Annotated in this window: 57 protein-coding genes (2 of these 57 only partly in view); 43 read left to right on the top strand and 14 right to left on the bottom strand. The window is 70.6% G+C overall.

The window, feature by feature from the left end:
- From ACNKFW_RS11720 to ACNKFW_RS11700, 5 genes are all read left to right on the top strand, one after another.
- Nucleotides 1-1,087: the 3' portion of a CoA-acylating methylmalonate-semialdehyde dehydrogenase gene (locus ACNKFW_RS11720; protein ID WP_147428579.1), read on the top strand. 413 nt of this gene lie to the left of the window's left edge; only the last 1,087 of its 1,500 coding nucleotides appear in the window; the start codon falls outside the window, past its left edge; it ends in the stop codon at nt 1,085-1,087.
- A gap of 208 nt (nt 1,088-1,295) precedes the next feature.
- On the top strand, nt 1,296-2,441 hold the full coding sequence (locus tag ACNKFW_RS11715) for an acyl-CoA dehydrogenase family protein (RefSeq protein WP_147428581.1): 1,146 nt from the start codon (nt 1,296-1,298) through the stop codon (nt 2,439-2,441).
- A complete protein-coding gene (locus ACNKFW_RS11710) occupies nt 2,441-3,463 on the top strand; it encodes an enoyl-CoA hydratase/isomerase family protein (RefSeq protein WP_244314471.1) in 1,023 nt (340 codons plus the stop codon). The genes ACNKFW_RS11715 and ACNKFW_RS11710 overlap by 1 nt, the downstream gene beginning before the upstream one ends.
- Nucleotides 3,460-4,335, top strand: coding sequence for a 3-hydroxyisobutyrate dehydrogenase (gene mmsB / locus ACNKFW_RS11705; RefSeq protein ID WP_024843736.1), 876 nt, complete (start codon nt 3,460-3,462; stop codon nt 4,333-4,335). The genes ACNKFW_RS11710 and mmsB overlap by 4 nt, the downstream gene beginning before the upstream one ends.
- 81 nt (nt 4,336-4,416) lie before the next feature.
- The gene (locus ACNKFW_RS11700) at nt 4,417-4,734 is read left to right on the top strand and encodes a hypothetical protein (RefSeq protein ID WP_024843735.1); all 318 of its coding nucleotides are present in this window, start codon (nt 4,417-4,419) and stop codon (nt 4,732-4,734) included.
- Nucleotides 4,735-4,957: 223 nt separating this feature from the next.
- On the opposite strand, the gene ACNKFW_RS11695 is transcribed toward ACNKFW_RS11700, so the two are convergent.
- On the bottom strand, nt 4,958-5,404 hold the full coding sequence (locus tag ACNKFW_RS11695; RefSeq protein ID WP_147428583.1) for a DUF1801 domain-containing protein: 447 nt from the start codon (nt 5,402-5,404) through the stop codon (nt 4,958-4,960).
- 398 nt (nt 5,405-5,802) lie between these two features.
- Between ACNKFW_RS11695 and ACNKFW_RS11690 the strand changes: the two genes are divergently transcribed.
- The 8 genes from ACNKFW_RS11690 to ACNKFW_RS11655 all read left to right on the top strand — a co-directional run bounded on the left by ACNKFW_RS11690 (nt 5,803) and on the right by ACNKFW_RS11655 (nt 15,132).
- Entirely contained in the window at nt 5,803-6,999 is a 1,197-nt protein-coding gene (locus tag ACNKFW_RS11690) for an efflux RND transporter periplasmic adaptor subunit (protein WP_418025211.1), read from the top strand.
- Nucleotide 7,000: 1 nt separating this feature from the next.
- Nucleotides 7,001-8,941: a MacB family efflux pump subunit gene (locus ACNKFW_RS11685; protein WP_147429168.1), complete on the top strand. Its 1,941-nt coding sequence runs from the start codon at nt 7,001-7,003 to the stop codon at nt 8,939-8,941.
- A gap of 135 nt (nt 8,942-9,076) precedes the next feature.
- Nucleotides 9,077-9,253, top strand: a complete 177-nt coding sequence (locus ACNKFW_RS11680; protein ID WP_166435372.1) for a hypothetical protein — start codon at nt 9,077-9,079, stop codon at nt 9,251-9,253.
- Nucleotides 9,254-9,380: 127 nt separating this feature from the next.
- A complete protein-coding gene (locus tag ACNKFW_RS11675) occupies nt 9,381-10,013 on the top strand; it encodes a lysophospholipid acyltransferase family protein (RefSeq protein WP_147428587.1) in 633 nt (210 codons plus the stop codon).
- Nucleotides 10,014-10,016: 3 nt separating this feature from the next.
- Nucleotides 10,017-10,955 carry a phosphatidate cytidylyltransferase gene (locus ACNKFW_RS11670; protein WP_147428589.1) on the top strand — a complete coding sequence of 313 codons (939 nt, stop codon included), beginning with the start codon at nt 10,017-10,019 and terminating at the stop codon, nt 10,953-10,955.
- A complete protein-coding gene (locus ACNKFW_RS11665) occupies nt 10,952-11,599 on the top strand; it encodes a CDP-alcohol phosphatidyltransferase family protein (protein WP_147428591.1) in 648 nt (215 codons plus the stop codon). The genes ACNKFW_RS11670 and ACNKFW_RS11665 overlap by 4 nt, the downstream gene beginning before the upstream one ends.
- 106 nt (nt 11,600-11,705) lie before the next feature.
- The gene (ilvD, locus tag ACNKFW_RS11660; protein ID WP_024843728.1) at nt 11,706-13,544 is read left to right on the top strand and encodes a dihydroxy-acid dehydratase; all 1,839 of its coding nucleotides are present in this window, start codon (nt 11,706-11,708) and stop codon (nt 13,542-13,544) included.
- A 157-nt stretch (nt 13,545-13,701) separates the two neighbouring features.
- Entirely contained in the window at nt 13,702-15,132 is a 1,431-nt protein-coding gene (locus ACNKFW_RS11655; protein WP_147428593.1) for a cryptochrome/photolyase family protein, read from the top strand.
- A gap of 51 nt (nt 15,133-15,183) precedes the next feature.
- Here the strand turns inward: ACNKFW_RS11655 and ACNKFW_RS11650 are convergent, their stop codons facing one another.
- The 4 genes from ACNKFW_RS11650 to ACNKFW_RS11635 form a co-directional block, all read right to left on the bottom strand.
- On the bottom strand, nt 15,184-15,669 hold the full coding sequence (locus ACNKFW_RS11650) for a gluconokinase (protein WP_036747281.1): 486 nt from the start codon (nt 15,667-15,669) through the stop codon (nt 15,184-15,186).
- A 26-nt stretch (nt 15,670-15,695) separates the two neighbouring features.
- Nucleotides 15,696-17,072, bottom strand: coding sequence for a GntP family permease (locus tag ACNKFW_RS11645; protein WP_147428595.1), 1,377 nt, complete (start codon nt 17,070-17,072; stop codon nt 15,696-15,698).
- A 127-nt stretch (nt 17,073-17,199) separates the two neighbouring features.
- Nucleotides 17,200-17,478, bottom strand: a complete 279-nt coding sequence (locus ACNKFW_RS11640) for a hypothetical protein (RefSeq protein WP_024843724.1) — start codon at nt 17,476-17,478, stop codon at nt 17,200-17,202.
- 63 nt (nt 17,479-17,541) lie between these two features.
- On the bottom strand, nt 17,542-18,315 hold the full coding sequence (locus ACNKFW_RS11635) for an FCD domain-containing protein (protein WP_024843723.1): 774 nt from the start codon (nt 18,313-18,315) through the stop codon (nt 17,542-17,544).
- 210 nt (nt 18,316-18,525) lie between these two features.
- Between ACNKFW_RS11635 and dld the strand changes: the two genes are divergently transcribed.
- From dld to ACNKFW_RS11600, 7 genes are all read left to right on the top strand, one after another.
- Nucleotides 18,526-20,211 carry a D-lactate dehydrogenase gene (gene dld, locus ACNKFW_RS11630; RefSeq protein ID WP_147428597.1) on the top strand — a complete coding sequence of 562 codons (1,686 nt, stop codon included), beginning with the start codon at nt 18,526-18,528 and terminating at the stop codon, nt 20,209-20,211.
- Between the two features lie 77 nt (nt 20,212-20,288).
- On the top strand, nt 20,289-22,055 hold the full coding sequence (locus tag ACNKFW_RS11625) for an L-lactate permease (protein ID WP_147428599.1): 1,767 nt from the start codon (nt 20,289-20,291) through the stop codon (nt 22,053-22,055).
- Nucleotides 22,056-22,065: 10 nt separating this feature from the next.
- On the top strand, nt 22,066-22,836 hold the full coding sequence (locus tag ACNKFW_RS11620; protein WP_147428601.1) for a (Fe-S)-binding protein: 771 nt from the start codon (nt 22,066-22,068) through the stop codon (nt 22,834-22,836).
- Complete coding sequence (locus tag ACNKFW_RS11615; protein WP_024843718.1) at nt 22,833-24,242, top strand: lactate utilization protein B; 1,410 nt, start codon at nt 22,833-22,835, stop codon at nt 24,240-24,242. Before ACNKFW_RS11620 ends, ACNKFW_RS11615 begins: the two co-directional genes overlap by 4 nt.
- On the top strand, nt 24,239-24,895 hold the full coding sequence (locus tag ACNKFW_RS11610; RefSeq protein ID WP_114669223.1) for a LutC/YkgG family protein: 657 nt from the start codon (nt 24,239-24,241) through the stop codon (nt 24,893-24,895). The genes ACNKFW_RS11615 and ACNKFW_RS11610 overlap by 4 nt, the downstream gene beginning before the upstream one ends.
- Nucleotides 24,896-24,945: 50 nt before the next feature.
- A complete protein-coding gene (locus ACNKFW_RS11605) occupies nt 24,946-25,515 on the top strand; it encodes a 2'-5' RNA ligase family protein (RefSeq protein ID WP_147428603.1) in 570 nt (189 codons plus the stop codon).
- Between the two features lie 54 nt (nt 25,516-25,569).
- Entirely contained in the window at nt 25,570-26,235 is a 666-nt protein-coding gene (locus ACNKFW_RS11600; RefSeq protein ID WP_024843715.1) for a GntR family transcriptional regulator, read from the top strand.
- Here ACNKFW_RS11600 and ACNKFW_RS11595 read toward each other — a convergent pair.
- From ACNKFW_RS11595 to ACNKFW_RS11560, 8 genes are all read right to left on the bottom strand, one after another.
- Entirely contained in the window at nt 26,232-26,975 is a 744-nt protein-coding gene (locus tag ACNKFW_RS11595) for a methyltransferase domain-containing protein (RefSeq protein ID WP_147428605.1), read from the bottom strand. The two genes, ACNKFW_RS11600 and ACNKFW_RS11595, sit on opposite strands and share 4 nt — an antisense overlap.
- Before the next feature lie 103 nt (nt 26,976-27,078).
- Nucleotides 27,079-27,687 (bottom strand): pimeloyl-ACP methyl esterase BioG family protein, encoded by a 609-nt coding sequence (locus ACNKFW_RS11590; RefSeq protein WP_147428607.1) that lies wholly within the window; start codon nt 27,685-27,687, stop codon nt 27,079-27,081.
- Nucleotides 27,684-28,967, bottom strand: coding sequence for an adenosylmethionine--8-amino-7-oxononanoate transaminase (gene bioA / locus ACNKFW_RS11585; protein ID WP_147428609.1), 1,284 nt, complete (start codon nt 28,965-28,967; stop codon nt 27,684-27,686). Before bioA ends, ACNKFW_RS11590 begins: the two co-directional genes overlap by 4 nt.
- Nucleotides 28,967-29,584 (bottom strand): dethiobiotin synthase, encoded by a 618-nt coding sequence (gene bioD, locus ACNKFW_RS11580; protein ID WP_147428611.1) that lies wholly within the window; start codon nt 29,582-29,584, stop codon nt 28,967-28,969. The genes bioA and bioD overlap by 1 nt, the downstream gene beginning before the upstream one ends.
- Nucleotides 29,581-30,702 (bottom strand): aminotransferase class I/II-fold pyridoxal phosphate-dependent enzyme, encoded by a 1,122-nt coding sequence (locus ACNKFW_RS11575; RefSeq protein WP_147428613.1) that lies wholly within the window; start codon nt 30,700-30,702, stop codon nt 29,581-29,583. Before ACNKFW_RS11575 ends, bioD begins: the two co-directional genes overlap by 4 nt.
- Nucleotides 30,699-31,661 (bottom strand): biotin synthase BioB, encoded by a 963-nt coding sequence (gene bioB / locus ACNKFW_RS11570; RefSeq protein WP_147428615.1) that lies wholly within the window; start codon nt 31,659-31,661, stop codon nt 30,699-30,701. Before bioB ends, ACNKFW_RS11575 begins: the two co-directional genes overlap by 4 nt.
- A 159-nt stretch (nt 31,662-31,820) precedes the next feature.
- Complete coding sequence (locus tag ACNKFW_RS11565) at nt 31,821-32,078, bottom strand: PepSY domain-containing protein (protein ID WP_147428617.1); 258 nt, start codon at nt 32,076-32,078, stop codon at nt 31,821-31,823.
- Nucleotides 32,079-32,159: 81 nt separating this feature from the next.
- Nucleotides 32,160-32,834, bottom strand: coding sequence for a DnaA N-terminal domain-containing protein (locus tag ACNKFW_RS11560; RefSeq protein ID WP_024843707.1), 675 nt, complete (start codon nt 32,832-32,834; stop codon nt 32,160-32,162).
- A 482-nt stretch (nt 32,835-33,316) separates the two neighbouring features.
- On the opposite strand from ACNKFW_RS11560, the gene ACNKFW_RS11555 reads away from it, so the two are divergent.
- From ACNKFW_RS11555 to ACNKFW_RS11545, 3 genes are all read left to right on the top strand, one after another.
- Entirely contained in the window at nt 33,317-34,621 is a 1,305-nt protein-coding gene (locus tag ACNKFW_RS11555) for an AAA family ATPase (RefSeq protein ID WP_028709961.1), read from the top strand.
- On the top strand, nt 34,618-35,727 hold the full coding sequence (locus tag ACNKFW_RS11550; RefSeq protein WP_147428620.1) for a ParB/RepB/Spo0J family partition protein: 1,110 nt from the start codon (nt 34,618-34,620) through the stop codon (nt 35,725-35,727). The genes ACNKFW_RS11555 and ACNKFW_RS11550 overlap by 4 nt, the downstream gene beginning before the upstream one ends.
- A gap of 145 nt (nt 35,728-35,872) precedes the next feature.
- Nucleotides 35,873-36,856 (top strand): hypothetical protein, encoded by a 984-nt coding sequence (locus ACNKFW_RS11545; RefSeq protein ID WP_151208804.1) that lies wholly within the window; start codon nt 35,873-35,875, stop codon nt 36,854-36,856.
- Here ACNKFW_RS11545 and ACNKFW_RS11540 read toward each other — a convergent pair.
- Nucleotides 36,813-37,835 (bottom strand): AraC family transcriptional regulator, encoded by a 1,023-nt coding sequence (locus ACNKFW_RS11540; protein WP_147428622.1) that lies wholly within the window; start codon nt 37,833-37,835, stop codon nt 36,813-36,815. The two genes, ACNKFW_RS11545 and ACNKFW_RS11540, sit on opposite strands and share 44 nt — an antisense overlap.
- Before the next feature lie 128 nt (nt 37,836-37,963).
- On the opposite strand from ACNKFW_RS11540, the gene ACNKFW_RS11535 reads away from it, so the two are divergent.
- The 20 genes from ACNKFW_RS11535 to ACNKFW_RS11440 form a co-directional block, all read left to right on the top strand.
- Nucleotides 37,964-39,622 carry an acyl-CoA synthetase gene (locus tag ACNKFW_RS11535; RefSeq protein WP_147428624.1) on the top strand — a complete coding sequence of 553 codons (1,659 nt, stop codon included), beginning with the start codon at nt 37,964-37,966 and terminating at the stop codon, nt 39,620-39,622.
- A 9-nt stretch (nt 39,623-39,631) separates the two neighbouring features.
- Nucleotides 39,632-40,399 (top strand): SDR family NAD(P)-dependent oxidoreductase, encoded by a 768-nt coding sequence (locus ACNKFW_RS11530; RefSeq protein WP_147428626.1) that lies wholly within the window; start codon nt 39,632-39,634, stop codon nt 40,397-40,399.
- A 12-nt stretch (nt 40,400-40,411) separates the two neighbouring features.
- Entirely contained in the window at nt 40,412-41,593 is a 1,182-nt protein-coding gene (locus ACNKFW_RS11525; RefSeq protein WP_147428627.1) for an acetyl-CoA C-acyltransferase, read from the top strand.
- Nucleotides 41,590-42,717 carry an acyl-CoA dehydrogenase family protein gene (locus tag ACNKFW_RS11520; protein ID WP_147428628.1) on the top strand — a complete coding sequence of 376 codons (1,128 nt, stop codon included), beginning with the start codon at nt 41,590-41,592 and terminating at the stop codon, nt 42,715-42,717. The genes ACNKFW_RS11525 and ACNKFW_RS11520 overlap by 4 nt, the downstream gene beginning before the upstream one ends.
- A gap of 9 nt (nt 42,718-42,726) precedes the next feature.
- Entirely contained in the window at nt 42,727-43,497 is a 771-nt protein-coding gene (locus tag ACNKFW_RS11515; RefSeq protein WP_147428629.1) for an enoyl-CoA hydratase-related protein, read from the top strand.
- Between the two features lie 108 nt (nt 43,498-43,605).
- On the top strand, nt 43,606-44,868 hold the full coding sequence (gene fabF / locus ACNKFW_RS11510; RefSeq protein ID WP_024843697.1) for a beta-ketoacyl-ACP synthase II: 1,263 nt from the start codon (nt 43,606-43,608) through the stop codon (nt 44,866-44,868).
- Nucleotides 44,865-46,043, top strand: a complete 1,179-nt coding sequence (gene mltG, locus ACNKFW_RS11505; protein ID WP_147428631.1) for an endolytic transglycosylase MltG — start codon at nt 44,865-44,867, stop codon at nt 46,041-46,043. The genes fabF and mltG overlap by 4 nt, the downstream gene beginning before the upstream one ends.
- A 357-nt stretch (nt 46,044-46,400) precedes the next feature.
- The gene (locus tag ACNKFW_RS11500) at nt 46,401-46,760 is read left to right on the top strand and encodes a hypothetical protein (RefSeq protein ID WP_024843695.1); all 360 of its coding nucleotides are present in this window, start codon (nt 46,401-46,403) and stop codon (nt 46,758-46,760) included.
- Entirely contained in the window at nt 46,660-48,051 is a 1,392-nt protein-coding gene (locus ACNKFW_RS11495; RefSeq protein WP_208852049.1) for a DNA-packaging protein, read from the top strand. The genes ACNKFW_RS11500 and ACNKFW_RS11495 overlap by 101 nt, the downstream gene beginning before the upstream one ends.
- Before the next feature lie 152 nt (nt 48,052-48,203).
- Entirely contained in the window at nt 48,204-49,403 is a 1,200-nt protein-coding gene (locus ACNKFW_RS11490; RefSeq protein WP_024843693.1) for a phage portal protein, read from the top strand.
- A gap of 1 nt (nt 49,404) precedes the next feature.
- Nucleotides 49,405-49,638: a GTA head formation protein, RCAP_rcc01685 family gene (locus ACNKFW_RS11485; protein WP_024843692.1), complete on the top strand. Its 234-nt coding sequence runs from the start codon at nt 49,405-49,407 to the stop codon at nt 49,636-49,638.
- The gene (locus tag ACNKFW_RS11480) at nt 49,619-50,176 is read left to right on the top strand and encodes an HK97 family phage prohead protease (RefSeq protein ID WP_024843691.1); all 558 of its coding nucleotides are present in this window, start codon (nt 49,619-49,621) and stop codon (nt 50,174-50,176) included. The genes ACNKFW_RS11485 and ACNKFW_RS11480 overlap by 20 nt, the downstream gene beginning before the upstream one ends.
- 23 nt (nt 50,177-50,199) lie before the next feature.
- Nucleotides 50,200-51,366 (top strand): phage major capsid protein, encoded by a 1,167-nt coding sequence (locus ACNKFW_RS11475; protein ID WP_024843690.1) that lies wholly within the window; start codon nt 50,200-50,202, stop codon nt 51,364-51,366.
- Between the two features lie 126 nt (nt 51,367-51,492).
- Nucleotides 51,493-52,110 carry a head-tail connector protein gene (locus tag ACNKFW_RS11470; RefSeq protein WP_024843689.1) on the top strand — a complete coding sequence of 206 codons (618 nt, stop codon included), beginning with the start codon at nt 51,493-51,495 and terminating at the stop codon, nt 52,108-52,110.
- Nucleotides 52,107-52,457 (top strand): head-tail adaptor protein, encoded by a 351-nt coding sequence (locus tag ACNKFW_RS11465; RefSeq protein ID WP_024843688.1) that lies wholly within the window; start codon nt 52,107-52,109, stop codon nt 52,455-52,457. Before ACNKFW_RS11470 ends, ACNKFW_RS11465 begins: the two co-directional genes overlap by 4 nt.
- A complete protein-coding gene (locus ACNKFW_RS11460; protein ID WP_024843687.1) occupies nt 52,454-52,873 on the top strand; it encodes a DUF3168 domain-containing protein in 420 nt (139 codons plus the stop codon). Before ACNKFW_RS11465 ends, ACNKFW_RS11460 begins: the two co-directional genes overlap by 4 nt.
- A 12-nt stretch (nt 52,874-52,885) precedes the next feature.
- Nucleotides 52,886-53,299 (top strand): phage major tail protein, TP901-1 family, encoded by a 414-nt coding sequence (locus ACNKFW_RS11455; RefSeq protein ID WP_024843686.1) that lies wholly within the window; start codon nt 52,886-52,888, stop codon nt 53,297-53,299.
- Entirely contained in the window at nt 53,250-53,618 is a 369-nt protein-coding gene (locus tag ACNKFW_RS11450; RefSeq protein ID WP_024843685.1) for a gene transfer agent family protein, read from the top strand. The genes ACNKFW_RS11455 and ACNKFW_RS11450 overlap by 50 nt, the downstream gene beginning before the upstream one ends.
- On the top strand, nt 53,615-53,827 hold the full coding sequence (locus ACNKFW_RS11445; RefSeq protein WP_147428633.1) for a phage tail assembly chaperone: 213 nt from the start codon (nt 53,615-53,617) through the stop codon (nt 53,825-53,827). The genes ACNKFW_RS11450 and ACNKFW_RS11445 overlap by 4 nt, the downstream gene beginning before the upstream one ends.
- Before the next feature lie 19 nt (nt 53,828-53,846).
- A protein-coding gene (locus ACNKFW_RS11440; RefSeq protein ID WP_024843683.1) for a phage tail tape measure protein crosses the window boundary here: on the top strand, nt 53,847-54,462 show its 5' portion. 50 nt of this gene lie beyond the right edge of the window; only the first 616 of its 666 coding nucleotides appear in the window; the start codon lies at nt 53,847-53,849; its stop codon lies off the right edge, out of view.

Below are 54,462 nucleotides of genomic sequence, written 5' to 3'. Positions count from 1 at the left end.
GCCGCTGGGCGTGGTGGCGGGCATCACCCCCTTCAACTTCCCGGCGATGATCCCGCTGTGGAAGATGGGCCCGGCGCTGTCGGCCGGCAACGCGATGATCCTCAAGCCCTCCGAGCGCGTGCCCTCGACCTCGCTGATGCTGGCCAAGCTCGCGCAAGAGGCCGGGCTGCCCGACGGCGTGCTGCAGGTCGTCAACGGCGACAAGGAGATCGTGGACGCGATCCTCGACCATCCGACCGTGCAGGCGGTGGGCTTCGTCGGCTCGACCCCGATCGCGCAATATATCTATGGCCGCGCGGCGGCGAACGGCAAGCGCGCGCAATGCTTCGGCGGCGCCAAGAACCACATGCTGATCATGCCCGATGCCGACCTGGACAAGGCGGCGGACGCGCTGGTCGGCGCCGGCTTCGGCGCGGCGGGCGAACGCTGCATGGCGATCTCGGTCGCGGTGCCGGTGGGCGACAAGACCGCCGACGCGCTGATCGAGCGGCTGATCCCCAAGATCGAGAAGCTGAAGGTCGGCCCCTATACCGCCGGCGCGGACGTGGATTTCGGCCCGGTCATCACCAAGGCCGCGCAGGAGCGCATCGGCCGGCTGATCGATTCCGGCGTGGAACAGGGCGCCAAGCTGGTGGTGGACGGCCGCGGGCTGAAGATCCAGGGCTACGAGAACGGCTTTTTCTGCGGGCCCTCGCTCTTCGACAACGTGACCCGCGACATGGAGATCTACAAGGAAGAGATCTTCGGCCCGGTGCTCTCGACCGTGCGGGCGCAGAGCTACGAGGATGCGCTGAACCTGGTCATGGACAACGACTATGGCAACGGCACGGCGATCTATACCGCCGACGGCGACACGGCGCGCGACTTCGCCAGCCGGGTGAACGTGGGCATGGTCGGCATCAACTTCCCGATCCCGGTGCCGCTGAGCTATTACACCTTCGGCGGCTGGAAGAAGTCGGCCTTCGGCGACCTGAACCAGTATGGCCCGGACGCCTTCCGCTTCTACACCAAGACCAAGACCGTCACCGCGCGCTGGTTCTCGGGCATCAAGGACGGCGTGGCGCTGAACTTCAAGGCCATGGACTGATTGAACGGGCGGGCGGGGGCTCTGCCCCCGCGTGCCCTGCACCCCTCGACGGGGTGCCGGGCACGCTCCCCCGGGATATTTGGACAAGAAAGAAGCCGGGGCGCGGTTGCCGCCCCCGCCGTTTCGCGCAAACCTGCAAAACTGGCGCAACATTTCCCGGCCATGACCGGACAAGACACATCAACACGAAAGACATGAGGGGGAGAGCATGGATTTCGCGCTGAGCGAAGAGCAGCAGGCGATATTCGATCTGGCCCGGGATTTCGGGACGGCGGAGATCGCGCCCCATGCCCGCGCCTGGGAAGAGGCGGGCACCATCCCGCGCGCGCTGTGGCACAAGGCCGCCGAACTGGGTTTCGGCGGCGTCTATGTCGGCGAGGATCACGGCGGCACCGGGCTTTCGCGGCTGGACGCCACGCTGGTCTTCGAGGCGCTGGCCATGGCCTGCCCCTCGGTCGGCTCGTTCCTGTCGATCCACAACATGTGCGGCGGCATGATCGACAAGTTCGGCACCCCCGCGAACAAGGCGCGCTGGCTGCCCGGCCTGTGCAGCATGGAGACGGTGTTCTCCTATTGCCTGACCGAGCCGGGCTCGGGCTCGGACGCCGCGGCGCTGCGCACCCGCGCCGAGCGGGTCGAGGGCGGCTGGAAGCTGAACGGCACCAAGGCCTTCATCTCGGGCGGCAGCTATTCGGATTGCTACCTGGTCATGGTGCGTACCGGGCAGGACGGGCCGCGCGGCATCTCGACCATGGTGGTCGAGGCCGGCACGCCGGGCCTGAGCTTCGGCGCGCTGGAACACAAGATGGGCTGGAAGGCGCAGCCGACCGCGCAGGTGCAATTCGACGATTGCGTGATCCCCGAGGAGAACCTGATCGGCGAGGAAGGCCGCGGCTTCGCCTATGCCATGGCGGGCCTGGACGGCGGGCGGCTGAACATCTCGGCCGGCGCGCTTGGCGGTGCGCAGGCGGCGCTGGACGCGACCCTGCGCTACATGGGCGAGCGGCGCGCCTTCGGCCAGACGCTCGACCAGTTCCAGGCGCTGCAGTTCCGGCTGGCCGAGATGGAGACGGCGCTGCAATCGGCGCGCATCTTCCTGCGCCAGGCGGCCTGGAAGCTGGACCGGGGCGCGCGGGACGCCACCAAGTTCTGCGCCATGGCCAAGCTGCATGTCACCGACCGCGCCTTCGAGGTCGCCAATCAGTGCCTGCAATTGCATGGCGGCTACGGCTACCTGGCCGATTACGGGATCGAGAAGCTCGTGCGCGACCTGCGCGTGCACCAGATCCTGGAAGGCACTAATGAAATCATGCGGCTGATCATCGGCCGCGCCCTGCTGGCGGAGCGTGACTGATGGCCGAGATGCCCGAATCCGACATGATCATCCGCAAGGACCGCCGCGCCGGCCGGCTGACCTTCAACCGCCCGCAGGCGCTGAACGCGCTGAGCCACGAGATGGCGCTGGCCATCGACGCCGCCTTGCGCGAATGGCAGGACGATCCCGAAGTGGCGCTGGTCGTCATCGACGCCGAGGGCGAGCGCGCCTTTTGCTCGGGCGGCGACATCGCGGCGGTCTATCGCGCCGGGCTTGCGGGCGACCACCGGGTCGGGCGCGAGTTCTTCCGCGACGAATACCGCATGAACGCCCGGATCAAGGACTATCCCAAGCCCATCGTCGCCTTCATGCAGGGTTTCGTCATGGGCGGCGGCGTCGGCGTCGGCGGCCATGCCAGCCACCGCATCGTCGGCGACACCACCCAGATCGCCATGCCCGAGACCGGCATCGGCCTGATCCCCGACGTGGGCGGCAGCTGGCTTCTGGGCCACGCACCGGGCCGCTGCGGCGAATATCTGGGCCTGACCGGGGCGCGCATCGGCGCCGGCGACGCGATCTTCACCGGCTTCGCCGACAGCTACATCCCCGAGGCGGAATGGCCGGCGCTGATCGACCGGCTGGCCGAGACCGGAGACGTGGCCGCAATCACGCCCCGCCCCCGCCCCGCGGCGCCGCTGGAGGGCCGCGACCTTTCCGCCTTCGGCGGTCCGAGCGTGGCCGAGATCGTCGCCGCGCTGGAAGCGGCCGGCGACGAGGCGGCGTTGAAGCCCTTGCGCCGCAACTCGCCCCTGTCGATGGCGGCGACGCTGGCGCTGGTGCGCGCCGCGCGCGGCGATGCCCGCCTGCGCGACAGCCTTTCGCGCGAGCTGCGCTTCACCGCCCGCGCCACGGCCGAAAGCGATTTCCTGGAAGGCGTGCGGGCGCAGATCATCGACAAGGACCGCAACCCGCAATGGTCGGCCGATGCCAGCCCGGCGCATGTCGAGGCGATGCTGGCACCGCTGGGCGAGGACGAAATCGAATGGGAGGACCGGACATGAAGATCGGATTCATCGGCTTGGGCAATATGGGCGGCCCGATGGCGGCCAATCTGGCCAAGGCAGGGCACGCGGTCGCGGGCTTCGACCTGGCCGCGCCGATGCCCGAGGGCGTCGCCAAGGCCGCCAGCGCCGCCGAGGCGGCGCAGGGCGCCGATGTCGTCATCACCATGCTGCCGAACGGCGCCATCCTGCGCGCGGTCGCGGATGAGGTCGTCCCGGCCATGACCGCGGGCGCGGTGTTCTGCGACTGCTCGACGGTGGACGTGGAAAGCGCCCGCGCGGTCTCGGCGCAGGCGCAGGCGGCGGGGCTGGGCGCGCTGGACGCGCCGGTTTCGGGCGGGGTCGGCGGCGCGACCGCCGGCACGCTGACCTTCATGGTCGGCGGCGCGGCCGAGGCTTTCGACAAGGTGAAGCCGCTTTTCGACGTCATGGGCCAGAAGGCGGTGCATTGCGGCGCGGCGGGCGCCGGCCAGGCGGCCAAGATCTGCAACAACATGATCCTGGGCGTGACCATGATCGCCACCTGCGAGGCCTTTGCGCTGGCCGACAAGCTGGGGCTGGACCGGCAGAAGATGTTCGACGTGGTCTCGACCTCCTCGGGCTACAGCTGGACGATGAACGCCTATTGCCCGGCGCCGGGCGTGGGTCCGCAATCGCCCGCCGACAACGGCTACAAGCCGGGCTTCGCCGCCGAGCTGATGCTGAAAGACCTGCGGCTGAGCCAGCAGGCCGCCGAGGCCGCGGATGCCGACACGCCGATGGGCGAGCTGGCCGCCGCGCTCTATGCCCGCTTCGTCGAGGACGAGGACGGCAAGGGCCGCGATTTCTCGGCCATGCTGCCCAGATTCGAGGCCCGGCACCGGCACGGCTGATTTTCTCGCATTCGTGAGGGAGCCGATCGGCGGGTTGCGGCGTTTGGCCTCTGACAAGGATTATCGTGCCAGGCTGAAGCCATGTTCCGCAATCGCCAGAGCCTGATTCTCGCCGTCGGCCTGTTCGGCATCCTTGCGCCCGCGACGCTGGCGCAAGGGGTGGGCCAGGCGGCCGAGGCAACCGCCCCGGCCGCCGCCGGACAACCCGCCATGCTGCGGGTGGGGGACCGGCTGGACAGCGCGCGCCTGCATCCGGTGACGCGCCCCGGCCTTTACGGCATGAGCGAGGCACCGTCGGGCAGCCGCTACGGCATCGTGGACGGCAAGCTGATCCGCTATGACCCGGAAAACGCCCAGGTGCTGTCGATCATCCGGCAGGTGGACCGCATCATGGATTGACCGCGGGCGCCGCGGCGAAAGGGCGGCGCCATGACCGCGTCTTCCGCCCGCTTGCGGGAACGGGAACGGGAACGGGAACGGGAACGGGCCGCAAAACCCCCCGCTAGGCGCCGGCAAGGGCTTTCCCGCCACGCCCGCGGGCAGGGCGACCCCCGAATGCGCCTTTGAACTTCGCGCCGTGTTTTCTCCTCGCGCCCGCGGCCCGGCGGGGCGGCCCTGCCCGTCACATCTTCTCGCCGGGCAGCCGGCTGGCCTGCGCGACCCAATCGGCGAATTGCGCCTCGTCGAACTCGCCCTCGCGGATGTCGAGATAGCGCACCTGCGGGTGCTTGGACCTGCCCGGCGGCGGCGGCTCCAGCGCCGTGCCGCGAAAGAACGTCACCTTCACGTATTTCGTGAAGCAGTGAAAGCTCAGGAACCAGCAATCATCCGCCAGCCCGTAGAAGGGCGAGTTCCATTTGACCGCCTTGCGCACGCCGGGCACGACGCGCGCGATGATGTCGTCCATCCGCCGCCCGAGGTCGCTTTTCCATTCCGGCATGGCGGCGATATAGGCCTGGACCGGGGCGTCGCCATAGCCCTTGGCGATCTGGGGATTGCCGCCCGACAACAGCACGGGGCCGCCCTGCCCCCTGGGTTTCTCGGCGCTCGGGGTCTTTTTGCTGGTCATGTTCGCCTCCGCTCTCGGATGACCGGCCGGACGGCACCCTGTTGCGGCGGCCGCCCGTGTCGGCGGGCCGGGCGCGCTTCGGCCGATGCCGGCCCAGCGTCGCAGCAAACCGGCCGCGGGGAAAGCCCCTGGTGGCGCGATCACAAGCGCGGCAACCCCCCGGCCGGCACCATGCGGCACCAGCCGGGCCGCCGGCATGCCTCCCCATTGAAATGCCAAGCAATTTCCGTGCGCGCCGGGTATGATCGGCGGCATTTACAAGCCGGCCGGAATGGCAAAACCATGGTCGCGTCGCGGCGGGAACCACGCTAAAAGCGTCGCGAAACGGGGGCCGAGCCGCACCCGCCTGATACCTTGTCGCCCGGCCGGACCCGGCCGAATGTTACGGAGTGCCCCCGATGCGCAAGCCCGTTGCCCTTGTCCTGATCGCCGCGGCGCTGGTCGCCCTGCTGGCCGGTCTGGGCGGCCTGGGCGAGGGCAAATCCGCCGCGCCCGCCTATGTGAGCGCCGCAGTCACCCGCAGCGACATCGAGGTCACGGTGCTGGCCGAGGGGCGGGTCAAACCCTCGAACCTGGTGGCGGTGGGCGCCCAGGTCTCGGGGCGGATCACCGAACTGGCGGTGCGGCTGGGCCAGCGGGTGGAACAGGGCGACCTGATCGCCCAGATCGACTCGGTCCAGCAGGCCAACGAATTGCGCACGGCCGAGGCCGCGCTGGCCAATCTGCGCGCGCAGATGGCCGAGCGCCAGGCCGTGCTGGCTCTGGCCGAAAAGACGCTGGAGCGGGCCGAGAACCTGATCCGCTCGAACGCCGCCGCGCGCAGCACCATGGACAGCGCCCGGCAGGACGTCGAGATCGCCCGCGCCCAGATCGCCGCGCTGGAGGCGCAGATCGCCCAGGCCGAGGTCGCCATCGAGATCGCCCGGACCGACCTCGACTATACCCGCGTCACCGCGCCCAGCGCCGGCACGGTGCTGGCCATCGTCAGCCAGGCCGGGCAGACCGTGAACGCGGTGCAATCCTCGCCCACCATCGTCGTGCTGGGCCAGCTCGACCGCATGGAGATCCATGCCGAGATCTCCGAGGCCGATATCGGCAAGGTCCGGCCCGGCCAGCAGGTGCGCTTCACCCTGCTCGACGACAGCGGCCGCAGCTACCGGGGCGTGCTGGATTCCATCGCCCCCGCGCCGCAAAGCATTGTCAACGACAGCGCCATCCAGGGCGGCAGCACCGCCGACAGCAGCAGCGGCGCCATCTATTACACCGGCATCATCCCGGTCGAGAACCCGGACGGCCAGCTGCGCAGCTACATGACCGCCCAGGTCAGCATCGTGCTGGGCGCGGCGCAGGACGTGCTGACCATCCCCTCCAGCGCGCTCGGCCGGAGCAACCCGGACGGCAGCCACCAGGTCCGGGTGCTGGGCGGCGCCGGCATCGAGACCCGCGACGTGGTGGTCGGGCTGAACGACAAGGTGCTGGCCGAGGTGGTCTCGGGCCTCAAGGAAGGCGAGCGCGTAGTGACCGGCGAACAGGCCGGCGCCCCGGCCTCGGCCCCGCGCGGCAGCCGGCGCATGATGAGCCCGCTGGGTGGCTGAGATGCAGGCCCCGCTGATCCGGCTACGCGGCATCAGCCGCGAATACCCCTCGGGCGAGGGGGTGCTGCGCGTGCTCAAGGACATCGACCTCGACATCGCGCAGGGCGAATATGTCGCGGTCATGGGCGCCTCGGGCTCGGGGAAATCGACGCTGATGAACATCCTGGGCTGCCTCGACCGGCCGACATCCGGCAGCTACCTGCTGGACGGGCGCGAGGTGGCGCAGCGCGAGCCGGGCGAGCTGGCGGCGCTCAGGCGCGAAACCTTCGGCTTCATCTTCCAGCGCTATCACCTGCTGGCCGAGATGACGGCGCTGGGAAATGTCGAGGTGCCGGCGATCTATCGCGGCCTGCCCGCCGAGGCGCGCCGCGCCCGCGCCCGCGCGCTTCTGGACCGGCTGGGGCTGGGCGACCGGCTGGGCCACCGGCCGGGCCAGCTTTCGGGCGGCCAGCAGCAGCGCGTCTCGATCGCCCGCGCGCTGGTCAACGACGCCCGCGTGATCCTGGCCGACGAGCCGACCGGCGCGCTCGACAGCCGCAGCGGCGACGAGGTGCTGGCCATCCTGGAACGGCTGAACGCCGAGGGCCGCACCGTGGTCATCGTCACCCACGACCCCAAGGTCGCCGCCCGCGCCCGCCGCGTGGTCGAGATCGCCGACGGCCGCATCATCGCCGACCGCCGCAGCGACGCGCCCGCCGGGGCGGCGGCTTTGGCCGCGCCCGAACAGCCCCGCGCCGCCGCCCCGGTGCTGGGCCGGCTGGCCGAGGCGCTGCGCATGGCGGTGCTGGCCATGCGCGCCCACAAGCTGCGCAGTTTCCTGACCATGCTGGGCATCATCATCGGCATCGCCTCGGTGGTCTCGGTAGTGGCCTTGGGCGAGGGCTCGCGCCAGCGCGTGCTGCAAAACATCGCCGGGCTGGGCACGAATACGCTGCAGATCTATCCCGGCCGGGATTTCGGCGACATGCGCTCGGGGCGGGTGACGACGCTGGTCACGGCCGACGGCGCGGCGCTGGCACGCCAGCCCTATGTCGCCTCGGTCAGCCCGACGGTCGGCAGTTCGCAGACCCTGCGCCACGGCGCGACCGAGGCCGGCGCCCAGATCAGCGGCGTGGGCGAGCAATATTTCGACGTGGCCGGCATCACCCTGACCCAGGGCCGCAGCTTCGACGCGGCCGATGTGGCGGCGATGAGCCAGAATGTCGTCATCGACGAGAATACCCGAACGAGCCTGTTCGGCGAGGGCCCGGCGCTGGGTCAGGTCTTCATGGCCGGCAAGGTGCCCCTGCGGGTGATCGGCGTGGCCGAGGCGCAGAACCGCGGCCCCGGCGGCTCGACCAGCCTGACCGTCTATGCCCCCTATACCACGGTGCAGGCGCGCTACCTGGGCTCGACCAGCGTCAGCGGGTTGACCCTGCGGGTGGCCGACGAGGTGGACATGGCGCTGGCCGAGCAGATGGTCACCGACATGCTGACCCAGCGCCACGGCAGCAAGGATTTCTTCATCGTCAACAATGACCAGATCCGCCAGACCATCACCTCGACCACCCAGACCCTGACGCTGCTGATCGCGGCCATCGCGGTGATCTCGCTGCTGGTGGGCGGCATCGGGGTGATGAACATCATGCTGGTTTCCGTCACCGAGCGCATCGGCGAGATCGGGCTGCGCATGGCGGTGGGCGCCCGGCGCGGCGACATCCGCGCGCAATTCCTGATCGAGGCGGTGCTGGTCTGCGTCATCGGCGGCGCGGCGGGCATCCTGGCCGCGCTCGGCTTCGGCCTGGCCTTCGAGCGGCTGAGCAGCAATTTCACCCTGGTCTATTCGCCGCTCTCCATGGTCGCCGCGCTGGCCAGCGCCTGCGGCATCGGCCTGATCTTCGGCTACCTGCCCGCCGTCAACGCCGCCAAGCTCGACCCCGTCGCCGCCCTCGCCAAGGGCTGAAATCCGGCCTTGCGGACGGGTGCCGCGACTGTTGCCCCCGGCCCACAGTCGCGGCACCTGTCCGAAAGGCGATCTTTCCAGACTCGGCCCCAGCGCCCAAACTGCTGGTATGGAAGGAGGAAAGGAACAGGGGCAATGAAAGGCACAGTCACCCTTACCGGGCGCAAGGGGGCGCTCGTCTCCGGCGAATACGAGGTCACGGGCGACACCATCCGGGTGTCCTATGCCGGCCACGAGCGCTGCGTGCGGCTCGACGGCGGCTCGGTGGACCACCTGGCGCAATCGCTCTTGCGCGATCTCTGGCTGGAATGACGCGTCCCGCCCGGCGGCGGCAACGGCGGCACGCCGGCACCCGAGGAAAAATGCGCATGCCGCGCCCTTCCGTCCGGCTGCGGTTTCGTGTCAGAACCTGCAAGGACAGGCTGAGCGAAGGCATCCGATGACGGCGACGATTCCGGCAAGACTGACCCGCGCGGGACTGGTTGCGACGGCGCGCATCCTCATCAGCCTGCGCGCCATCGACCTGCCGCCGCCGGGCGGCGCGCCGCGCATCCTGGTCGCGAACCATGTCAGCCATGCCGATTTCGTCGCGCTCTGGTCGGCGCTGCCCAAGCCGCACCGGCTGCGCACCCGCCCGGTCGCCGGCGCCGATTACTGGGAACGCTCGGCCATCCGCCGCTGGATCGCCCATCAGGTGTTCCGCGCCGTGCTGATCGACCGCGACCCGGCCAGCCGCCGCGCCGATCCCGTCGAGACCGTGGCCCAGGTGCTGCGCGGCGGCGAGGACGTGATCTTCTTTCCCGAGGGCACGCGCAACCTGACCGACGCCCGGCTCCTGCCGCTGAAATCCGGCATCTACCACCTGGCCCGCGCCGTCCCCGAGGCCGAGATCGTGCCGGCCTGGATCCTGAACCTCGACCGCATCCTGCCCAAGGGCGCCTTCCTGCCGGTGCCGCTGAACTGCGCCGTCCGCTTCGGCGCCCCGATGCGGGTCGAGACCGGCGAGAGCCGCGAGGATTTCCTGCAACGCCTCGCCGCCGCGATGCTGGCGCTCTCCGACACGAAGGCATAGGCCATGGACCGCTTCTACTCTCCCTCGGCCTTCGTGTTCTACGGGCTCTTCGGCTTCCTGGTCCTGGCCTCGCTGGTCGCGCGCTGGCTGATCCGCTCGGGGCGGGTCGGCGGCCCCACGGCACAGAACCTCGCCGACCGCATCCGCGCCTGGTGGGTGATGATCGGCGTGCTGGCGCTGATCTTCACCCTGGGCGCCGGGGCGATCACGCTGTTCTTCGCGCTGTGTTCCATGGCGGCGCTGCGCGAGTTTGCCACCATCACCCATACGCGGCGCGACGACCATGACGGGCTGGCCATCGCCTTCTACCTGATCCTGCCGCTGCAATACCTGCTGGTCTATTTCGAGGTGCCGGTCTTTGCCGCGCTGCTGATCCCGGTCTACAGCTTCCTGCTCTTGCCGGTCGTGACCGTGTTCAAGGGCGAGGTGCAGGGCTTCCTGACCCGCGTGTCGGAGACGCAATGGGGGCTGATGGTCTGCGTCTATTGCGTCTCGCATATCCCGGCCATCCTGACGCTGGACATTCCGGGCTATCGCTACAGCGCCTTCACGCTGGTCGCCTGGCTGATCCTGGTGGTGCAGGCCTCGGACGTGCTGCAATATGTCTGGGGCAAGAGCATCGGCCGCCACCTGCTGGCGCCGCGCGTCTCGCCCTCCAAGACGGTCGAGGGGCTGGCCGGCGGCATGCTCAGCGCCACGGCGCTGGGAATGGCGCTGACGCCGATCACCCCGTTCCTGTGGTGGGAGGCGGGGCTGATCGCCCTGACCGTCACCGGCTTCGGCACGCTCGGCGGGCTGATCATGTCGGCGATCAAGCGCGACCGCGGCGTCAAGGACTGGGGCACGCTGGTCCAGGGCCATGGCGGCATCCTGGACCGGCTGGACAGCCTGGTCTTCTCGGCGCCGGTCTTCCTGCATATCCTGGCATGGGGGTGGATGTGACCGAGGATTTCAGCCGGCGCCCGATCGCCAGCCGCAACACGAAATGGGCGGCCCATGTGACCCGGCGCCTTGTCGCGCGCGGGATCGCGCCGAACCGCATCTCGGCCGGATCGGTCGTGGCCGCCGCGCTTTCGGGCGGGGCCCTGGCGCTGTCCGCGCAGACCGGCCCGCTCTGGGCCTCGGGAGTGCTGCTCGTCCTCGGCGCGCTGTTCTGCCAGTTGCGGCTGCTCTGCAACCTGTTCGACGGGCTGGTCGCGGTCGAGGGCGGCATGGGCAGCCCCGACGGCGCCTTCTGGAACGAGGTGCCGGACCGGCTTTCCGACCTGATGATCCTTGCCGGGCTGGGCGTGGCGGCGGGCTGGCCGGCGCTGGGGCTGCTGGCCGGGGCGCTGGCGATCCTGACCGCATACCTGCGCGAATTCGGCCGCGCCTCGGGGCTCGGCTCGGATTTCTCGGGCCCGGGGGCCAAGGCGCACCGCATGGCCGCCGTGACGCTCGGCGCGCTGGCGCAGACCGGCGCCTGGATCGCCGGCGCGGGCTGGCCGGTGCTGGCCTGGACGCTGGGGCTGGTGCTGGCGCTGACGGTGGCGACGATCATCCGCCGCAGCCGGCGCATCCTGTGCGGGCTGGCCGGCGGGGCGTGAAATCGGGGGTGGTCGCCGCCGTCCAGCGTGATAAGGGATAACCTCGCCAATTCCTTCGTGATACTGGCCGCTCAGCACGGACAATCAGACGACAGAGAACCCAGCCATGCCCGCATACCGTTCCCGCACCACCACCCACGGCCGCAACATGGCGGGGGCCCGCGGCCTCTGGCGTGCGACCGGGGTGAAGAACAGCGATTTCGGCAAGCCGATCATCGCCATCGTGAACAGCTTCACCCAGTTCGTGCCGGGCCATGTGCATCTGAAGGATCTGGGCCAGATGGTCGCCCGCGAGGTCGAGGCGGCCGGCGGCATCGCCAAGGAATTCAACACCATCGCGGTCGATGACGGCATCGCCATGGGCCATGACGGGATGCTCTATTCCCTGCCCTCGCGCGAATTGATCGCCGACTCGGTCGAATACATGGTCAACGCGCATTGCGCCGACGCCATGGTCTGCATCTCGAACTGCGACAAGATCACGCCGGGCATGCTGATGGCGGCGATGCGGCTGAACATCCCGGCGATCTTCGTCTCGGGCGGGCCGATGGAGGCGGGCAAGGTCACGCTGGGCGACGGGCGCAAGGTCTCGCTGGACCTGGTGGACGCCATGGTCGCGGCCGCCGACGACAAGGTCTCGGACGCCGACCTTGCCGCCATCGAGGAGGCCGCCTGCCCGACCTGCGGCTCCTGCTCGGGCATGTTCACCGCCAATTCCATGAACTGCCTGTCCGAAGCCCTTGGCCTGTCGCTGCCCGGCAACGGCTCGACGCTGGCCACCCATGCCCTGCGCAAGACCCTGTTCCTGGAAGCCGGCCGCCGCATCGTCGAGGTGACGCGCCGCCATTACGAACAGGACGACGCAAGCGTCCTGCCGCGCGCCATCGCCAGCAAGGCGGCGTTCCGGAACGCCATGTCGCTGGACATCGCCATGGGCGGCTCGACCAATACCGTGCTGCACCTCCTGGCCATCGCGCAGGAGGGCGGGGTCGATTTCACCATGGACGACATCGACGCGCTGTCGCGCCGGGTGCCCTGCCTGTGCAAGGTCGCGCCGAACACCGCCAATGTCCATATGGAGGACGTGCATCGCGCCGGCGGCATCATGGCGATCCTTGGGGAACTGGACCGCGCCGGGCTGATCGACCGCGATTGCCCGACCGTGCATGCCCCCACCATCGGCGCCGCCATCGACCAATGGGACATCGCCCGCAGCAACGATCCGCAGGCGCGCGAGCTGTTCCTGGCCGCGCCGGGCGGCGTGCCGACGCAGGTGGCCTTCAGCCAGGCGACGCTCTGGCCCGACCTGGACCTCGACCGCGAAAAGGGCGTGATCCGCTCGGCCAAGGCGCCGTTCTCCAAGGATGGCGGGCTGGCCGTGCTCAAGGGCAATATCGCGCCGGACGGCTGCATCGTGAAGACCGCCGGCGTGGACGAATCGATCCTGGTGTTTTCCGGCAAGGCCAAGGTCTATGAAAGCCAGGACGCCGCCGTCTCGGGCATCCTGACCGGCAAGGTCGAGGCCGGCGACGTGGTGGTCATCCGCTACGAAGGCCCCAAGGGCGGGCCGGGCATGCAGGAAATGCTGTATCCGACCAGCTACCTGAAATCGAAGGGGCTGGGCAAGGCCTGCGCGCTGATCACCGACGGGCGCTTCTCGGGCGGCACCTCGGGCCTTTCCATCGGCCATGTCAGCCCCGAGGCGGCGGCCGGCGGCACCATCGGCCTGGTGCGCGACGGCGACCTGATCGAGATCGACATCCCCAACCGCTCGATCCGCCTGGCGGTGCCCGAGGACGAGCTGGCCGCGCGTCGCGCCGAACAGGACGCCAAGGGCTGGAAGCCCGCGCAGCCGCGCCAGCGCCAGGTCTCGGCCGCGCTCAGGGTCTATGCGCAATTCGCCGCCTCGGCCGACAAGGGCGCGGTGCGCATCCTGCCGGAATAACGGCCCCCTTTCGCGCGCGGCGCCGGCCCGGCCGGCCCGGCCCTGCGCGCGCCCGCCTTCCGGGGCCGGTCTTCCCGGCCGCCATCGTCCGCGTCCCCGGCGCCGGCGCGCGAAACTGCTCGCCGGCCGGCGGCGAGCCCCAGCCGGACCCCTGCCCATGCCGCCCAGCATCCTCTGGCTTTGCCGCGACTTCCGTTTCCGGGACAATGCCGCCCTGGCCGCCGCCGCCAAGGCGGGGCCGGTGCTGCCGGTCTTCCTGATCGACGCCGCCTTGCGGGCGCAGGGCGCGGCCAGCCGCTGGCGGCTCCAGCGTGCCCTGCTGGCCTTCGACGCCGAGCTGCGCCGCCGCCATGGCGCGGCCGTGCTGGTGCTGGAGGGCGAGCCCGAGGCCATCCTGCCCGCCCTCGCTGCCCGCATCGGCGCGCAGACCGTGCATCGCAACGACTGGCCCGAGCCCGCCACCCTCGCCGCGCAGCAGCGGCTGGGCCGGGCCTTGGCCGGCACGCCGGCGCGGCTGGTGCTGCATCCGGGCCACCTGCTTGCCCATCCCCGCGCCCTGCGCACCGGCTCGGGCGGCGCCTATCGCGTCTTCACCCCCTTCGCCCGCGCCCTGCGCGCCATCGGCCCCGACCGGCCCGTTGCCGAGACCGCAAGGCTCGCGCCGCTGGCCGACCCGCCGCAGGGCCTCGCGCCCGACCGGCTGGAGCTGGCGCCGGACCTGCATCGCGGCCGCGCGGTGCTGGAACGCCACGCCCTGCCCGCGGGCGAGGCGGCGGCGCTGGCCCGGCTCGGCGCTTTCCTGGACCGCGCCGCGGATTACGCCGCGCAGCGCGACCGCCCCGACCTTGCCGCCACCTCGGGCCTGTCCGAACATCTGGCCATGGGCGAGATCGGCCCGCGCGACCTCTGGGCCATGGCCTCGGCCCGCGCCCAGGCCGATGCCGCCGCCGGCGCCGGCATCGCCGCCTTCCTGACCGAGCTGATCTGGCGCGAATTCGCCTGGCACCTGCTGGTGGAATTTCCGCGGCTCGCCCAAAGGCCCTGGCGGCCGGAATGGGCGGATTTCCCCTGGCAGGGCGACGGCGCCGCGCTGACCCGCTGGCGCCGGGCCGAAACCGGCATCGCGCTGGTCGATGCCGGGCTGCGCGAGATGCGCGTGACCGGGCGGATGCACAACCGGGTGCGCATGGTGGCGGCCAGCTGGCTGACCAAGCACCTGCTGACCGACTGGCGGCTGGGGCTGGCGCATTTCGCCGACAGCCTGACCGATTGGGATCCGGCCGCGAATGCGATGAACTGGCAATGGGTGGCGGGCTGCGGCCCGGATGCGGCGCCCTTCTTCCGCATCTTCAACCCCGAACGGCAGGCCGCGCAATTCGACCCGCAGGGCCGCTATCGCCGGCGCTGGCTGCTGGGCTGGCAAGGCGCCAAGGGCGAGGAGGCGCGGGCCTATCTCGACAGCCTGCCGCCCGGCTGGGAGGTGGCACGCGCCTGGCAGGACCGCGCCACGCCCGGCGGGCTGGCCCAGGGCCGGGCCCGCGCGCTCAAGGCCCATGCCGCCTTCCGCCGCCAGGCCCCCGGCCCCTGACCGGCCGGCGGCCGTGCCGCCCCGGTCCTGCGCATCGCGAAACCCGCGAGCCTAGCCCTCCAGGCCCAGCAGGCGCAGGGCCTGCCGGACCTGGTCCTCGACCGACAGGGCCATGTCCACCACCGCGCCATCCTCGTCGGCCGCCAGCGGCTCCAAGGCGGCCAGCTGCGAATCCAGCAGCTTGGCGGGGAAGAAATGCCCCGCACGATGCGACAGCCGGCTCTCCAGCAGCTCGCGCGGGCCATGCACGTGCAGAAAGCGCACCCGCGGCGCGCCTTCGCGCAGGATGTCGCGATAGGCCCGCTTCAGCGACGAACAGCCCATGACCGAGGGCCGGCCCAGCGCCTCGTTGCGCGCGATCTCGTCGGCCAGCGCCCGCAGCCAGGGCGCGCGGTCGTCGTCGTCCAGCGGAATGCCGGCGCGCATCTTGGCGACATTGGCCTCGGGGTGGAAGCTGTCGCCCTCGACGAAGGGCCAGCCCAGGTGCCGGGCCAGCGCCTCGCCCGTGGTGCTTTTGCCGGCGCCCGAGACGCCCATCACCACGACATGCTGCACCGCGCCCTTCACAGCAGCCACCAGCCGATCAGCGCGAAGCCAAAGGCGATGCTGCCCAGCAGCGTCTCCATCACCGTCCAGGTCTTGAGCGTGGTCTTTTCGTCCATCTCCAGGAAGCGCCCGACCAGCCAGAAGCCGGAATCGTTGAAATGGCTCAGCACGGTCGCGCCGCCGGCGATGGCCACCACCAGGAAGCAGCGGTCGAACTCGCTCAGCCCCGTCGTCGCCGCCACCGTGGGCGCGATCAGCCCGGCGGTGGTGGTCAGCGCCACCGTGGCCGAACCCTGCGCCACCCGCAGCGCCGTCGAGATGACGAAGGCCGCCACGATCAGCGGCATGCCCACCGCGTCGAGGCTGGAGGCCAGCGCCTCGCCGATGCCGCTGGCGCGCAGCACGCCGCCGAACATGCCGCCCGCGCCGGTCACAAGGATGATGGCGCAGATCGGCGCCAGGGCGCTGTCCATGATGCGCTCGATCTCGGTCGCGCTGCGGCCCCGGCCCAACAGCGCCATGGCCACCAGCACGGTGATCAAGAGCGCGATGGGCGTCTGGCCGATCAGCCGCAGCACCGTGACCCAGCCCGCGCCGGCATCGACGACGCCCATGGTCGCCAGCGTGCCCAGCCCGGTGTTCAGGAAGATCAGCCCCAGCGGCAGCAGCAGCACCAGCATCACCGTGCCGAAACTGGGCGGGATGCGGTCATGGCTCTCGGCATCGATCGCGCCCAGGATCTGCGGGATCGGCAGGACGAAGCGCCGCCCGGCCCAAAGCCCGAACAGGTAGCTGCCGAAGAACCAGGTCGGCAGCGCCACGACCAGCCCGACCACCACCAGAAGCCCGATATCCGCGCCCAGAAGGTCGCCCGCCGCCACCGGCCCCGGATGCGGCGGCAGCAGCGCGTGCATGGCGGCAAAGGCCCCGGCCGCCGGCAGCGCGTAAAGCAGCACCGAGCCGCCAAAGCGGTAAGCCACGCTGAAGATGATCGGCAGCATCACCACCAGCCCGGCATCGAAGAAGATCGGAAAGCCGAACAGCAGCGAGGCCACGCCCAGCGCGAAAGGCGCGCGCTCGGCGCCGAACTGGCCGATCAGCCGGTCCGCCAGCACCTGCGCGCCGCCGGTGATCTCCAGCAGCCGGCCGATCATGGCGCCGAAACCCACCAGCAGCGCCACCGTCGCCAGCGTCGAGCCGAAGCCCTGCATCAGCACCCCGATGACATCGGCCATGGGAATGCCCGCGACCATGGCGGTCATCAGGCTGACCAGGACCAGCGAGACAAAGGCATGCAGCCGGAACCGCATGATCAGGACCAGCAGCACAAGAACCGCCGCCAGGGCGATCAGCAACAGCACGGCCGTGCTGTGAACGGGCTCGACAGAATTCATGAAAGAGGCTCCTCCAGCGAAAGGGTCGTGGGACGGCCCTGGGCTCGTGTCCGCCGCGGCTTGAGGGGGCGGCCAGGCATCCGTCGGTTTTCGTGGCCGTTAGCGTTAACAGGTGCCGGGTGAAAAGTTAAGATGTTTCGCGCCGGTGCCGCGACGCGGTGGCAAGATCATGCAGCAGGCGCATCTCGTCCGACAGCGCCAGCTCCAGCGCGGCCTCCTCGCCCGCCAGGGCGCCGGGATCCTCCTGGCCGTCCAGCATCACCTCGCGGTCCTCCAGCCATTGCAGCATCTGGGCCCGCATATCCTCGGGCGAAAGTTCCAGCAGCTTCTGAAAGGTGCGGCGATGCGCGATCACCCGGCCTTCAAGGCCGTCGATCCGCGCAGCCAGCCTGTCCATCCTGTCCATGCGCGATTTCCCTGATGTTACCGGAAATCATGATGGCACAGATGCCGGAACCGGCAAAGCCGTTCAGTTCCGCGAGGTCAGGCTGCCGCCCTCGATCCGCCGCAACGAGATTTCCAGCCGCGCCTCGGCGGCCATGATCTCGGCGCGCACGCGCTTGGTATAGATCATGTGGTCCTGCGCCGCCCGCGCCGCCGCCGGCGCGTCGCAGGCCATGATCGCGTCATGGATGGCGCGGTGCTGGGCGCGCAGCACGTCGCGCACCTCGGGCCTTGCATACAGCTTTTCGCGGTTGTGGAACACGCCCTTGCGCAGCATGCCCGACAGCGCCCGCATGATCTGCAGCAGCACGATATTGTGGCTCGCCTCGTAGACCGCGACATGCAGGTCCACATCCGCCTCGGCCTCGTCGCGCGGGTCGGCCTTGTCATGGGCCTCGTCGATGCGCTCCATGCAGCGGCTCAGGGTCTGGCGATCCACGTCATTGGCCCGCGTCGCCGCCAGGCTGGCCGCCATGCCCTCCAGCGTGGCGCGCAGTTCCAGGTAATCGTCCACCACCTCGGGGCGCGAGGCCATCAGCTCGACCAGCGGATCGGTGATGCTGGTCGCCAGCGGCGCCACCCGCCGCCCGCCGCCCGGATCGGCGACGATCAGCCCCTTGTCCTCCAGCATGCGGATGCCCTGGCGCAGCGTCGGGCGCGACACGTTCAGCCGCAGCGCCATCTCGCGCTCGGCCAGCAGCGGGTCGCCGGGGCGCAGCGAGCCTTCGAGAATCAGATCCTCGATATGGCGCGCGGTGGTTTCCGCGGCGGGGGCGCCCTTGTTCACTTCGCTGGGCATCTGCGACTCCTCTGGCAACGGCCGCGATTTCAGGGGGTTAAGCGGCGGCTTCCGGTCCCGAAGATTAGCCGCAGCGCCGGGTCCGGCGCAATGGATTTCCCACTTGACCCAAGCGGTAAAATTATTTTACCAATAACAGAGGGAAGGTAAAGCGATCTGCTCAGCCGGTGCCATGCGGCGCCGGGTTGATCGCATCAAGGGGGGACAGTCATGACGGCAGACCGTGCGGACCTGCTGGACCGCCTGCGCGCCATCGTCGGGCGGGCGCATGTGCTGACCGCGCCCCGCGCCACCCGCCGCTACACCCGCGGCTTCCGCTATGGCGAGGGGCCGGTGGTCGCGGTGGTCCGCCCCGGCACTCTGGTCGAGATGTGGCGGGTCTTGAACGCCGCCGTCGCCTCGGGCCGCGCGGTGATCCTGCAGGCGGCGAATACCGGGCTCACCGGCGGCTCGACCCCCTGGGGCGATGACTACGACCGCGAGATCGTGCTGGTCTCGGTCATGCGCCTCAAGGGCATCCACCTGCTCGGCGCCGGCGAACAGGCGGTCTGCCTGCCCGGCGCCACGCTGGACGCGCTGGAAAAGCGCCTGCGCCCGCTGGGACGAGAGCCGCATTCCGTGATCGGCTCCTCCTGCATCGGCGCCTCGGTTCTGGGCGGCATCTGCAACAATTCCGGCGGCGCGCTGATCCAGCGCGGCCCGGCCTATACCGAGATGAGCCTTTACGCCGAGGTGCGCGCCGACGGCTCGGTGGCGCTGGTCAACCACCTGGGCCTCGATCTGGGCGATACGCCCGAGGACATCCTGGCCCGGGTCGAGACGGGCGAATTGCCCGCCCCCGCGCCCACCGACGCCTGGGCCTCGGACCGCGACTATGCCGAGCATGTCCGCGACATCGAGGCCGAGACGCCCGCCCGCTTCAACGCCGACCCGCGCCGGCTGCACGAATCCTCGGGCTGCGCCGGCAAGCTTGCCGTCTTCGCCGTGCGGCTGGACACGTTCCGGGCCGAAAAGGACACGGCGGTCTTCTATATCGGCAGCAACGACCCCGACGAGCTGACCCGGATCCGCCGCCATATCCTGGCGCATTTCCAGAACCTGCCCATCGCCGGCGAATACATCCACCGCGAAGCCTATGACATCGCGGCGCAATACGGCAAGGACACCTTCCTGTTCATCCGCCATGCCGGCACCGACCGCATGCCGGCCCTGTTCGCCGCCAAGGCGCGCATGGACGCGCTGACCGAGCGGCTGGGACTGGGCGCGACGCTATCCGACCGGCTGGCGCAGGGGATCGCATCCCTGATGCCCCAGCACCTGCCCAAGCGCATGAACGATTTCCGCGACCGCTACGAGCATCACCTGCTGCTGCGCATGGGCGGCGCCGGCATCGCCGAGGCCCGCGCCTATCTCTCAGCCATCTTCCCCTCGGCCCAGGGCGACATGTTCGAATGCACCCCGGACGAGGGCAAGGCCGCCTTCCTGCACCGTTTCGCCGTGGCCGGCGCCGCCGTGCGCTACCGCGCCATCCATGCCCGCAAGGTCGAGGACATCGTGGCGCTGGACATCGCGCTGCGCCGCAACGACCGCGACTGGGTCGAGCGCCTGCCGCCCGAGCTCGACGCGAAGCTCGCGAAAAAGCTCTATTACGGGCATTTCTTCTGCCACGTCTTCCACCAGGATTACGTGGTGAAAAAGGGCCAGGACTGTCTCTCCGTCGAGCATGAGATGTGGCGGCTCTTGGACGAACGCGGCGCCGAATACCCGGCCGAGCACAATGTCGGCCACCTTTACCACGCCAAGCCGGAACTGGCCGGCTTCTACCGGCAGCTGGACCCGACCAACAGCCTGAACCCCGGCATCGGCCAGACCTCGAAATGCGCGCATTGGCACTAGGCCGCGCCATCCAAGACGACCGCGCAGCATTGCGCACCCGCAACGGCGGAACCGCCCGCCCCATCTGAGGAGGAAAGATGGCTGGACTTATCACATTCATCCTGGCCCTGCTGCCCATCGCCACGGTCTTCGTGCTGCTGGTGGTGCTGGCGAAATCGGCCAAGTTCTCGATGCTGGTGGCCTATCTCGTCACCGCCGCCACCGCCCTGCTGATCTGGGGCACGGAACTGAACAAGGTTCTGGGCGCCACGGTGAACGGCGTCGTGACCGCCGTCAGCCTGCTCTACATCGTGTTCGGCGCCATCCTGATGCTCTATGCGCTGGAGGAAAGCGGCGGCATCCGCTCGATCCGGGCCGGCTTCACCTCGATCTCGCCCGACCGGCGGGTGCAGGCGATCATCATCGCCTGGCTCTTCGGCTCGCTGATCGAGGGCGCCTCGGGCTTCGGCACGCCGGCGGCCATCGCCGCGCCGCTGCTGGTCGCCATCGGCTTTCCCGCCATGGCCGCGGTCATGGTCACGCTGATCATCCAGAGCACGCCGGTATCCTTCGGCGCGGTCGGCACGCCGATCCTGGTCGGCGTGCGCACCGGCCTGGCCGACCAGCAGATCGTCGAGGCGACCATCGCGCCGATGGCCTTCGGCGATTACCTGCTGGAGATCGCCACCAAGGTCGCGATGATCCACGGGCTGATCGGCTTCCTGATCCCGCTGATCCTAGTCGGGATGCTGACCCGCTTCTTCGGCGCCAACCGCTCCTTTGCCGAGGGCTTCCGCATCTGGAAATTCGCGCTCTTCGCGGGCCTCGCCTTCACCCTGCCCTATTACATCATCGCCGCGACCCTGGGGCCGGAATTCCCCTCGCTGCTGGGCGGCATCATCGGGCTCATGATCGTGGTGCCGGCGGCGCGGCGCGGCTTCCTGATCCCGAAGGAAAGCTTCGACTTCCCGCCGCGCCGCGACTGGGGCGCCGACTGGACCGGCAAGCTCGACGATCTCGAGGATCACAATGCCCACAAGCCGGTGATGCCGCTGGCCAAGGCCTGGGCGCCCTATGTCTTCGTCGTCGCCCTGCTGGTCCTGACCCGCTCGGTCGCGCCGATCAAGGCCTGGCTGACCTCGCCCGAGATGACCATCGCCTTCCGCGACCTGTTCGGCTCGGGGATCAACGCCTCGGTGCAGGTGCTGTTCCTGCCCGGCACGATCCTGATCCTGGCCTCGCTCTTTACCTTCGTGCTGCATGGCATGTCGGGGCGCGACTACGGCCGGGCGCTGAAATCCTCGGGCACGACCATGATCGCCGCCGCCCCGGCGCTGCTGCTGGCGGTGCCGATGGTGCAGGTGTTCCTGAACTCGGCCTCGGACAGCTATGCCAGCATGCCCATCGTGCTGGCGCAGGGCGTCTCGTCGGTGGTGGGCGATGCCTGGCCGATGTTCGCGCCGCTGATCGGCGCCATGGGCGCCTTCGTCGCCGGCTCGAACACGGTCAGCAACATGATGTTCTCGCTGTTCCAGTTCTCGACCGCCGAGCAGATCGGCCTGGGGGCGGCGGGCGCGGGCACCGTGGTGGCGCTGCAGGCCATCGGGGGCGCGGCCGGCAACATGATCTGCGTGCATAACGTCGTCGCCGCCTCGGCCACCGTCGGCCTTGTGGACCGCGAGGGCGCGATCATCCGCAAGACCCTGATCCCCATGGCCTATTACGTGGTGCAGGGCGGGCTGATCGGCTTTGCGCTGCTGACCGGCAACCTGATGTGGTGGGCCGCCGCCGCGATCTGGGCCGCTGCCGTGCTGTTCTTCATGTCGCGCAACCGCGGCGCCGTCCCGGCCGCCGTGACCAACTAGGGGAAAGCCCATGACCGGAGAGCCAAAACCGACGGTCGGTCTGTTCGTGACCTGCCTTGTCGACGCCATCCGCCCGCAGATCGGCTTCGCAACCCTCCAGCTTCTTCAGGAGGCGGGCTGCGTGGTCGAGGTGCCGCAGGCCCAGACCTGCTGCGGCCAGCCGGCGCTGAACAGCGGCGACGACCGCGACGCGGCGCATCTGGCCCGCCAGACCATCGCGGCGTTCGAGGGCTACGACTATGTCGTGCTGCCCTCGGGCTCCTGCGCGGCGACCATGGTGCATGGCTATCCGGAGCTTCTGGCGGGCGACCCGGACTGGGCCGCCCGCGCCCAAGCCATGGCCGCGAAAACCCATGAGATCACCAGCTTCCTCTGCGATGTCATGGGCTACGCGCCCGCGGGGCGGAGGCTCAATGCCTCCGCCACCTATCACGACAGCTGCTCGGGCCTGCGCGAGCTTGGCATCGCCGCCCAGCCCCGCGCGCTGCTCAGCCATGTCGAGGGGCTGGAAATGCGCGGCCTGCCCGGCAACGATGTCTGCTGCGGCTTCGGCGGCACCTTCTGCGTGAAATATTCCGACATCTCGAACGCCATCGTCACCGAAAAGGCCGAGGCCGTCGAGGGAACCGGCGCCGAGATCCTGCTGGCCGGCGATCTCGGCTGCCTGATGAACATGGCGGGCAAACTGCATCGCCGCGGCGCAAAGACCCGCTGCTTCCACGCGGTCGAGGTGCTGGCCGGCCGCGCCGACGGCCCCGCCATCGGCGAGGATGCATCATGAGCGCCCGGCCCGATTTCAAGACCCGCGCCGGGGCGGCCCTGGCCGACCCGGTGCTGAAGGTCGCCATCGACCGCACCACCGGCAATGCCGAAAGGAAGCGCGCCGCCGCCCTGGCCGCCTTTCCCGAGTTTGAGACCGCCCGCGCCCGCGGCCAGGCGATCAAGGACCATGTCACCGCCCATCTGGGCCACTATCTGGAACAGTTCGAGCGAAACGCCACCGCCCGCGGCGCGCAGGTCCACTGGGCTGCCGACGATGCCGAGGCCCGCGCCATCGTCACCCGCATCTGCCTGGCCGCCGAGGCGAAGCTCGTGACCCGCGCCAAATCCATGCTGGGCGAGGAAATCGGCCTGCCGCATGCCCTGGCCGATGCCGGCATCGAGCGGGTCGAGACCGACCTGGCCGAGCATATCATCCAGCTGGCGGGCGAGGCGCCCTCGCATATCATCTGGCCCGCCATGCACCGCACCCGCGAACAGGTGGCCGAGCTTTTCAAGACCGGCCACCAGCCGCCCCCCGCCGCCGAGGATCCGGCGACCATGGTGCAAAGCGCCCGCCGGGTGCTGCGCGAGAAATTCCTGTCCGCCGATATCGGCATCTCCGGCGCGAATTTCCTGGTCGCCGATACCGGCGCCACCTGCACCGTCACCAACGAGGGCAATGCCGAGCTGACCACCACGCCGCCGCGCATCCATATCGTGACCGCGGGGATCGAAAAGCTGGTGCCCTCGACCGCGCATGCCTTCGCGCTCTTGCGCCTGCTGGTCCGCTCCGCCACGGGCGGCGAGATGACGCAATACACCACCTTCCATGCCGGCCCCAGGCGCCCCGGCGATGCCGACGGTCCCGAGGAGATGCATATCGTGCTGGTCGACAACGGCCGCAGCCGGATGCTGGCCGACGAGTTCCGCGAGATGCTGCGCTGCATCCGCTGCGGCGCCTGCATGAACCATTGCGTCGTCTATCGCCAGATCGGCGGCCATGCCTATGGCGGCACCTATCCCGGCCCGATGGGCTCGGTGCTGACGCCGGTGCTGGACGGGCTCGCGGCCTCGCGCGACCTGCCCAATGCCTGCACCATGAACGGCCGCTGCGCCGAGGTCTGCCCGGTCGGCATCCCACTGCCGACGCTGTTGCGCGCCTGGCGCCGCCGCAGCTGGCGCGAGGGGCTGGAGCCCGGATCGCTCCGCGCCGGCATCGGGATCTGGGCGCAAGTCGCCCGCCGCCCGCGGCTCTATCGCCTGGCGACCCGCATCGGCCTGCCGCTGATGCGGCTGTTCGGCAAGGGCGGCTGGATCGCGCGCCTGCCGCTGGCCGGGGGCTGGACCGCGCATCGCGACCTGCCCCGCCCGGCGCCGCAAAGCTTCATGGATCAATACCGCGCCCAGCAAAAGGCCCGCAAATGACCGCCCGCACCCGCATCCTCTCGGCGATCCGCACGGCCCTCGGCCCCGGCAAGCCGCCGGCGCAGATCGCCGCCGAGGCCGCCGCCCTGCTCGACGATCCCGACGCCGCCCGCCCGCGCCTGGCCGCGCCGAGCCTGCCCGACGCCTTCGCGCAGAAGGCGACCGCGCTCGGCACCAGCATCGACCGCATCGGCAGCCTGGCCGAGCTGCCGCGGGCCATGGCCCGCTATCTCGACGCCCATGGCCTGCCGCCCCGCTTCGCCATGCAGCCCGCGCCGGAACTGGCGGCGCTCGACTGGTCGGGCCTCGCCCCGCATCCGGGCATCGCCCCGGACGAGCCCGCGGCGCTCGGCCTCGCGCTGCACGGCATCGCCGAAAGCGGCTCGCTGGTCATCCATTCGGGACCGGAAAACCCGATCCTCATGGCCTTCCTGCCGCTGCACCATATCGTGCTGCTGCGCGAAGCCACGCTGCTGCCCTATCTGGAAGACTACGCCGCCCGCCTTTCCGCGCAGGCCGTGCCGCGCAACGCCATCCTGATCACCGGCCCCAGCGGCACCACCGATATCGAGGGCAGCTATGTCCGCGGCGCCCATGGCCCCGGCTTCCTGCACGTGATCCTGATCGCCGAGGCCGGGGCGGAACCGGGCTGACCGCCGCCCCGATCTGCCCTAGCATGGCGGCACCCGATCGGAGGGCCGCCATGCAAGACGCCGCGCAAGCGCAGGACATGCAGCAGGAAACGCCGCGCGAGCATTTCCTGCTTTTCGTCGCCATCCCGCCGCCCGAGGTCGCGGCACGGATCGAGGATGCCTGGCGGCTCGCGAACCGCCGCGACCGCTTCCGCCGCGCCACGCTGCACATGACCATCCTGCCGGTGATCCGCACCCCGCAGCTGGCGCCGGGCATGGCCGAGGCGCTTGGCCGGCCGCTGGACGGGCTCGACTTCCCCGCCTTCGACCTGGTGCTGGACCGGCTGACCACCTTCGGCCCGCCGCGCCGGCGCGACCGGCCGCTGGTGCTGGTCGGCCGGCAGGAACACCCCGCCCCCGACGCGCTGTGCCAGGCGCTCTGGCGGCGCCTCGCCCATGCCGGCCTGGCCGTCGCCCGCCACCGCGTCACCCCGCATGTGACGCTGGCCTATGGCAAACCCCTGCCGCCCGAGGGCATCGCCGTGCCGCCCGTGCATTGGCGCGTGGACGAGCTGGTGCTGATCGACAGCCTGCAGGGGCTGGGCCGGCATGTTCCGCTGGCGCGCTGGCCGCTGCCCTGAAACGGCCCCGAAGCCTTATCGACAATCCCCGCCCCCCGGCTTATCCATGCCGCCATGAGCGCAGGATCAGAAGAAACCCTGGCGGTCCGCATCAGCCGCGTGCTGGCCGACCGGATCGTGGCGGGCGAGATCGGCCCGGGCGAGCGCCTGCGCCAGGACCGCATCGCCGAGGAATTCGGCGCCAGCCACGTCCCGGTGCGCGAAGCCTTCCGCCGGCTCGAAGCCCAGGGCCTCGCCATCAGCGAACCGCGCCGCGGCGTCCGCGTCGCCGCCTTCGACCTGCCCGAGGTCAAGGAGGTGGCCGAGATGCGCGCCGCGCTGGAAGAACTCGCGCTGCGCCACGCCGCGCCGCACCTGACCCCGGCGATCCTCAATGCCGCCGAGGAGGCGACCAAGGCCGGCGACGCCTCGCGCGACGTGCGCTCGTGGGAGGCGGCGAACCGCCGGTTCCACAAGCTGATCCTGACCCCCTGCGCCATGCCGCGCCTGCTCGCCGCCATCGACGACCTGCATGCCGCCAGCGCCCGCTTCCTGTTCGCCGCCTGGCAGTCGAACTGGGAAACGCGCACCGACCACGACCACCGCGCCATCCTGGCCGCGCTGCGCAAGGGCGAGGTGGACCTGGCCTGCGCCACGCTGGCGCGCCATGTGCGCTGGATCGGCCGCCGCCCGGCCCCCCCGGCCAGCGACAAGCGCGACGCCTTCGCCATCCACGGCTAGGCCGCCTTCCGCGCCACCAGCCAGCTTGCGACATAGGTCAGCGCAACGCCCCGCGCCCCGCCATGCCGCGCCTCGTAACGGGCCATGAAGTCGCGCAGCGCGCCGGGCGAGCGGAACTGCCCGGCGCAGCCGTTGACCCCGGTGGCGCGCAGATGCCGCAAGACCTCCAGCGCGCCGGGGAAATGCAGCACGATCCGCCATTCCCCCGCGCCATGGCCCTGCCAGCCCGGCGGCAGCAGCGCCGCCATCCCGGCCCCGGTCAGATAGGACGGCGCCGCCGCCCGGCTGCCCAGCGCCCGCAGTTCCGGGAAATGCCCCGGCGCAAAGCCCGAAATCGCCAGCCAGCCGCCCGGCGCCACCGCCCCGCACAGCCGCGCCATCACCCGCGCCGGATCCTCGACCCATTGGAGCATCGAGGCCGAGGCCGCCAGGTCCACCGCCCCCGGCAGCGCCACCTCGGCCACGTCGCCCGGCAGGTAATCCGCCGCGACCCCCGGCAGTTCCGGCGCCGCCAGGTCGTTCAGCCACAGCCGCGCCGGCCGCAGCCCCAGCAAGTGCCGGGTCAGATGGCCCGAGCCATGGCCCGCCTCCAGCACCCGCGTCGGCCGATGCCCCGGCGCGGCGCGGCGATAGGCCGCAAACAGCCGCGCCGCGATCCGCCTTTGCGCCAGCGCCGCGCCGTCATAGGTCGCCATGCCGCGCGCGAAGGACCGCGCCACCCGCCCGGCCAGCGTATTCATGCCCCGGCCCCCGGCATGGGGCGGCAGGGCAAGGGCTTCCCCCGGCCCGCGCCTTTCGGGCCGCACCCATGCCCCCCGGCCAGCGCGAATGCCGATGCCCGGCTCATGCCAGCACCTCGGCCCAGTCGCGCCATTGCGCAAAGGGATTGTGCCCGCGATCCAGCACCCGCATCTCGACCGGCCAGCCCTGCCAGGCGCGGCGCAGGTTCCTCAGCGCAAAGATGCGGTCGGCCGCGCCCAGCCAGATGCGGTCGAAGCCCGGCACCTGCCCGGCATCCCAGCCCATCACCGCCTGCAATTCCTCGCGCAGCGCGGCGGGATCGGCGCCCGCGGCGACGGCGCAGCCCGCCCGCCGACCGAATTGCCGCAGCGCGGCCGGCGACAGGTTCTCGGCCGTGGCCCGCACCACGTCCCGCGGGATGCCCAGATCGTCGTCGCAGGGCGCCCATGAGCCGCAGGCCGCCACCTTGCGGCGGAACAGGTCCAGCCCCGGCAGCCGGCAGGCCGCCGCCACGCCAAAGGACCAGGCGACCAGGTCCATCGCCGCATAGCCCCGCGGCCAGTCCGGCGGTGTCAGGTCGCGGTAATCCGACAGCACCAGCACATCGGCCGGACCGGCCAGGTGCCGGAACGGCTCGGGCCCCACCGCCCAGCCGGTCAGCACCACGATCAGTTCCTCGGCGCCCGCGCGCTTCAGCCATTCCGCCCTCATGGCCAGCCCGCGATCTCGACCATGGCGGCGCAGATGCGCGCCACCTCGTCCGGCGCCGCGACAAAGGGCGGCATGCAGTAAAGCAGCCGCCCGAAGGGCCGCAGCCACACCCCGCTGTCGCGGCAAAAGCCATGCGCGCGCGCCATATCGACGGGCTCGCGCAATTCGATCACCCCGATGGCGCCCAGCACCCGCACATCGCGCACGCCGGGCAACCCGCGCGCCGGGGCAAGGCCGCGGCGCAGCCCCGCCTCGATCCCCGCGACCTGCCCCTGCCAGCCGCCCTCGGCCAGCAGGTCCAGGCTCGCGCAGGCCGCGGCGCAGGCCAGCGGATTGCCCATGAAGGTCGGCCCGTGCATCAGCACCGGCGCCGGCCCCTCCGCAATCGCCTCGGCCACCCGGCCTGACGCGACGGTGGCGGCAAAGCTCATCATGCCGCCGGTCAGCGCCTTGCCGAGGCACAGGATATCCGGCACCACCCCGGCGCGCTGCATGGCGAACAGCGTGCCGGTGCGGCCGAATCCGGTGGCGATCTCGTCCAGGATCAGCAGCACGCCATGCCGGTCGCACAGCGCGCGCAGCCCCTCCAGCCAGCGCGGGTGATAGAACCACATGCCGCCCGCGCCCTGCACCACCGGCTCGACGATGAAGCCGGCGATCTCATGCGCCTTCTCGGCAAACAGCGCCTCGACCGCGGCAAGCCCGTTCCGCGCCGGATCCTCGTCCCATTCCGCACCGAAGGGAATGGGCGGGCGCGGCACGAAATGCTGCACCTGCAAGGCGGCGCCGAAATGGGCATGCATCCCGGTTTCGGGATCGCAGAGGCTCATCGCCTTCCAGGTATCGCCGTAATAGCCGCCGCGGGCGCTGGCGAAACCCGTCCGCCCCGCCTGCCCCAGCCCGGCCTGGGCCTGCACCGCCATCTTCAGCGCCACCTCGACCGCGACCGAGCCGCTGTCGCTGTAAAAGATCCGATCCAGCCCCGCCGGCAGCATCGCGACCAGCCGCCGCGCCAGCCCGACGGCCGGCCCATGCGTCAGCCCGCCGAACATCACATGCGGCAGGCGCTCCAGCTGCGCCTGCATCGCCGCGACCAGCCGCGGGTGGCGATGGCCATGCGCCGCCGCCCACCAGGAGGACATGGCGTCGATCATCCGCGCCCCATCCGCCAGCGTAAGCCAGACCCCCTCGGCCGCCGCGACCTCATGCACCGGCCCCGGCGCGCGCATCGAGCCATAGGGATGCCACAGGTGCCGCCGGTCGAACGCCAGATCCCGCATCACAGCACCCCCCGGATTGCCGCCACGTCGATGCCGGCAAAGGCATCGGCCAGCGCCTCGGCCGTCACCTGCTCCAGCAGCGGCAGCCGGCCCAGGTCGCGCACCGCGCCGATCTCGCAGATCACCCGGCGGCTGTCCTCGGCCTCCGCGCCGATGAAGGCCACGCCCGCCACCCGGCAGCCCGCCGCCCGCAGCGCCGTCAGCGACAGCAGGGAATGGTTGATGGTGCCCAAGGCGGTGCGGCAGCACAGCACCACCGGCGCGCCCCAGCCGGCGATCACCTGCAGGTAAAGCAGGCGCCGGGTCAGCGGCACCATCAGCCCGCCCGCCGCCTCGACCACCAGCGGGGCCACCGGGGGCAAGGCCAGCCGCACCGGGTCGATCGCGACCCCCTCGCGCTCGGCCGCCAGATGCGGCGAGGCCGGCAGGCGCAGCCGATAGGCCTCGGGCAGCACCGGACGGCCGGAAAGCCGCGCCACGATCTCGCTGTCGGTCTCCTCCTCCAGCCCGGCCTGCACCGGCTTCCAATAGCTCGCGCCCAGCGCGCGGGTCAGCCCGGCGCTGAACACGGTCTTGCCGATGCCGGTATCGGTGCCGGCGACCACCACCGCGCTCATGCCGCCGCCCTTTCCAGCGCCGCGATGGCCGCAAACAGCGCCGCGATATCCTCCGCCCCGACATTGCCGGTGACGGACAGGCGCAGCCGCGCCGTCCCCTTCGGCACGGTCGGCGGCCGGATGGCGCGGATGTCGAAGCCCTGCGCCTGCAAGGCCCCGGCCAGCGCCAAAGCCCGCCGGTCGTCGCCGACGATCACCGGCACGATCTGGCTCTGCACCGCGATGCCGCAACCCCGCGCCGCCTCGGCCGCCAGCGCCATGCGCGCCCGCGCGCCCGCGACCAGCGCCGGCACCTCCGCCAGCGCCCGCAAGGCCGCGCGCAGCACCGCCGCCGACAAAGGCGAGGGCGCGGTGGCATAGATGAAGGGCCGCGCCTTGTTCACCAAGGTCTCGACCAGCACCCGGTCGGCGCAGACCAGCGCGCCCGAGCCGCCCAGCCCCTTGCCGCCGGTATGCAGGCTCACCAGCGCGCAGCCCAGCCCATGCGCCAGCCCCCTGCCCTGCGGGCCGAAAACGCCGGTGGCATGCGCCTCGTCGACCACCAGCACTGCGTCCTCGCGCGCGGCCAGCGCGGCCAAAGCCGGCAAGGGCGCCAGGTCGCCCTCCATCGAATAGACGCTTTCGACCGCGATCCAGGCCCGGCCGCGGCCGCCCGCATCGCGCCACTCGGCGATCACCCGCGCCGCGTCGCCGGCATCGTTATGGGCAAAGCCGCGGCATTCCGCCCGGCCCAGCCGCATCCCCTCATGCGCGCTGGCATGGACCAGCGCGTCATGGAGCACCAGGTCGCCCTGCATCGGCAGCGCCGAAAAGATCGCCTGGTTGGCCTGGAAGCCGCCGCCCATGTAAAGGCACGCCTCGGCGCCGAAGAAATCCGCCGCCTCGGCCTCCAGCGCCTGATGCTCGGCATGGTTGCCGCGCAGCAGCCGCGACCCCCCGGCGCCCACCGGCACGCCGCGCGCCAGCGCATCCCGCGCCGACCGCGCCAGCAGTGCCGACCCCGCCAGCCCCAGATAGTCGTTCGAGGCGAAGTCCAGCCCCGCCGCCGGCGCCACCCGGCGCAGCCGCCCGCGCCGCACCAAGGCCTCCAGCGCCGCCCCGTGCCGGGAAAAGCTCATGCCGCGCAGCCCTCCCGCGACGCCTCCGGCACCTCGGCCCGCAGCCCCAGCCTGGCGAACAGCCGCGCATCCTTGTCCTCGCCCGGGTTTCCGGCGGTCAGCAGCACATCGCCGACGAAGATCGAATTGGCGCCGGCGAAAAAGCACATCGCCTGCATCTCGTCGCTCATCTCGGACCGGCCGGCCGACAGCCGCACATGGGATGTCGGCATCAGGATGCGCGCCGTGGCGATGGTGCGCACCATCTCGATCGGGTCCAGCTTGGGCACATCGGCCAGCGGCGTGCCCGCCATCGGCATCAGCATGTTGATCGGCACCGATTGCGGCGGCACCTCCAGCCCGGCCAGCGTCTCCAGCATGGAAATGCGGTCCGCCTCGGTCTCGCCCATGCCGACGATGCCGCCGGCGCAGACATGGATGCCCGCCGCCTGCACCCGCTCCAGCGTGTCCAGCCGGTCCTGGAAGCTGCGCGTGGTGATGATCTCGGAATAATAGCGTTCCGAGGTGTCGATATTGTGGTTGTAATAATCCAGCCCCGCGTCCTTCAGCCGCAGCGCCTGGTCCGCGTCCAGCATGCCCAGCGTCATGCAGGTCTCCATCCCCAGCGCCTTGACGCCGCGGATCATTGCCAGCACCGCCGGCATGTCGCGTTCCTTGGGCGACCGCCAGGCCGCGCCCATGCAATAGCGCGTCGCCCCCGCTTCCTTGGCGCGCCGGGCCTCGGCCAGCACCCGCTCGACCTCCATCAGCTTCGAGGCCGAGAGTTCCGAGCCGTTGCGCGCCGATTGCGAGCAATAGGCGCAATCCTCGGGGCAGCCGCCGGTCTTGATCGACAGAAGCTTCGAGCATTGCACGACATTCGGGTCGAAATGCGCCCGATGCACGGTCTGGGCCTGGAACAGCAGGTCCATCAGAGGCTGGCGATAGATCTCGGCGGCGCGGCGCGATTGCTGGGGCATGGATACCTCCCTGAGCCTTGAATCGGGGAGTATCTATAAAACCGGAATCGCGCCCTGTTAATCTGGATATATTATCTATTATTTATCGGGCCGGGATGGTGGCAAGAAAATATTGACCTTTCAACGGCTTGCGCCTGCCCCCCCGATCCGGAAGCCGGTTCAGTCATCCATGCCCAGCTCTGCCAGGCTGGCGGGATGGAACGGCACCTCGACCCGGCGGCCGGTTTCGTCCTTGCCATGCACCTCATAGCAGCCGTCCTCGACGGCGACATTATGGACCGGCCAGCCCTGCCCCTTCAGCCGGGCCTCCAGCCCCTCGACGGGGCGCCAGTCCGCCCGCGGCACAGGGCGATCGGCAAGCGCGGCGACGGGACAGGCCAGGGTGATCAGGGCCGCGGCGCCCAGCGACGGGCGCATGATTCTTTCTCCTGCATTTGCGTTTTCGCGCCGCCGCAATAGCAGGGCCGGGCTGACAGCCCGCTTGCTGCGCCCGCGCCTTCACGGGCCCAGGATGCGCAGCTTGCCGACGCGCCCGTCGCAGCGTTGCACGGCGATGCGCAGCCGCTCCAGCAGATGCGTCTGGACGTAATTGGCGTGAAAGCGGCTGGGCGCGAACAGCGTCAGGCAGCTTTCGCTGCGCTCGGCCTCGATCAGCCCGGCGAACCAGGCGTCGAACAGCGCCGGATCCTCCTCGGCCAGCCGGGCGCGCGCCTCGGCCCACAGCCCCTCGGCCGGCATCGGCTCGGGCCGGTGCAGCGGCACGACATTGCTCGTCGGCTCGGCGCGCTTGCCGCCGACCCGCTCGACGAAATCCGGGCCGATATTCGGCCATTCCGGCTTTGTATCCAACAGGATACGCTCCAGGTTCAGGCCCAGGACCGACACCCGGCCGCGTGCGCCCTGCTGCTTGATCTCGATCCAGCCCAGGGCGCGCAGCTTGGCCATCTCGCGCTTGACGGTGCGTTCGTCGACGCACCACAGCCGGGCGATCTCGCGCTGGCCGATGGTCAGTTCGTCGCGCTGCCAGTTGTAGCGGGTGGTGATCAGTGCCATCAGCCGCAGCACCAGGCGCTGGCGATGCTTGTCGCCGGCCAGCCCATGCGCCATCATGGCCGAGAGCAAGTCATATTTCTTCGCCGCCGCCTCTCGGCCGACGGCACGCATCACCTGCATGTCTGCTCCTGCGCCCCGGTATTCCCGGCTGCCTTCCATCTGCCCGCCTCGCCCTGCCCATCGGGGCAAGACCGGATGACCGCGTCGGTTTGGCACCGTTTGAAACGCTTTTCGTCATCCCTTTCGTATTTGCGTCCTGAAATCCGATTCTGTCAAGCGATTCCCCGCCGGCCGGATTTCCCGGACCAAATCATCAAAGAAAATCGGTATCAAATGGTATAGGGGGTCATTCAGGCCGTCCCCCATTGCCGCGGTTTTGTCCCCCAATCCGGGGTGCAACGCGCCAACCCGTCCCCCATTGCCGCGTTAGCGTTCCGGGTTTTGCGGCGCCGGGATTCGCCGGGCGATTCGCCGGGCGACGCAGGAAAACCCCGCAATCTCCGCATCCTGACCATTCCATTAAAACGCCTTTTGCCAAATGTGCAAATCCGGCGTAAAAGCGAAACGGAAGATAATCTGCGTCCTAAAAATACAGGCATCCTATGTATACGCACGAAGACCTCGCCAAGCTGCAGGCGCAATCCTTGAAGATGCAGGGCTGGATCCGGCGCCAGACCTTCAGCCCGGCCAATGAGAAGACGCTGCGCCGCTTCTCGAGCTGGGAGGTGTCCGAACTGATCTTCCGCATCAACCAGTCCACCTTCCGCGGCAAGCTCGCCGCCGAGCCGAACCTTCCCCTCGGGGAAGTCGAGGAGGATGGCCGCCAGCGCTGGTTCTCGCTCGACGAGATCAACGAGCTGCGCCGCCGCATCCGCATCAACCGCAAGACGCTGATGCCCTGGCGCCCCGAGGGCAAGCGCGCCTTCCGCGCCGCCATCGCCAATTTCAAGGGCGGCGCCGGCAAGTCGACCGTGGCGCTGCACTTTGCCCATGCCGCGGCGCTGGACGGCTACCGGGTGCTGGTCGTCGATTTCGACCCGCAGGCGACGCTGAGCCATTCCATGGGCCTGACCGACGTGGGCGAGGACCATACCGTCTGGGGCATCATGGCCCGCGACCTGGAACGCGAGACCGACCGCATGAACGCCGCCGCCCGCGGCGCCGAGTCGGGCACCGCCCTGCCCCAGCGCAAGCTGCCGGCCTCGATCCGCGACATGGGGCTCGGCATGCTGCGCCCGGCGGACTTCATCAAGCCGACCGCCTGGCCGACCATCGACATCATCCCGAGCTGCGCCAATGCCGCCTTCGTCGAGTTCGCCAGCGCCCAGTATCGGCACCTGAACCCGGAATGGACCTTCTTCGGCGCGGTGTCGCGCTTTCTCGACAGCCTGGCGGACGATGCCTATGACCTGATCCTGTTCGACTGCCCGCCGGCCATCGGCTACCAGTCGATGAACGCGGTCTTTGCCGCCGACATGCTCTATATCCCCTCGGGCCCCGGCTATTGGGAATACGACTCGACCACCAGCTTCATCGGCCAGCTCTCCGAGGCGCTGGAAGACCTGTCGCATGGCTTCGAAAACTTCCCCACGGGGAAGATCAGGCTGCCCAAGGCCTTTGCCGACATCCGCTTCCTGATGACGCGCTACGAGCCGTCGAACGAGCTGCACCAGGCGATGTACGGCGCCTTCCAGCAGGTCTTCGGCCAGCACATGGCCCAGCACCCGATCGAGCTCACGCGCGCGGTCGAGCAATCGGGCCGGTTCCTCAGCTCGATCTACGAGATCGACTATCGCGAGATGACGCGCGGCACCTGGCGCCGGGCGCGGGCGACCTTCGACCAGGCCTATGAGGAGTTCAAATCCCATGTCGTCGCGGCCTGGGACAAGCTGGAGGATGAGGCATGAGCCGCAAACGCCGCATGTTCGAAATCGAGATGCCGGACGAGCCCGCCGAGGTCGCGCCGGAAACCTTCCCCGCGGGGAAGGAGGAAAAGGAGCATCGCCGCGGCCCGATGGCCACCGCCATCACCGAGACGGCGGAATCCACCCGCGACCGCGCCCGGCTGGAGGCGCAGATCCGGGCCGAGAACGATGCGCTGGCCCAGGAACATGTGCGGCTGAAGCGGGCCGGGCTGATCACCGACCTGATCCCGCTGGACGCCATCGACGCGCAGAAGCTGATCCGCGACCGCGCCGCGGGGCCGGATTACGAGCTGACCGAACTGGTCGAGTCGATCCGCGACATCGGGCTGTCGAACCCGATCCGGGTCGAGCCGGCCGAGGGCGGCCGCTATGAGCTGATCCAGGGCTGGCGCCGGCTTTCGGCCTATCGCCAGCTGCTGGAGGAGACGGGCGACGTCGAGAAATGGGGCCGCATACCGGCCGGCATCGCGGCGCGCGGCGACGAGCTGGAGCGGCTATACCGGCGCATGGTCGACGAGAACATGGTGCGCAAGGACATCTCTTTCGCCGAGATGGCGCAGCTGGCGCTGCATTACGCCATGGACCCGGTGACCGAGGAGAGCGACCCCGAGAAGGCGGTGGCGATCCTGTTCAAATCCGCCGGCTACCAGAAGCGCAGCTATATCCGCAGCTTCATCCGGCTGGTCGAGGCCCTGGGCGATGCCTTGCTATACGCGCCCGATATCCCGCGCGCGCTGGGGCTGGCGCTGGCGCAACGGCTGGACGAGGTGCCGGGCACGGCGGCGGCGATCCGGGCCGAGCTGAAGAACTGGGATTCGCGCTCGGTCAAGGACGAGCTGGAGCTGCTGCGCCGCTATGCCGGGCTGGCGGGCGACGCGGAATCGCCGGCCGCCGCGCCGCGCAGCACCACGCCGACCGTCCCCGCGGGGAAGGCCCGCATCAGCTTCCAGATCCAGCGGCCGCAGGGCAGTGCCAAATGCACCGCCTCGAACGGGCGGCTGGAGATCCGGCTGCCGCGCGACTTCTCGGCCGTGGACCGGCGCAAGCTGGAGGCGGCGGTGCGGGTGATGCTGGAGAGCCTGGATTGACCTTCCCCGCGGGGAAGGTCCGGCCCCGGCCGCGGTCCCCGGCAGCCGGGATGGGGCATCGGGGCAGGGGGGTGAAAAGCCCCTCTTCCAGTGATCCGCAAAATGGGGTTATTCTGCGGATAAGGCTGCTTGCAGGTCGGGAAACATGCCATCCGCTTCGGACATAGAATATCACGGAAAATCGGCTGCGCACCAGTTTTTTGATGCGGCGGACTGGTTTTCCGCCCAGGCCGGGCTGGCGCCGGAACTGGCGCGGGCCGCCTTCGCGCTGGGCCGGCTGGAGGGCGCGGTCGCGGCGCTGGAACCCGAGGCGCGGGCCGGCGCCAACCGCCGGCTGGCGCTGATCGAGGTCGAGGCGATGCTGTGGGCGCAGGGCACGCCCTTGCGGCGCGAGGAGATCGGCCGCGACCTGATGGAGGCGCGGGCCGGCGCCGACCTGGAGGCGATGCGGCTGGCGCGCTGGGGCATCCGCCGGCTGGAGGGGCAGGGCGATCCGCGCGAGTTGCGCGGTTTCCTGGGCCTGCACCGGGCCGCGGTCTCGGGGCTGGACGAGCTGCTGGCGACGCGGCCGACCGGGCAGGATTTCGACGCGGCGGTGGAGGAGTTCCGGCAACTGGCCGGGCAGGTCGCGGCGCTGTCGCCGCTGGTCCGGGCGGCGGCGCTGCGGGTGTTGTGGCGGCTGTGCGGTCTGTCGGCGCCCGAGATGCTGGCCGAGCCCGCGACATGGACGGCGCGCGACATGGCCGAGGGCTGCGAGGCGCTGCGCTTTGTCCCGCTGGGCCGGCATGGCCGCGCGGTCTGGGTCGATGCCGGCCCGCCGGCCGAGCGCGTGGCGCGGCATCTTGCCGCGGTCACGGCGGGGATTCAGGACGCGCGGCACGAGCTGGCGCGGGTCGCCGACTGGCAGGCCCGCGCACAGGCGGCGATGGCCGGGGTCAAGGGCGACAATGCCGGCCGGGTGATCCGGGCGCTGGCGGCGCATCCCTTGCTGAACGCGGCGATGCTGGAGGAAAGCGCCGGCATCAGCCGCGACACCGCCGAGCGGATGCTGGCGCGGATGAAGGCCATGGGCCTGGCGCGCGAGATCACCGGCGGGCGGCGGTTCCGGCTGTGGATGCTGGCGGGCTGAGCGCGTCGCGGCGGAAGGCGGCCGGCGTGGTGCCGGCGAGCTTGAGGAAGGCGCGGTGGAAGGCGCTGGGTTCGCCATAGCCGAGCCGGGCGGCGATCTCGGCCACGCTGAGGCCGGTGTCGCGCAGAAGCTGGCGGGCGCGCATCAGCCGGATCTCGGCGCGGATGGCGGAAAAGCCCTGGCCCTCGGCCCGCAACCGGCGGCGCAGGGTGGCGGGGGCCAGGCGCAGCTCGGCGGCGAGGCGGTCGAAATCCGGCCAGTCCTCGGGCGGGGCGGCGCGCAGCCGGCTGCGGATGCGCGCGGAAAGCCCCTGGTCGTGGCGATAGCGCAGCAGGATGTTGGCGGGGGCGCCGCGCAGGAAGGTCTCCAGCGCCTTTTCGCTGCGGATGGTCGGCAGCGAGAGGTAGCTGGCGGCGAAGCTCAGCCGGCTGGCGGGCTGGTCGAAATGCACCGGGGCGCCGAAGAACTGGTGATAGTCGCGGCGGTTTTCCGGCGCCGGGCAGGCGAAATCCACCTGCATCAGCGGGATGCGGCGGCCGATCAGCCAGCACATCACCCCCAGCAGGATCAGCCAGTAGCTGCGATAGGCGAAGGCGCGGCGCGGCGGGCCGGCGTCGCTGAGCAGGATCTCGGCCTGGCCGTCGCGCAGGCGCAGGGTGCCGGTGGGGTCGTCCAGGGTGACGGACAGGAACAGCAGCGCCCGGCGCAGGGCGCGTTCCAGCGTGCCGGCATGCAGCACCGCATGGCAGAGCAGCTGGAAGCTGCCGGGGCGCATGGGGCGGGCGGCCTCGTCGAAAAATTCGTCGCGGATGCGCTCGGCGATGGCGAGCCAGAGCTTGCCGTATTGCAGGTTCGAGACCGGCTCGCCCAGGGCGGGGATGCCGGCATGGGCCAAGAGCGGCGCCGGGTCGATGCCGCGGCGATGCAGGCAGTCCAGCGCGTCCTCGACGAAGCCGGGGGTGATGGTGCGGCGTTCCATGGCGCCCCTTGTTGCAAAACCGATCAGATATTCTGGCCGCCAATGGCATTGTTTGCAATGTCGCCGGCGCTAAGCTGCCGGCGAACTCGGGGAAACCGCGCCATGCGGGAGAGTTGAGGAGGAGAGACATGTCTGCGACCACCCTGTCCCGGACGCGCTATGACGAGGCCGTGGCGCGCTTTCGCATCGAGGACGCCATCGCCGGGCTGCGCGGCGACCTGGAGACCGGGCTGAATGCCTGCGTCGAATGCTGCGACCGCCATTGCGGCGCGAACCGGGTGGCGCTGCGCTGCCTGTCGCCGGACGAGGCGCTGGTGGAATACAGCTTCGAGGATCTGCGCGGCATGGCGGCGCGGGCGGCGAACCTGATGCGCGACAAGGGCATCCGGCCGGGCGACGTGGTCGCCGGGCTGTTGCCGCGCACGGTCGAGCTGGTCGCGGTGGTGCTGGGCGCCTGGCGGCTGGGCGCGGTCTATCAGCCGCTGTTCACCGCCTTCGGCCCCAAGGCCATCGAGCACCGGCTGAAGACCAGCGGTGCCAAGCTGGTGGTGACGAATGCCGCGCAGCGGCCCAAGCTGGACGAGGTCGAGGACTGCCCGCTGGTCGCCGTGCTGCGCGGCGAGGCGCCGCTGGCGCCGGGCGACGTGGATTTCCGCGCGGCGCTGGCCATGGCCTCGGACCAGTTCGAGCCGGTGATGCGGCGCGGCGAGGATCTGTTCATGATGATGTCCACCTCGGGCACCACCGGCCTGCCCAAGGGGGTGCCGGTGCCCTTGCGGGCGCTCTTGGCCTTCGGCGCCTATATGCGCGATGCGGTGGACCTGCGCGAAAGCGACGTGTTCTGGAACATCGCCGATCCGGGCTGGGCTTACGGGCTTTATTACGCGCTGACCGGGCCCTTGCTGCTGGGCCAGCCGACGATCTTCTACGAGGGCGGCTTTACCGCCGAGACGACCTATCGGATCATCGAGCGCATGGGGGTGACGAGCCTTGCCGGCTCGCCCACCGCCTATCGGCTGCTGATCGCGGCGGGGCCGGAGGCGGCCGCGGCGGTCAAGGGGCAGCTGCGGGTGGTCAGTTCCGCCGGCGAGCCGCTGAACCCCGAGATCATCCGTTGGTTCGGCGAGCATCTTTCGGTGCCGATCCACGACCATTACGGCCAGACCGAGATGGGCATGTGCGTGAACAACCATCACGGGCTGGAGCATCCGGTGCGTCCGGGCTCGGCCGGCCTGGCGATGCCGGGCTATCGCGTGGTGGTGCTGGACGATGACGGCTGCGAATTGGGGCCGAACCAGCCGGGCGTGCTGGCCATCGACATGAAGCGTTCGCCGCTGATGTGGTTCTCGGGCTATCTGAACCAGGCGACGCCGGCGCTGGCGGGGGGCTATTACCGCACCGGCGATTCGGTGGAGTTCGAGCCGGACGGGTCGATCAGCTTCATCGGCCGGTCGGATGACGTCATCACCTCCTCGGGCTATCGCATCGGCCCCTTCGACGTGGAAAGCGCGCTGATCGAGCATCCCGCGGTGGTCGAGGCGGCGGTGGTGGGCGTGCCCGACCCCGAGCGCACCGAGATCGTGAAAGCCTTCGTCGTGCTGGCCAAGGGGGCGGAGGGGACCGAGGCGCTGCGCGAGGAACTGGCGCAGCATGTCAAGAAACGCTTGTCGGCCCATGCCTATCCCCGGATGATCGATTTCGTCGCCGACCTGCCCAAGACGCCGAGCGGCAAGATCCAGCGCTTCATCCTGCGCAAGGCGGAAGTCGAGAAACTGGCCCGGAAATAAGGACGCATCATGCAGATCGAGAGCAGGGTTTTTGTGATCACAGGCGCCGGGTCCGGCCTTGGCGCGGCGGTGGCGCGCATGGCGGTGGGCGCGGGCGCGCGGGCGGTGCTGCTGGACGTGAATGCCGATTCCGGCGCGGCCATGGCGGCGGAACTGGGCGCGGCGGCGCGTTTCGTCAGGACCGACGTGACCAGCGGCCCGGAGGGCGAGGCGGCCATTGCCGCGGCGCTGGAGGCCTTTGGCCGGATCGACGTGGCGGTGAATTGCGCCGGCGTGGCGCCGGGCGAGAAGATCGTCGGGCGCGAGGGGCCGCATGGGCTGGAGAGTTTCGCCCGCGCCATCCAGATCAACCTGGTCGGCACCTTCAACATGCTGCGGCTGGCCGCCGATGCCATGTCGCGCAATGAACCGGGCGAGGGCGGCGAGCGCGGGGTGATCGTCAACACCGCCTCGATCGCGGCCTATGACGGGCAGATCGGGCAGGCGGCCTATGCGGCCTCGAAGGGCGGCGTCGCGGCGCTGACCCTGCCGGCGGCGCGGGAACTGGCGCGGCACGGCATCCGGGTGATGACCATCGCGCCGGGCATCTTTGCCACGCCGATGATGGCCGGGCTGCCGCAGGAGGTGCAGGACAGCCTGGGCGCCAACGTGCCTTTCCCGCCGCGGCTGGGCAACCCGGCGGAATATGCGGCGCTGGTGCGCCATATCGTCGAAAACCAGATGCTGAACGGCGAGGTCGTCCGGCTGGACGGCGCGCTGCGCATGGCACCGAAATAAGGGGGGGTCATCATGGATAGCGATCCGATTGTCATCGCGGGCGCGGCCCGCACGCCGATGGGCGGCTTTCAGGGCGATTTCGCCGGGGTCGAGGCCGCGGCGCTGGGCGCCACCGCGATCAAGGCGGCGCTGGGCGGGCTGGACCCGCAGGCGGTGGACGAGATCATCATGGGCTGCGTGCTGCCCGCCGGCCAGGGCCAGGCCCCGGCGCGGCAGGCGGCGCTGGGCGCGGGCCTGCCGCTGGGCGCCGGCGCCACGACCGTCAACAAGATGTGCGGCTCGGGCATGAAGGCGGCGATGCTGGGGCATGACCTGATCCTGGCCGGTTCCGCCGAGGTGGTGGTGGCGGGCGGCATGGAGAGCATGTCGAACGCGCCCTATCTGCTGCCGAAAGCGCGGTCGGGCTATCGCATGGGCCATGGGCAGGTGATGGATCACATGTTCCTGGACGGGCTGGAGGACGCCTATGACAAGGGCCGGCTGATGGGCACCTTTGCCGAGGATTGCGCCGAGGCCTATCAGTTCACCCGCGAGGCGCAGGACGAATTCGCGATTGCCTCGCTGACCCGCGCGCAGAAGGCGATCGCCGCCGGGCATTTCGCGGGCGAGATCGCGCCGGTGACGGTCAGGGGCCGCGGCGGCGAGACGGTCGTGGATACCGACGAGCAGCCGGGCAAGGCGCGGCTGGACAAGATCCCGACGCTGAAGCCCGCCTTCCGGCCGGGGGGCACGGTGACGGCGGCGAATTCCTCGTCGATCTCGGACGGGGCGGCGGCGCTGGTCTTGATGCGGGCCTCCGAGGCCGAGCGGCGCGGGCTGGTGCCGCGGGCGCGGATCCTGGGCCACGCGACCTATGCCGACAAGCCGGGGCTGTTTCCGACCGCGCCCATCGGCTCGGTCCGGCGCCTGCTGGAGCGGACCGGGACGGCGCTTTCGGATTACGACCTGTTCGAGGTGAACGAGGCTTTCGCGGTGGTCGCCATGGCGGCGATGCGCGACCTTGGCCTGTCGCATGAGGTGGTGAACATCCATGGCGGCGCCTGCGCGCTGGGCCATCCCATCGGCGCATCCGGCGCGCGGGTGCTGGTCACGCTGCTGGCGGCGCTGGAGACGCATGGCGGCCAGCGCGGCATCGCGTCCCTGTGCATCGGCGGCGGCGAGGCGACGGCGGTGGCCATCGAGAGGATGCAATGATGCTGACCGAGGAACAGGAACAGATCCGCGACGCCGCCCGCGACTTTGCGCGCGAACGGCTGGCGCCGGGGGCGGCGCAGCGCGACCGCGAACATGCCTTTCCGCGCGCCGAACTGACCGAGATGGGCGAACTGGGCTTTCTGGGCATGCTGGTGCCCGAGGAACATGGCGGTTCCGAGACCGGTGCGGTCGCCTATGCGCTGGCGCTGGAGGAGATCGCGGCGGCGGACGGGGCGTGCTCGACTATCATGTCGGTGCATAGCTCGGTCGGCTGCGTGCCGATCCTGCGTTTCGGCACCGAGGAGCAGAAGGCGCGCTTCCTGCCGAAGATGGCCAGCGGCGCGTGGATCGGCGGTTTCGCGCTGACCGAGCCGCATGCCGGCTCGGACGCCGCGAACCTGCGCAGCAAGGCGCGGCGCGAGGGCGACCATTACGTCATCGACGGGGCCAAGCAGTTCATCACCTCGGGCAAGAACGGCAAGGTGGTGATCGTCTTTGCGGTGACGGATGCGGCGGCGGGCAAGAAGGGGATCTCCGCCTTCATCGTGCCGACGGATACGCCGGGCTACGAGGTGGTCTCGGTCGAGCACAAGCTGGGGCAGCACAGCTCGGACACCTGCGCGCTGGCCTTCACCGGCATGCGCGTGCCGGTCGAGAACCGGCTGGGCGAGGAGGGCGAGGGCTACAAGATCGCGCTGTCGAACCTGGAGGGCGGGCGCATCGGCATCGCCGCCCAGGCGGTCGGCATGGCGCGCGGCGCCTATGAGGCGGCCCTGGCCTATGCGCGCGAACGCATCACCTTCGGCCGGCCGATCATCGAGCATCAGGCGGTGGCCTTCAAGCTTGCCGACATGGCGACGCAGATCGACGCGGCGCGGCTGATGGTGCTGCGCGCCGCCATGCTGCGCGAGGCCGGCAAGCCCTGCCTGACCGAAGCCAGCATGGCCAAGCTTTTCGCCTCGGAAATGGCGGAAAGGGTCTGTTCGGCGGCGATCCAGCTGCATGGCGGCTATGGCTACCTGGCCGATTACCCGGTCGAGCGCATCTATCGCGACGTGCGCGTGACCCAGATCTATGAGGGCACGAGCGAGGTGCAGCGCCTCGTCATCGCCCGCAACCTGTGAGGGGGGAGCATGGCTGAACTGATCGAGATCACGCGGGAGGGCCGCGTGGCGCTGATCCGGCTGAACCGGCCCGAGGCGCTGAACGCGCTGAACTCGGCGCTGGCCGAGGAACTGACGGCGGCGGCCGAGGCGCTGGATGCCGACCGGGGCGTGGGGGCCGTGGTCGTCACCGGCTCGGAGCGCGCCTTCGCGGCGGGGGCGGATATTTCGGAAATGGCCGAAAAGAGCGCCGAGGAGATGGTCGAGGCGGATTTCTTTGCCATCTGGGACCGGTTCGCGGCGACGCGCACGCCCAAGATCGCGGCGGTGAACGGCTATGCGCTGGGCGGCGGCTGCGAGCTGATGATGATGTGCGATTTCGCCATTGCCGGCGAGGGGGCGAAATTCGGCCAGCCCGAGGTCAAGCTGGGCGTGATCGCCGGCATGGGCGGCACGCAGCGCATGACCAAGCTGATCGGGCGGGCGCTGTCGATGGACCTGCACCTGACCGGCCGGATGATGGACGCGGCCGAGGCGCTGCGCGCCGGGCTGGTGGCGCGGGTGGTGCCCGACGATCAGGTGGTCGAGGAGGCGATGGCGGCGGCGCGGCAGATCGCCGGCTATTCGCGGCCGGCGACGCGGCTGGCGCGCGAGGCGGTGATGCGGGCCGAGGAGCTGTCGCTGGCCGAGGGCGTCGCCTGGGAACGGCGGCTGTTCCACCGGCTGTTCGGCACCGAGGGCCAGCGCGAGGGCATGCGGGCCTTTCTGGAAAAGCGCAAGCCGGCGTTTCACCGCGACTGACCCGGAAGCGGGGGCGGCGGCCCGCCGGCGCGGCGGCGCTTTGCGTTGCGCGGCCGGCGGGCGGCGTGTAGAACCTGCCCGATTGAGCGTTGCGAAGGGAGCCCGTGCATGCGCAGAGTTGTCGTCACCGGACTGGGGATGGTCACGCCGCTGGCCTCGGGGGTCGAGGAGACCTGGTCGAGGCTTCTGGCCGGGGAATCCGGCGCCGGACCGATCACCCGGTTCGACACCAAGGACGTGGCGACGAAATATGCCTGCGAGATCCCCTTTGGCGACGGCTCGGGCGGGACGTTCAACCCCGACGACTGGATGGAGCCCAAGGACCGGCGCAAGGTCGACGACTTCATCCTTTACGGCATGGCCGCCGCCGAGCAGGCGGTGAAGGATTCCGGCTGGGAGCCCGCGAACGAGGACGAGCGCGAGCGCACCGGGGTCATGATCGGCTCGGGCATCGGCGGGCTGTCCTCGATCGCCGATACCGCGGTGCTGATCAAGGAACGCGGGCCGAAACGGGTTTCGCCGTTCTTCATTCCGGGGGCGCTGATCAACCTGGTCTCGGGCCAGGTCTCGATCCGCTTCGGCTTCAAGGGGCCGAACCATGCGGTCGTCACCGCCTGCTCGACCGGCGCCCATGCCATCGGCGACGCGGCGCGGCTGATCGCGCTGGGCGATGCGGATGTCATGGTGGCCGGCGGCACCGAGAGCCCGATCTGCGAGATCGGCATCGCCGGCTTCAACGCCTGCAAGGCGCTGTCCACCAAGCGCGAGGACGACCCCAAGGCGGCGAGCCGGCCCTGGGACGAGGATCGCGACGGCTTCGTCATGGGCGAGGGCGCCGGCGTCGTGGTGCTGGAGGAATACGAGCATGCCAAGGCGCGCGGCGCCAGGATCTATGCCGAGATCCTGGGCTATGGCATGTCGGGCGACGCCTATCACATCACCGCGCCCAGCGAGGATGGCGACGGCGGTTTCCGCAGCATGACCAATGCGCTGAAGCGCGCCAACCTCGCGCCGGGCGCGCTGGACTATATCAACGCGCATGGCACCTCGACCATGGCCGACGTGATCGAGCTGGGCGCGGTCGAGCGGCTCTTGGGCGATGCGGCGGGCAATGTGGTGATGTCCTCGACCAAGTCGAGCATCGGGCACCTGCTGGGCGCGGCGGGGGCGGTCGAGGCGATCTTCTGCATCCTCGCCATCCGCGACCAGATCTGCCCGCCGACCATCAACCTGGACAAGCAGGCGCGCGAAACCCCCGTCGACCTGGCCGCCAATGCCGCGGTGCGGCGCAAGGTGGATCACGTGCTGTCCAACAGCTTCGGCTTCGGCGGCACCAATGCCAGCCTGGTGATGGGGCGGGTCAAGGAATGATCTGGCGCCATATCGCGTCGAATTTCCTGACGCTGCTGATCGTGATCCTGATCGCGGTCGCGGCGGCCATCGCCTGGGGCAAGCACGAATACACCCGGCCCGGCCCCAGCGCCTTGGCCGCCTGCGTGCGCGTCGCCCCCGGCGCCAGCCTGAACGCGGTGAGCCAGCAGCTGGCCGAGCAGGGCGTGGTGTCCAATGCCTATGTGTTCCGGGCGGGCGCCGATTATGCCGGGAAATCGCGCGATCTGAAATACGGCTCCTACCTGATGCCGCCGCATGCCAGCATGGCGGAGATCGTCCGGGTCATCACCGCCGGCGGTCCCAGCACCTGCGGCACCGAGGTGGTGTTCCGCATCGGCGTGCGCGAGAACTCGGTGATCCTGCGCGACATGGATGCCGAGACCGGGGTCTTTGCCGAGCAGGCCAAATACAACCCCGCCAGCGAGCCGGCGCCCGAGGTCGTCACCGCGGCGGAGGCCAAGCCCGATGCGCGGCTGCGCATCTCGGTCGCCGAGGGGGTGACGAGCTGGCAGGTGGTCGAGGGGCTGAAACAGGCCGGTTTCCTGGGCGGCGAGGTCGCGGGCCTGCCCGAGGAGGGCAGCCTCGCCCCCGACACCTATGATGTGCAGAAGGGCGCCGACCGCGCCGCGCTGCTGGCCGAGATGGCGCGGCGGCAAGAGGCGATCCTGGCCGCGGCCTGGGAGGCGCGCGAGCCCGACCTGCCCTATGCCACGCCCGAGGAGGCGCTGGTCATGGCCTCGATCATCGAGAAGGAGACCGGCCAGCCGGAAGAGCGCCGGGTGGTGGCCAGCGTCTTTGTCAACCGGCTGCGGCAGGGCATGCGGCTGGAGACCGACCCGACGGTGATCTATGGCATCACCGAGGGCAAGGGCGTTCTGGACCGCGGCATCCGCGCCTCGGAACTGCGGCGGCGCACGGCCTATAACACCTATCAGATCGACGGGCTGCCGCCGACGCCCATCGCCAATCCCGGCCGGGCCGCCATCGCCGCGGCGATGGACCCGGAGGATACCGATTACGTCTTCTTCGTCGCCGACGGCTCGGGCGGGCATGCATTCGCCCGCACGCTGGAGGAGCATAACCGCAACGTCGCCCGCTGGCGCGAGATCGAGCGCCAGAGGGGCCAGCCGCTGTCGCCGGTGCAGGGCGACTGACGGGCGCCGGGGTGCAGGTGAGAGGCGCGGCCGGCGTGAGCGGGGCGCGCTTGCGCCCCTGGCCCGGTTGCCGTCCCGGGTATTTGGGGAACGAAGAAGCGATGCGGCGGGCCGCGTCCGGTTCCGGCCCTGTTGCGCAGGGCGCGCGGCGGGTGTTGCTTTTGGCAAGCCGTTGATTTCGCTTGGCTATGGCAGCGGCGACCGCGCAATCCCCGGTTTTGCGTTGACTCGGCGCACGCCCTGAAGTAGAAATTCCCCATGCTGGGAGAGATGGGCAAGCGGCCGGGGGCGACCCCGAGGCCGCTTTTTTCATGTCTCGCTCGTGCGGACAGGCACAGGACGGCAGGGCGATCAAGAATGACCAAGAGTTTCGATCCGGGGCCAGGGGCGCCGGAAGGGCCTTTCGTGCCCGGCGCCGAGGCGCCGGACACAAACGTGCTGGAGATCGCGGACGGGCTGTTTCGGTCCTATGCGGCGGAACTGAACCGGCTGCGAGAGCGGATCGAGGCCGGCGAGACGGGCGAGTTGAAGGAATCCGGCAAGCTGGTGCGCGAGTTGCGGGCCGCGACCCAGATGGTGCTGGAGGAAAGGAGCAAGGTTGACAAGCTTCGCAAGGATGCTGCCGGGCGGGTCGGTGCAGGCGCACTCGACCTTGACGCGGCACGAGACGAGATCGGGCGCCGCCTGGCTTGCCTGCGCCGCGCAGGAGGAGGTTGACGCGTTCCTGGCGGGTCTGGGCGAGAATGCGCTGGCGGCGCTGCCCTGGCTTTTCGAGTTCTGGGCGCTGCCGCACCAGCTGCCGCCCGAGGGCGACTGGAAGAGCTGGGTCATCATGGGCGGGCGCGGTGCGGGCAAGACCCGCGCCGGCGCCGAATGGGTGCGCGCCCAGGTCGAGGGCGCGACCCCCGAGGCGCCGGGCCGCGCGCGCCGGGTGGCGCTGGTCAGCGAGACGCTGGACCAGGCCCGCGACGTGATGGTGTTCGGGGAATCGGGGATCCTGGCCTCGTCGCCGCCCGACCGGCGGCCGGTCTGGGAGGCGGGGCGGCGGCGGCTGGTCTGGCCCAATGGCGCGGTGGCGCAGCTTTACTCGGCCCATGAGCCCGAGGCGCTGCGCGGGCCGCAATTCGACGCGGCCTGGGTCGACGAGCTGGCCAAGTGGAAGAAGGCCGAGGAGACATGGGACATGCTGCAATTCGCGCTGCGGCTGGGTCCGCATCCGCAGCAGGTCGTCACCACCACGCCCAGGAACGTGGCGGTGCTGAAGCGGCTGTTGCGGCAGTCCTCGACCGTGACCACCCATGCGCCGACCGACGCGAACCGGGCCTATCTGGCGGAAAGCTTCCTGGCCGAGGTGCAGGCGCGCTATGGCGGCACCCGGCTGGGGCGGCAGGAGCTGGAGGGGCTGCTGCTGGAGGATGTCGAGGGGGCGCTGTGGAGCGCCGCCCTGCTGGAGCGCTGCCGCGTCGAGGCTTGCCCGGCGCTGTCGCGCATCGTCGTCGCGGTCGATCCGGCGGTGACGGGCGGCGCGGCGTCGGACGAATGCGGCATCGTGGTGGCCGGGGTGGTGGCCGAGGGGCCGGCGACGGAATGGCGCGCCTATGTGCTGGAGGATGCCTCGGTCCGGGGCGGGCCCTTGGACTGGGCGCGGGCCGCCATCGCCGCCATGCAGCGCCACGGCGCCGAGCGGCTGGTGGCCGAGGTCAACCAGGGCGGCGACCTGGTCGAGAGCGTGATCCGCCAGGTCGATCCGCTGGTGCCGTTCCGCGCCCTGCGCGCCGGGCGCGGCAAGGGCTTGCGCGCCGAGCCGGTGGCGGCGCTTTACGAGCAGGGGCGGGTCAGCCACCTGCGCGGGCTGGGCCAGCTGGAGGAGCAGATGTGCCGCATGACGGTGGCGGGCTATGACGGGCGCGGCTCGCCCGATCGGCTGGATGCGCTGGTCTGGGCCATCCACGAGCTGGTGATCGCGCCGGCCGCGCATCACCTGCGCCCGGCGGTGCGGGGGCTTTAGGGGGCTTTGCCCCCCGCGCCTGCCGCCCCCCTGGACGGGGGGCCGCAGGCGCTTCCCCCCCAGGGTATTTTCGAAACGGTGAAAGGGCCTTGCGGGGTCCGGGAGGGGTCGCGGGCGCGGCCCCTTTTTCATTGGCATTTCAGGAGGAACCGATGGCATTTCCCTGGTTCGGGCGGGGGGCTGCGCCCGCGCGGCCGCCCGGCGCGGTCGAGAAGAAGGCCAGCGCCGCCGGCAAGCTGGTGGCGCTGGCGGCGGGTTCGGGCCGCGTGGTCTGGTCGCCGCGCGACACGGTCAGCCTGACGCGGCTGGGCTTCGTCGGCAATCCGGTCGGGTTCCGCGCCGTGCGGCTGATCGCCGAGGCCGCCGCCGCCGTGCCGCTGATCTGCCAGGACCGCGAGCGCCGCTATGAGGTGCATCCGGTGCTGGACCTGATGCGCCGGCCCAATCCGGGCCAGGGCCGGGCCGAGCTGTTCGAGGCGCTCTACGGCCAGATCCTGCTGAGCGGCGACGGCTATCTGGAGGCGGTGGGCGAGGGTGCGCAGGGGCTGCCGGCCGAGCTGCACGTGCTGCGCTCGGACCGGATGGCGGTGGTGCCGGGGGCGGACGGCTGGCCGGTCGCCTATGAATATGGCGTGGGCGGGCGCAAGGTCCGCTTCGACATGGCCGGCAGTCCCGATCCGATCTGCCATATCCGCAGTTTCCATCCGCTGGACGACCATCACGGGCTGTCGCCGATGCAGGCGGCGGCGGTGGCGGTGGATGTGCATAACAGCGCCTCGAGCTGGTCCAAGGCGCTTTTGGACAATGCGGCGCGGCCCAGCGGCGCCATCGTCTACAAGGGCGCCGACGGGCAGGGCGGCCTGTCGCCGGACCAGTATGAGCGCCTGGTGACGGAGATGGAGATGCATCACCAGGGCGCGCGCAATGCCGGGCGGCCGATGCTGCTGGAGGGCGGGCTCGACTGGAAGCCGATGGGGTTCTCGCCCTCGGACATGGAGTTTCACCAGACCAAGCTGGCGGCGGCGCGCGAGATCGCCCAGGCCTTCGGGGTGCCGCCGATGCTGATCGGCATTCCGGGCGAGGCGACCTATGCCAATTACGCCGAAGCGCATCGGGCCTTTTACCGGCTGACGGTGCTGCCGCTGGTCTCGCGCGTGGCCGGTGCCCTGGCCTGGTGGCTGTCCGAGCATCTGGGGGCCGAGATCGACCTGCGCGCCGATCCCGACCAGGTGCCGGCCCTGGCCGAGGAGCGCGACCAGCATTGGAAGCGCGTCGGCGAGGCCGGCTTCCTGACCCCGGCCGAGAAGCGGGCGGCGCTGGGGCTGCCGCCCCTGCCGGAGGGGGAGGGGTGAGATGGAGGGCTCGCGTTTCGTCAAGGAGCCCTTCGACTGGCACGACCAGCGCCTCGAGACGCAGGAGCGGATCATGGCGCTGCAATTTTCCCAGGTGGAGCGCCGGCTGGAGCGCATCGAGGCGCTGATCGAGGGGCTGGAGCGGCGGCTGTGGATGACCGTCTATGGCGTCGTCGCGGTCATCCTGACCCAGGCGGTGCAGTCCATCCTGGAATATGCCCCGAAAGGAGGGTGAGGTGGATTCGAAAGATTACGGGCTGGAGCTGAAATATGCCGCCGGCGGGTCGCTGGTGGCCGAGGGCACGCGGATCGAGGGCTATGCCAGCCTGTTCGGCCTGGCCGACCAGGGCGGCGATGTCGTGGTCCGCGGCGCCTATGCCGCCAGCCTGAAGCGGCTGGAGGCGCGGGGCGACCGGGTGCGGATGCTGTGGCAGCACGATCCCGCCCGGCCCATCGGGGTCTGGGAGGAGATCCGCGAGGACGGCAAGGGGCTGTGGGTCAAGGGGCGGCTGCTGCCCGAGATCGCCCAGGCCCGCGAGGCGGCGGCGCTGGTCGCGGCGGGCGCCATCGACGGGCTGTCGATCGGCTATCGCACCATTTCCGCCGAGCGCGACGGCAAGGGCCGGCGGCTGCTGTCCGAGGTCGAGCTGTGGGAGGTGTCGCTTGTCACCTTTCCGATGCTGGCCGAGGCCAGGGTCGGCACCAAGTCCGACCGGCTGCACGAGATGGCGGCGGCCTTTCGGGCCGCGACGCAGGCGCTGCGCGCCGAGTGAGTTTCACCGAAACGGAGGGGATCATGACCGAGGTGAAAGCCGCGGCCGGGGCGGATGTGCCCGGCGACCTGGGGGCCGAGATGCTGGGCTTTGTCCAGGAGTTGAAGGCATTCCGCAGCGAGATTCAGAACCGATTGGAAGCACAGGAAACACGCATGACCATGCTGGACCGCAAGACGATTTCCCGCCCCCGCGCGCCGCTGTCGGCCGAGGCCGACCAGGGTGCGCCGCATCAGAAGGCCTTCGACGCCTATATCCGCCACGGCGATGACGGCGCGCTGCGCGGGCTGCCGCTGGAGGGCAAGGCGATGACCACCACCAGCGACGGCGGCTTCCTGGCGGCGCCGACCGTGGCCATGCAGGTACAGGAGGCGCTGAACGTCACCGCCTCGTTGCGCCGTGTCGCCAATGTGGTGACGGTGGAATCGGCGAGCTATGAGGTGCTGGTGGACATGGGCGACATCGCCCATGGCTGGGCGGCCGAGACCGCCGCCCAGGCCGAGACCGGCACCCCCAGCGTGCAGCGGGTGGTGATCCCGGTGCATGAGCTTTCGGCCATGCCCAAGGCCAGCCAGCGCCTGCTGGACGACGCGGCCTTCGATGTCGAGACCTGGCTGGCCGGGCGCATCGCCGAGAAATTCGCCCGCGCCGAGGCCACGGCCTTCATCAGCGGCGACGGGGTGAACAAGCCGCGCGGCCTGCTGACCCATGCCAAGGCGCCGAACGGCAGCGCGACCAATGTGCAGATCGGCACCATCCCCTCGGGCGGGACCGGCGATTTCGCCGCCACCAACCCGGCCAATGCGCTGATCGACCTGGTCTATGCGCTGGGCGCGCAATACCGCGCCAATGCGAGCTTCGTGATGAATTCCAAGACCGCCGCCGCGGTGCGCAAGATGCGCGACGCGGATGGCCGCTTCCTGTGGGCGGACAGCCTGGCCATGGGGCAGCCGGCGCAGCTTCTGGGCTATCCGGTGCTGGTCTGCGAGGACATGCCCGACATCGCCCAGGGCTCGCATTCCATCGGGTTCGGCGATTTCCGCTCGGCCTATACCATCGTCGAGCGGCCGGATCTGCGGGTGCTGCGCGATCCGTTCTCGGCCAAGCCGCATGTGCTGTTCTATGCCAGCAAGCGCGTCGGCGGCGGCGTCACCGATGCGCGCGCCGTCAAGCTGATGGTCTTCGGCTGATCCGGGGCCGAAGCGGGGGCCGCGCCGGGAAACTGCGCCCTGCTGGCAAGTGCAGCTGTCCGCGCGCGCGAGGGTGCAGCGGCGCGGCCCCCTTTGCCCGAAGCCCTGCGAATGGGAGAGACGAGGATGATGCTTGTGGAAGTGACGGCGCCCGCGGCCGAGGCGCTGCCCGTCGCGATGTTGCGCGACCATCTGCGGCTGGGGACCGGTTTCGGCATGGCCGAGGACGCGGCCGAGACCGCGGCGCTGGCGGGGTTCCTGCGCGCGGCCATCGCCACCGTCGAGGCGCGCACCGGCAAGGTGCTGCTGGCCCGGCGGTTCCGGCTGCGGCTGGAGGCATGGCGCGATCCCGAGGGCCAGCCCTTGCCGCTGGCGCCGGTCGAGGCGGTCGAGCGGGTCGAGACGGCGGATGCGACGGGCGTTTCGGTGGTCGTCGACGCGGGGCTTTACCGGTTGGTGCCGGACATGCAGCGGCCGGTGCTGGCGCCGGTGGGGGCGTTCCTGCCGGCGGTGCCCCTGGGCGGGTTCGCCGAGATCACCTTGCGCGCCGGGTTCGGGGCGGAATGGGCGCAGGTGCCGGCCGACCTGGCGCAGGCGGTGCTGCTGCTGGCCGCGCGCTATCACGAGGATCGCAGCTTTGCGGGATCGGCGGGGGCGCTGCCCTTTGGCGTCGGCGCGCTGATCGAGCCCTGGCGCTCGGTCCGGGTGCTGGGGGGGCGCGGCAACCCGCGCGGCCGGGCATGAGCCTGCCGCGGCCGACGGTGCCGCTGGTGGTGGAATCCCCGGTCCGGGAGCCCGACGGGATGGGCGGGTTCCGCCTGGCCTGGCAGGAGGTCGGGCGCCTCTGGGCCGAGATGCGGTCGGGCGCGGGGGCGGAGCGCATCGCCGAGGTGGGGGCGCAGAGCGTCGTGACCTGGCGGATCATCGTCAGGGCGGCGCCGGTGGGCGATGCCCGCCGCCCGCGCCCCGAGCAGCGGCTGCGGCTGGGCGAGGGCGAGACGGCGCGCCGGTTCCGCATCGAGGCGGTGGCCGAGAGCGATGCCGGCGGCCGCTGGCTGGTCTGCATCGCCAAAGAGGAGGCGGGGGCATGAGCTACCGTGGAACGGCCGCGCTGCAGGTGGCGGTCTATCGCGTGCTGCGCGAGGACGCGGCGCTGGGGGCCATGGTGGGCGACGCGATCTATGACGCCATGCCGGTGGCGGCGCCGGCGGGGATCTATGTCGCGCTGGGCCCCGAGGAGGTGCGCGACGCGGGCGACATGACGGCGCCGGGCGCAGTGCATGATTTCGTGGTCTCGGTCCTGTCGGGGGCCGAGGCGGCGGGCGGTTTCGGTGCCGTCAAGGCGGCGGCGGTCGCGGTCAGCGAGGCGCTGGAGGGCGCCGCGATGGCGCTGGAGCGCGGGCATCTGGCGGGGCTGTGGTTCCTGCGCGCCCGCGCCCGGCGGGTGGAAAACGGCGCGGGGCGGCGGGTCGACCTGACCTTTCGCGCGCGCATCGACCTGGGTTGAGGAGAGACGGCGATGGCGGTGCAGAACGGACGCGACCTGCTGATCAAGATGGACATGACCGGCGACGGCCATTTCGAGACCGTGGCGGGGCTGCGGGCGACCCGGCTGGGCTTCAATGCCGAGACGGTGGACGTGACCAGCCTGGAAAGCGAGGGGCGCTGGCGCGAGCTGCTGGCGGGCGCCGGGGTGCGCTCGGCCAGCATCTCGGGGTCCGGCGTGTTCCGGGACGGGACCACGGACGAACGCGCGCGGCAGGTGTTCTTCGACGGCGAGGTGCCGCGCTTCCAGGTGGTGATCCCGGATTTCGGCACGGTCGAGGGGCCGTTCCAGATCACGGCGCTGGAATATGCGGGCAGTTACAATGGCGAGGCGACCTATGAGATTTCCATGGCAAGCGCGGGCGCGATCAGCTTCGTCGCCTTCTGAGCCGGTCAACCCGCTGGCGGGCGAGGTCGAGATCTGGCTGGACGGGCGGCGCCATGTCGCCCGGCTGACGCTGGGCGCGCTGGCCGGGCTTGAGGCGGAACTGGGCGCCGAGAGCATGATCGCGCTGGTCGAACGCTTCGAGGGCGGGCGGTTCTCCAGCCGCGACGTGATGGCGGTGCTGGTCGCCGGGCTGCGGGCGGGCGGCTGGCCGGGCGGCATGGCGGAACTGGCCGCGGCCGAGTTGCGCGGCGGGCCGGTCGCTGCCGCCCATGCGGCGGCGGCGCTGCTGGCGCGGGCCTTTCGCGTCGAGGGGACATGAGCGGCGGGCTGGACTGGCCGGGGCTGATGCGCATGGGCCTGGGTCCGCCGCGGCTGGGCGGGCTGGGGCTGCGGCCGGCCGAGTTCTGGGCGCTGACCCCGGCCGAGCTGGCCCTGATGCTGGGCGTCGAGCCGGGGCGCCGGGGCGCGATGACCCGCGACCGGCTGGCGGAACTGGTCGCGCGCTATCCCGACCGGCCCGCAGGTTAGCATGAAAGGAGGCGCCGTCATGGCGGAGAAGGACGGATTGGACCGGCTGGACGAGGACGGGCCGGCGCTGGGCCGCGGCCTGGAGCAGAGCGCCCGGCTGGCGGCGGAGTTCGACGCGGAACTGGCGCGGCTGCGGCAGTCGATGGTCCATACCAATCGCGAGGTCGGCACGCTGGCATCGGGGATCGGCAACGGGCTGCGCCGGGCGTTTTCGGGGCTGGTCTTCGACGGCATGAAGCTGTCGGACGCGCTGAAGGGCATCGCGCGCAGCATGGCCGACAGCGCCTTTGCCGTGGCGATGAAACCGGTCGAGCAGGCGCTGGCCGGGGCCATCGCGCAGGGGGTGAACGGCATGGTCTCGGCCGTGCTGCCCTTTGGCCAGGGGGCGGCGTTTTCGCAGGGGCGGGTGATGCCCTTTGCCAAGGGCGGCGTGGTGAGCCAGCCCACCTATTTCCCGATGCGCGGCGCGACCGGGCTGATGGGCGAGGCCGGGGCCGAGGCGATCATGCCCCTGCGCCGCGGCGCCGACGGGCGGCTGGGGGTCGCGGCGGCGGGCGGCGGCGGGCGGCCGGTCAATGTGACCTTCAATGTCTCGACCCCCGACGTGGCGGGGTTCCAGCGCAGCCAGAGCCAGA

Source organism: Paracoccus sp. TD-10 (assembly GCF_048270675.1).
Taxonomy (GTDB): domain Bacteria; phylum Pseudomonadota; class Alphaproteobacteria; order Rhodobacterales; family Rhodobacteraceae; genus Paracoccus; species Paracoccus pantotrophus.
Note: the sequence above shows the minus strand (reverse complement) of the source record. Positions and strands in the feature narration are given on the sequence as shown.

Bases quoted from the DNA above. Each gene is read 5' to 3' on its own strand.
- ACNKFW_RS11715 (WP_147428581.1), top strand. From the start codon at position 1,296: ATGGATTTCGCGCTGAGCGAAGAGCAGCAGGCGATATTCGATCTGGCC.
- ACNKFW_RS11710 (WP_244314471.1), top strand. From the start codon at position 2,441: ATGGCCGAGATGCCCGAATCCGACATGATCATCCGCAAGGACCGCCGC.
- mmsB (WP_024843736.1), top strand. From the start codon at position 3,460: ATGAAGATCGGATTCATCGGCTTGGGCAATATGGGCGGCCCGATGGCG.
- ACNKFW_RS11700 (WP_024843735.1), top strand. From the start codon at position 4,417: ATGTTCCGCAATCGCCAGAGCCTGATTCTCGCCGTCGGCCTGTTCGGC.
- ACNKFW_RS11695 (WP_147428583.1), bottom strand. From the start codon at position 5,404: ATGACCAGCAAAAAGACCCCGAGCGCCGAGAAACCCAGGGGGCAGGGC.
- ACNKFW_RS11690 (WP_418025211.1), top strand. From the start codon at position 5,803: ATGCGCAAGCCCGTTGCCCTTGTCCTGATCGCCGCGGCGCTGGTCGCC.
- ACNKFW_RS11685 (WP_147429168.1), top strand. From the start codon at position 7,001: ATGCAGGCCCCGCTGATCCGGCTACGCGGCATCAGCCGCGAATACCCC.
- ACNKFW_RS11680 (WP_166435372.1), top strand. From the start codon at position 9,077: ATGAAAGGCACAGTCACCCTTACCGGGCGCAAGGGGGCGCTCGTCTCC.
- ACNKFW_RS11675 (WP_147428587.1), top strand. From the start codon at position 9,381: ATGACGGCGACGATTCCGGCAAGACTGACCCGCGCGGGACTGGTTGCG.
- ACNKFW_RS11670 (WP_147428589.1), top strand. From the start codon at position 10,017: ATGGACCGCTTCTACTCTCCCTCGGCCTTCGTGTTCTACGGGCTCTTC.
- ilvD (WP_024843728.1), top strand. From the start codon at position 11,706: ATGCCCGCATACCGTTCCCGCACCACCACCCACGGCCGCAACATGGCG.
- ACNKFW_RS11655 (WP_147428593.1), top strand. From the start codon at position 13,702: ATGCCGCCCAGCATCCTCTGGCTTTGCCGCGACTTCCGTTTCCGGGAC.
- ACNKFW_RS11650 (WP_036747281.1), bottom strand. From the start codon at position 15,669: ATGGGCGTCTCGGGCGCCGGCAAAAGCACCACGGGCGAGGCGCTGGCC.
- ACNKFW_RS11645 (WP_147428595.1), bottom strand. From the start codon at position 17,072: ATGAATTCTGTCGAGCCCGTTCACAGCACGGCCGTGCTGTTGCTGATC.
- ACNKFW_RS11640 (WP_024843724.1), bottom strand. From the start codon at position 17,478: ATGGACAGGATGGACAGGCTGGCTGCGCGGATCGACGGCCTTGAAGGC.
- ACNKFW_RS11635 (WP_024843723.1), bottom strand. From the start codon at position 18,315: ATGCCCAGCGAAGTGAACAAGGGCGCCCCCGCCGCGGAAACCACCGCG.
- dld (WP_147428597.1), top strand. From the start codon at position 18,526: ATGACGGCAGACCGTGCGGACCTGCTGGACCGCCTGCGCGCCATCGTC.
- ACNKFW_RS11625 (WP_147428599.1), top strand. From the start codon at position 20,289: ATGGCTGGACTTATCACATTCATCCTGGCCCTGCTGCCCATCGCCACG.
- ACNKFW_RS11620 (WP_147428601.1), top strand. From the start codon at position 22,066: ATGACCGGAGAGCCAAAACCGACGGTCGGTCTGTTCGTGACCTGCCTT.
- ACNKFW_RS11615 (WP_024843718.1), top strand. From the start codon at position 22,833: ATGAGCGCCCGGCCCGATTTCAAGACCCGCGCCGGGGCGGCCCTGGCC.
- ACNKFW_RS11610 (WP_114669223.1), top strand. From the start codon at position 24,239: ATGACCGCCCGCACCCGCATCCTCTCGGCGATCCGCACGGCCCTCGGC.
- ACNKFW_RS11605 (WP_147428603.1), top strand. From the start codon at position 24,946: ATGCAAGACGCCGCGCAAGCGCAGGACATGCAGCAGGAAACGCCGCGC.
- ACNKFW_RS11600 (WP_024843715.1), top strand. From the start codon at position 25,570: ATGAGCGCAGGATCAGAAGAAACCCTGGCGGTCCGCATCAGCCGCGTG.
- ACNKFW_RS11595 (WP_147428605.1), bottom strand. From the start codon at position 26,975: ATGAATACGCTGGCCGGGCGGGTGGCGCGGTCCTTCGCGCGCGGCATG.
- ACNKFW_RS11590 (WP_147428607.1), bottom strand. From the start codon at position 27,687: ATGAGGGCGGAATGGCTGAAGCGCGCGGGCGCCGAGGAACTGATCGTG.
- bioA (WP_147428609.1), bottom strand. From the start codon at position 28,967: ATGCGGGATCTGGCGTTCGACCGGCGGCACCTGTGGCATCCCTATGGC.
- bioD (WP_147428611.1), bottom strand. From the start codon at position 29,584: ATGAGCGCGGTGGTGGTCGCCGGCACCGATACCGGCATCGGCAAGACC.
- ACNKFW_RS11575 (WP_147428613.1), bottom strand. From the start codon at position 30,702: ATGAGCTTTTCCCGGCACGGGGCGGCGCTGGAGGCCTTGGTGCGGCGC.
- bioB (WP_147428615.1), bottom strand. From the start codon at position 31,661: ATGCCCCAGCAATCGCGCCGCGCCGCCGAGATCTATCGCCAGCCTCTG.
- ACNKFW_RS11565 (WP_147428617.1), bottom strand. From the start codon at position 32,078: ATGCGCCCGTCGCTGGGCGCCGCGGCCCTGATCACCCTGGCCTGTCCC.
- ACNKFW_RS11560 (WP_024843707.1), bottom strand. From the start codon at position 32,834: ATGCAGGTGATGCGTGCCGTCGGCCGAGAGGCGGCGGCGAAGAAATAT.
- ACNKFW_RS11555 (WP_028709961.1), top strand. From the start codon at position 33,317: ATGTATACGCACGAAGACCTCGCCAAGCTGCAGGCGCAATCCTTGAAG.
- ACNKFW_RS11550 (WP_147428620.1), top strand. From the start codon at position 34,618: ATGAGCCGCAAACGCCGCATGTTCGAAATCGAGATGCCGGACGAGCCC.
- ACNKFW_RS11545 (WP_151208804.1), top strand. From the start codon at position 35,873: ATGCCATCCGCTTCGGACATAGAATATCACGGAAAATCGGCTGCGCAC.
- ACNKFW_RS11540 (WP_147428622.1), bottom strand. From the start codon at position 37,835: ATGGAACGCCGCACCATCACCCCCGGCTTCGTCGAGGACGCGCTGGAC.
- ACNKFW_RS11535 (WP_147428624.1), top strand. From the start codon at position 37,964: ATGTCTGCGACCACCCTGTCCCGGACGCGCTATGACGAGGCCGTGGCG.
- ACNKFW_RS11530 (WP_147428626.1), top strand. From the start codon at position 39,632: ATGCAGATCGAGAGCAGGGTTTTTGTGATCACAGGCGCCGGGTCCGGC.
- ACNKFW_RS11525 (WP_147428627.1), top strand. From the start codon at position 40,412: ATGGATAGCGATCCGATTGTCATCGCGGGCGCGGCCCGCACGCCGATG.
- ACNKFW_RS11520 (WP_147428628.1), top strand. From the start codon at position 41,590: ATGATGCTGACCGAGGAACAGGAACAGATCCGCGACGCCGCCCGCGAC.
- ACNKFW_RS11515 (WP_147428629.1), top strand. From the start codon at position 42,727: ATGGCTGAACTGATCGAGATCACGCGGGAGGGCCGCGTGGCGCTGATC.
- fabF (WP_024843697.1), top strand. From the start codon at position 43,606: ATGCGCAGAGTTGTCGTCACCGGACTGGGGATGGTCACGCCGCTGGCC.
- mltG (WP_147428631.1), top strand. From the start codon at position 44,865: ATGATCTGGCGCCATATCGCGTCGAATTTCCTGACGCTGCTGATCGTG.
- ACNKFW_RS11500 (WP_024843695.1), top strand. From the start codon at position 46,401: ATGACCAAGAGTTTCGATCCGGGGCCAGGGGCGCCGGAAGGGCCTTTC.
- ACNKFW_RS11495 (WP_208852049.1), top strand. From the start codon at position 46,660: ATGCTGCCGGGCGGGTCGGTGCAGGCGCACTCGACCTTGACGCGGCAC.
- ACNKFW_RS11490 (WP_024843693.1), top strand. From the start codon at position 48,204: ATGGCATTTCCCTGGTTCGGGCGGGGGGCTGCGCCCGCGCGGCCGCCC.
- ACNKFW_RS11485 (WP_024843692.1), top strand. From the start codon at position 49,405: ATGGAGGGCTCGCGTTTCGTCAAGGAGCCCTTCGACTGGCACGACCAG.
- ACNKFW_RS11480 (WP_024843691.1), top strand. From the start codon at position 49,619: ATGCCCCGAAAGGAGGGTGAGGTGGATTCGAAAGATTACGGGCTGGAG.
- ACNKFW_RS11475 (WP_024843690.1), top strand. From the start codon at position 50,200: ATGACCGAGGTGAAAGCCGCGGCCGGGGCGGATGTGCCCGGCGACCTG.
- ACNKFW_RS11470 (WP_024843689.1), top strand. From the start codon at position 51,493: ATGATGCTTGTGGAAGTGACGGCGCCCGCGGCCGAGGCGCTGCCCGTC.
- ACNKFW_RS11465 (WP_024843688.1), top strand. From the start codon at position 52,107: ATGAGCCTGCCGCGGCCGACGGTGCCGCTGGTGGTGGAATCCCCGGTC.
- ACNKFW_RS11460 (WP_024843687.1), top strand. From the start codon at position 52,454: ATGAGCTACCGTGGAACGGCCGCGCTGCAGGTGGCGGTCTATCGCGTG.
- ACNKFW_RS11455 (WP_024843686.1), top strand. From the start codon at position 52,886: ATGGCGGTGCAGAACGGACGCGACCTGCTGATCAAGATGGACATGACC.
- ACNKFW_RS11450 (WP_024843685.1), top strand. From the start codon at position 53,250: ATGAGATTTCCATGGCAAGCGCGGGCGCGATCAGCTTCGTCGCCTTCT.
- ACNKFW_RS11445 (WP_147428633.1), top strand. From the start codon at position 53,615: ATGAGCGGCGGGCTGGACTGGCCGGGGCTGATGCGCATGGGCCTGGGT.